Raw genomic sequence first — 56,738 nt, 5'->3', positions numbered from 1 at the left:
CGGCAGGGGATGATCCCTCGGCGGACACCGACGACACACCGGCGACGGAGTAAGCCCATATGGCACGTTTCTTCATTCACCGCCCGGTTTTCGCGTGGGTCATTGCCTTCGTGACCATGCTGGTCGGCTCGCTTGGCCTGTCCACCCTGCCGATCGAGCAATATCCCCAGATCGCCCCGACCACGGTGCGGGTCAGCGCGGGCTATAACGGCGCCTCGGCGGAGATCGTCGAAAGCTCGGTCACCACTGTCATCGAGGACGCGATGACCGGGATCGACGGGCTGATCTACATGACGTCGAATTCGACGCCGGGTTCGGCCTCGATCTCGCTGACTTTTGACGACACGGTAGATGCCGATATCGCGCAGGTGCAGGTGCAGAACAAGCTGCAGCTCGTCACGTCGCAACTGCCTGACATAGTGCAGCAAGCTGGTGTGTCGGTGTCGCGCTCCACCTCGTCCATCCTGCTGGTCGGCGCATTGACCAGCAGCGATGGGCATTATTCGACGGTAGAGTTGGGCGATCTGACGTCGCAAATGATCGAGGACCCGGTCAAGCGCACGCCCGGTGTCGGCTCTATCAGCACTTTCGGGTCGGGTTATGCCATGCGGATCTGGCTCGATCCGATGAAGATGGCGCAATACCAGGTCACGCCCGCCGACGTGACTTCGGCAGTATCCGAGCAGAACAGCAATGTCACCGTGGGCAGCCTCGGCGCACAGCCCGCCTCGGAAGGTCAGCGTCTGACCTTGTCGCTTTCGGCGCAATCGCAGTTCTCGAGCGTCGAGGAGTTCGAGCGTATCCTGCTGCGCGTCGATCCGGACGGCTCGACGGTTTTCCTGGGCGATGTCGCGCGGATCGAAATCGGGCAGGAAAGCTATGGCGGCGCGTCGCGCTATAACGGCAATCCGGCGGCGGGGTTCGCGGTCAACCTGGCGACCGGCGCGAATGCGGTCGAAACCGCTCAGTCCGTGCGCGAGGTGCTGGCCGGAATCGCGCCATCGCTGCCCGATGGTGTCGATATCGTCTACCCCTATGACACATCGCCCTTTGTCGAGGAATCGATCAGCCAAGTCTACCACACGCTTGCCGAGGCAGTGGTGCTGGTTTTCCTGGTTATCCTGTGCTTCCTGCAAAGCTGGCGCGCGACGATCATCCCGGTCATCGCGATCCCGGTCGTGCTGCTTGGCACATTCGCGGTGCTGGCCTTCGCGGGGTTCTCGATCAACACGCTGACCATGTTCGCGATGGTGCTGGCCATCGGGTTGCTGGTCGATGACGCCATCGTGGTGGTCGAGAATGTCGAGCGGGTGATGGAGGAAGAGGGGCTCGGCCCCGTCGAGGCGACCGAGAAGAGCATGCGCGAGATCACCTCGGCACTGGTCGGCATCGTGCTGGTCCTGTCGGCAGTGTTCCTGCCGATGGCCTTCATGAGTGGCGCGACCGGAGTGATCTATCGGCAATTCTCGATCACCATCATCACGGCCATGGTCCTGTCGCTTGGTGTCGCGGTGATCCTGACACCCGCCATGTGCGCCACCCTGCTGAGGCCGCGCAAGCATGGCGACGGGATTGCACCTGCGCGCTGGTTCAACCGCAACCTCGACCGCGCGACGGGCGGCTATGCCAGCGTGGTCGCGGGGCTGGTCAAACGGCCTTTCCGCATGCTGGTGGTGCTGGTCGCGATCGGCGCAGGGGTGGCGATGCTGTATCAGAAACTGCCGGGCTCCTTCCTGCCCGAAGAGGATCAGGGCGTGATGCTGGTCATGGTCGAGACACCGGACGGGTCCACCACGGCACAGACACGGGCGCTGGTCGAAAAGGTCGAGGACTACCTGCTGACCGAGGAATCCGAGACGGTTGAATCCGTCTTTGCCGCGCTTGGCTTCAGCTTTGGCGGATCGGGGCAAAACAACGCGATGATCTTTGCCAAGCTGCATGATTACGAGGAGCGCGAGGGCCATGACGTCGCGTCGCTGGTCACGCGCGCCAATGCGCATTTCTTCATGACCAACCGGTCGGGGCAGGTCTATTTCCTACAGCCTCCAGCCATCCAGGGTATGGGCGCGTCCTCGGGCTTTACGACATATCTTGTTGATCAGGCCGGACAGGGGCAAGAGGCGCTTTCGGCGGCCGCCGACCAGCTTGTGGCAAATGCACAGGAAGATGGCCGCGTTACCAATCTGCGCGGCAACGAGGCCCCGTTCGAGACCTCGTTGCGGCTGGATATCGACCAGCAGAAAGCGGCGGCCTTCGGCCTCTCGATTTCCGAGGTCAACGCGATGCTGTCGGTGATCTTTGCCGGGCGGGACGTGAATGATTTCGCCCTTGGCTCGGAGCTGCGCCCGGTGATCGTGCAGGGAGAGGCAGAGGCCCGGTCCCAACCCGAGGATATCGAAACCTGGTATGCGCGAAACTCACAAGGCGAGATGGTGTCCTTCGCAGCCTTCGCGACCCAGGCATGGGAGCAGGAGCCGCAGGCGCTTGCCCGCTATGGCGGCACACGCGCGCTGGAACTGAGCGGTGCGGCGGCGCAAGGCTTGTCCTCGGGCGCGGCGATGGAAGCGATGGAGGAACTGGTCGCCGATCTGGATGGCGGCTATGGCACGGCCTGGACCGGTCTTTCCTATCAGGAACGCTTGTCGGGAAATCAGGCACCGATGCTGTTCGCACTTTCGGCGCTGGTGGTGTTCCTTGCGCTGGCGGCCCTGTATGAAAGTTGGACCGTGCCGCTGGCAGTTTTGATGACCGTGCCGATTGGCGTGTTGGGCGCATTGGCGGCGGCGCTGATCTTCGGGCAGTCGAATGATGTCTATTTCAAGGTCGGCCTGCTGACCACCATCGGGCTTGCCGCGCGAAATGCCATCCTGATCGTGGAATTCGCTCAATCCTTGGTAGCGCAGGGCAAATCGCTGCTGGATGCTGCCATCGAGGCGTCGAGGATGCGGCTTCGCCCGATCCTGATGACGACCTTTGCCTTCATGCTGGGCGTGTTGCCGCTGGCCATCGCCTCGGGTGCCGGGGCAGGGGCGCAGAACTCCATCGGGATCGGGGTGCTGGGCGGCATGGCGTCGTCGGCGGTGATCGGGATCTTCCTGGTGCCGGTCTTCTATGTCGCCGTGTTGCAGGCGGTGAAGCTGTTCACGAGAAAGGCAAAGGGCTGATCGGGCCGGAGAATTTGCGCTGCCCGGTTCGTTCGGGCAGCGCGGGTAGCCCGGATCACTCCCACTCGATCGTGCCGGGAGGTTTCGAGGTGATGTCATAGGTGCAGCGGTTGATGCCCTTGACCTCGTTGATGATCCGCGTCGCGGTCTCGCCCAGAAATTCATGGCTGAACGGATAGTAATCCGCGGTCATCCCGTCGACCGATGTGACGGCGCGTAATGCGCAGGCGTAATCATAGGTCCGCCCGTCGCCCATCACGCCCACCGTGCGCACCGGCAAAATCGCGACGAATGCCTGCCAGATCTCGTCGTAAAGGCCATGCTTGCGGATCTGGTCGATGAAGACCGCATCGGCCTTGCGCAGGATCTCCAGCTTGTCTCGGGTGATCTCTCCGGGGCAGCGGATGGCGAGACCGGGGCCGGGGAAGGGGTGGCGCCCGATGAAACTGTCGGGCAAGCCCAACTCGCGGCCAAGAGCGCGGACCTCGTCCTTGAACAATTCGCGCAATGGCTCGACCAGCTTCAGGCCCATCTTCTCGGGCAGCCCACCGACATTGTGATGCGACTTGATCGTTACCGACGGACCGCCGCTGAAGGATACGCTTTCGATCACGTCAGGATAGAGCGTCCCCTGGGCGAGAAATTCTGCCCCCTCGATGTCATTCGCGTATTTCTGGAACACGTCGATGAACAGCTTGCCGATGGTCTTGCGCTTGGTTTCGGGGTCGGAAACGCCCTCCAGCGCGCCGAGGAACAGATCGCTCTCATCGGCGTGGATCAGGGGGATGTTGTAATTGTCGCGAAACATCGAGACGACTTCCTCGGCCTCGTTCAACCGCAGCAGCCCGTGATCGACGAAGACGCAGGTCAGCTGATCCCCGATCGCCTCGTGGATCAACACCGCCGCGACAGAAGAATCGACACCGCCGGACAGGCCGCAGATCACCTTGCGGTCGCCGACCTGCGCGCGGATCGTGGCAATCGCCTCGTCGCGATAGCTGGCCATGGTCCAGTCACCGGTAAAGCCCGCCAGCTTCACGAAATTCTCGAATATCTTGCGCCCGTGTGGCGTGTGATGCACCTCGGGATGGAACTGCACCGCATAGAAATGCCGTGCCTCGTCCGCGATCATCGCCATCGGCGCATTGGGCGAGGTGCCGATGATCTCGAATCCCGGAGCCAGTTCCGTCACCCGGTCGCCATGGCTCATCCAGACCTGCTCGCGCTCGGTCTCGAACAGGCCCGCGAAAATGCTGTCGCCCTTGTGCCCGGCGGCAGGGGAGATGAAGGCGCGGCCATATTCGGCGTGATGCCCCGCTTCGACCCGGCCCCCGAGTTGCGCCATCATCACCTGCTGCCCATAACAGATGCCGAAGACTGGCACGCCCATCTCGAACAGTTCCTGAGGAACGCGCGGGCTGTCGGTTTCGGTCACACTGGCCGGGCTGCCCGACAGGATGACGGCTTGCGGAGCCATCTCTCGCAGCGTATCGGCGGTGACAGTGTTGAAGGGGCGGATTTCGGAATAGATGTTCAGCTCACGCAGGCGGCGCGCGATCAGCTGTGTCACCTGAGAGCCGAAATCGATGATGAGGAGGCGCTGATGCTGGGTCATGACTGCGCTTTAAGGGCGGATCAGCGACGGCGCAAGAGGTCTGCCGCGCCTTTCCCCTTGGCGGAACCGACTCGCCTCTTCATATGTTGAAAATCTACTGTCGAAACAAATCCATGCTTCGAGGTGCGTCATGAAGTTCCATCCCGTTTTCGCTTTCGCTCTATGCTTGACCGCGCTGACGGCCTGTCAGCCGACGGACGGATATCTGCCCCGGTTTGCCGGCGATCCCTCTGTCGCGCAGACCGGTCAGGATGCGCCGGGCGCGATGTGCGCCGGCGATCCGGCCCTGAGTCAGCGGATGGCCGAGGCGATCAATGCCGCCCGCGGACGAGAAGGCAAGACGCAGCTTGAAACCGATGGAACCCTGTCTTCGATTGCCCAGTCCCATGCCTGCGATATCGCCGCCACGGGACGTGCCTCGGTGGCGGGATCGGACGGGTCCAACGTGGTGGAGCGGGCACGGGCGGCGGGCTATTCTACCTGCGGAGTAACGCAACTCGTTTCGGTCGAGGGATCACCCGAGGGGATCGTCGGAGGCTGGATGAATTCCACGCCGCACAGGGCCGAACTATTGGCACAGCTCAACGAAGAGATCGGTGTTGGCGTCACCCGTGGCGGTGACGGCCGCTTGTGGTGGAGCGTGGTGATGGGCGCGGATTGCGGCTGACGCGAACCCGAGAAACTGTCGCTACCGTCACGCCACACTTTGACGCGGCCGCACGAAGCGTCCGCGGCCACGTTCATGCATCAGCCGGGCGGCGTCGGGACCCGGCGCCGGTAGCGACAGAGCCGCTTCGCGCAGGACCGCGATGGCCTCTTCGCTGCTCCGGGGCAGGGTGGCAGGATCTATCGGCTGACCGACGGTGATGCGATAGGGCTGGTTGGTCTTGTTCAGCACCTCGTTGAACAGCGTCACATCGCGCAATGTCGGGTGGATCGCATCCAGCAGGTAGAAGAGCAGCGAGTTGCGGGCCCGGATATTGAGCGGAATCACCGGCACTCCGAACTTGCGCGCGATCATCGCGGCGCTGGCCATCCAGGGCCGCTCATGCAGTTTCAGCCCGCGCCGCTTGGCCAGACGGCCCGACGGAAAGATCAGCCCGATCCGTCCTGCCTCAAGGGCTTGGCGGGTGTAATCCATCGTGGCCTTGGTCTTGGCATGGCTGCGCTTTTCCAACCGCCACTCGACCGGCGCGATGAAATCCTCGGTCTGCGGCAGCACCCGGATCATGTCGTAATTCGCATAGATGAACAGATCGTCCCGCAAGGGCGACATCATCGCATGCATGACAATGCCATCGGCAATACCGGTCGGATGGTTCGAGACGATCAGCGCAGGACCGGTCGCGGGCAGGTTTTCCATCCCTTCAACGCGGACATCGCGGACGATGAGCTGTGTCATCCGGCGCATGATCTCGGGAGTTGGCAAGTCGCGGAACTCGGCCCCCAGGTCGACCGTGCGGGGGTAATGCAAGATGCCCATCATCAACTGGCGCGCGAGTCGGTGATGAGCCTTGGGCGAATACAGCCAAGGTGCCCGCTCGGCGATCAGCGGGTCCAGGCGAGCCTGCATTTCGGCCCTTGGGTCAAGATCATGCTTACTCATTCCGGGTATCTTGCCCCGCTATTTACGCGATCACAAGCGGGCTCATGCGCCAGCGGCGATCATCCGCGACACCATCTCGCGCAGGTTGCGGCTGATTCCGTCCATCTCGGCCATCCGCTGCAATGCGGCGCGGGCCTTGGCACGACGATCCGTATCATAGCGTGGCCATGTCTCGAAAGCGGTGGACAGGCGGGCCGCGATCTGGGGATTGACCCGATCCATCCGCATCAGCCACTCGGCTGTGAATTCATAGCCCGAACCATCTGCGGCATGGAAGCCGCCATGGTTCGCCGCGAGCCCGCCCAGAAGCGAGCGGAAGCGGTTGGGGTTCTTCCAGTCGAAATCATCGCGTTCGGACAGGCGCCGCGCGATCATCGCTGCCTCGTCCGGCGCCGCTGCCATGGGCTGAACGGCAAACCACTTGTCCATGACCAGCCGGTTGTCGCCGAACTGTTGATGCAGTGCTTCCAGCGCCGCCTGTCCGCGCCCACGGCGGATCAGGCAGGTCAGCGCGGCCATGCGTTCGGTCATGTTGCCAGCAGTGCCGAACAAGACCTCGGCCCGGTCGCCCCGGTCGATGCGATTGAGCAATCCAAGCGCCGCGATCCGCAGTGCCCGCCGCGCCGCCGCCCCGGCATCGGGGGAATAGGGGCCGGGGACCGTCATCTCGTCGTAAAGCGAGGACAGCAGATCGGCATGAGCCTCGGCCACGCGGCGAGCCAACCCGCTGCGTGCGTCAAAGATCGCATCGGGATCTGGAGTGACGCCGGCGGCAGAGAGGCGCGTAGCGATCTCTTCCTCTCCCGGCAAGTTCAGGCAGAGCGCGCGGAAAGCCGGATCGGCATCGGTATCGGCGGCCAGTTGGCCGATGGCATAGACATATTCTTCGCCGCCATCCTGGCCCTGCGCCAACGCGGTCAGGGCCGAAAGGGCCAGCTCGCGACCGGCCTCCCATCTTGCGAAGGGATCGGTGTCATGGGCCAGCAGGAAGGCGCGGGTCGCGTTGTCGATTTGCCGTTCCAGGATCACCGGGGCCGAAAAGCCGCGCAGCGCGGACACGATTGGGCGAGCGCCGAGGTTGTCGAAGGTAAAGCTTTGTTCTGCTTCGGTCATTTCAAGCATACGGGTCGCGGCGACCTCGTCGCCATTCGGACCGATCAGCCCGACGGCGACGGGAATGACGCGCGGCGGTTTCTCATCCTGTCCCGGCGTGGGCGGCGTATGCTGGCTGAAATGCAGGGTCAGCCGGCCGTCGTCACTCCATTCCTCGGTCACCTTCAGATGCGGGGTTCCGGCATCCGTGTACCAGCGCTTGAACTGCGTCAGGTCGCGGCCCGTGGCGTCCTCGAAGACCTTCAGCCAATCCTCGATGGTCGCCGCGTCACCGTCATGCCGCTCGAAATAGAGGTCCAGCGCCTTGGCATAACCGTCATCGCCAACCAGGCGCTTAAGCATGCCGATCACCTCGGCGCCCTTCTCATAAACGGTCGCGGTGTAGAAGTTGTTGATTTCCTCGTATTCCTCGGGCCGCACCGGGTGGGCCAGGGGTCCCTGATCCTCGCGGAACTGCCGGGCGCGCAAGCTCTGCACATCGCCGATCCGCTTGACTGGGGCGCTTCGCATGTCGGAGGTGAACTGCTGGTCGCGGAAAACCGTCAGCCCTTCCTTGAGACAAAGCTGGAACCAGTCGCGGCAGGTGATGCGGTTGCCGGTCCAGTTGTGGAAATATTCATGCGCGATCACACCTTCGATGCGTTCGTAATCGGCGTCGGTCGCGGTTTCGGGCGAGGCGAGAACCAGCTTGGAATTGAAGATGTTCAGCCCCTTGTTCTCCATCGCGCCCATGTTGAAATCATCGACGGCGACGATGTTGAAGACATCGAGGTCATATTCGCGGCCATAGACATCCTCGTCCCATTTCATCGACTTGATCAGCGATTCCATGGCGAATCCGGCGCGATCCTCGTCGCCGGGACGTACCCAGACATTCAGCGCGATATCGCGTCCGGATTTCGTGGAGAAACGGTCGCTGATGGCGACCAGATCGCCCGCCACCAATGCAAAGAGATAGGCAGGCTTGGGCCATGGATCATGCCATTCGGCCAGGCCGTCTTCCTGGCGAACCGGGTTGCCGTTCGACAGAATCACCGGCTTGTCCGAGCGGATGGTCACGTGAAAAGGCGCCATCACATCGGGGCGGTCGGGATAGAAGGTGATATGGCGGAAACCCTCGGCCTCGCATTGCGTGCAGAACATCCCGCCCGAGATATACAGCCCCTCGAAGGCGGTATTGGCAGAAGGATCTATCTCGACTTCGGTTGTCAGCGTGAAGGGGCCGTCGGGCAAGGCGGCGGCGGCGATCACCAGGCGTTCGTGATCGCGTCGGACGTGATCGGGCGCGGGAGCGGTTCCGTCGATCAGGATCGACATCAGCCGGACCTCCTTGCCGCCGTCGAGCTCCAGATCCTCGGTTCGATCCCTCGGTTTCAGCGCCAGATCGGCCCTTACGCGGGTCGCGTCCGGGGACAGATCGAAGCTCAGCTTCGTCTGTTCGAGGATGAAGGGATACGGCCTGTAATCGGCAAGAAACCGCTTATCGGGGGTGTTGGATCGGGTCATTTTCACTCTCCGCCTTAAAAAAGTGTCTAGGTTCAGGGAACTGGACACTATCCGAGGTGTTAGTCGCCTGTGAGCCGGGCCGCAAGCCGGGCAACGCAGGTTATCGATTGACACATGGGCGTCACTGTTCAAGAGGTAGGCGCCAAGAGGGTGTTAAGAAGTCATTAAGGAGGCCAGCAATGACATATGATCCCAACGATCCCAACCGCACCAATCCCGTCGACAGCGATCCGGCGGCTCCGAAAGAGACCTATGTCGAGCCGGTCGAGCGTCGCTCGTCGCCGCTGCCGTTGATCCTCGGTGTGCTGGTGGCGTTGGCGCTGGCCTATTTCGTGCTGCAGCAGTTCATGGGTGATGACACGGCCGCGACCGAAGGCGACACGACCACCGTGACGACCACCGAGGAAGCTCCGGCTGACGATGCGGCTGCGGATGCAGAGGCTGCTGTCGATGACGCCGCCAGCGAAGCGGAAGCGGCTGCGGATAACGCCGCCGCCGAGGCCGAAGCGACCGCAGATGATGCGGCTGCCGCGACGGAGGACGCCGTTGATGACGCGGCCGCTGCGACGGAAGAAGCTGCGGACGATGCGGCGGCTGCAACTGATGAAGCCATGGATGACGCGGCTGCTGCAACCGACGAAGCCACCGATGAGGCGGCTGCAGGTGCCGAGGAAGGCGCAGCCGACGATGCGGCTGCGGACACAGAAGAAGGGGCAACTGACGACGCGGCGGCTGGAACCGACGAAGAAGCGGCCGCTGAGGAAAGCGGCGCAGCCGATGCGATGCAGGATGCAGGCGATGCTGCGGCTGACGCGGCTTCGGATGCTGCATCCGCTGTCGAAGGCGCCGCGAATGACGCCGCTGAAGCGCTCGATAATGCGATCACCATCGAAGAAGAGCCCGCCGCGGACGAGCCGACCGGGAACTGATACCAACCTTTCGGTGGAATATTTGAAAAAAGGGGTCGCGCGCACTGCCGCGCGGCCTTTAACTTTTGCAAGGTCGGGCAGAATCGTTCGGGACGAGCGATAATCTATGGAAGGTCCATGAAACAGTTATGTTCATGAGATATCGTCGCTTCGCGCACTTGTGAAAGATTGTTGCGCGATGCTATGCAGGCTCGATTGCGAAATCAGAGAATGGGGGGCTAGAACGCCATGAAGATTGGCGCTTTGAAGGAGAGTTACGAGGGCGAGGCACGGGTGGCGATCACGCCGTCTTCGGCAGCGCATCTCCAGAAGCTTGGACACGAGGTTTTCGTCGAATCCGGTGCCGGGGTACGGGCTGGTTTTTCGAATTCCGACTATGAGAAGGCCGGGGTCACTGTCGCACAAACCGTGGCCGACCTGATCAAGGCCGTTGATGTCGTGGCCAAGGTGCGCGAGCCTGCGGATGCCGAGATCGGGCAGATGCGCGAGGGGCAGACGCTGATTTCGTTCTTTTACCCGGCGCAGAACGCTGAATTGCTTGAAAAGGCGAAAGAGCAGGGCATTACCGCGATTGCCATGGACATGGTGCCGCGCATCAGCCGCGCCCAGAAGATGGACGCGCTGTCCTCGATGGCGAATATCGCCGGATATCGCTCGGTCATCGAGGCGGCGAACAATTTCGGCCGCTTCTTCACCGGGCAGGTGACGGCGGCGGGCAAGGTGCCACCAGCCAAGGTGCTGGTCGTGGGCGCTGGTGTGGCCGGCCTGGCTGCCATCGGCACTGCCACCAGCCTTGGCGCGCGGGTCTTCGCCTTCGACGTGCGCCCAGAGGTGGCAGAACAGATCGAATCGATGGGCGCCGAATTCGTGTTCCTCGATTTCGAGGAGCAGACGCAGGACGGGGCCGCGACCGGTGGCTATGCCGCGCCGTCCAGCCCGGAATTCCGCGAAAAGCAGCTCGAGAAATTCCGCGAACTTGCCCCCGACATGGATGTGGTCATCACCACCGCGCTGATTCCCGGACGGGATGCGCCGGTCCTGTGGACCAAGGACATGGTCGAGGCGATGAAGCAGGGCAGCGTCATCGTTGACCTTGCGGCGGAAAAGGGCGGCAATTGCGAACTGACCGTCGCGGATGAGCGAATCGTCACGGAAAACGGCGTGACCATCGTCGGTTATACCGATTTTGCCAGCCGGATGGGGGCGCAGTCCTCCGAGCTTTATGGCAACAATATCCGTCACTTCATGACCGACCTGACACCGAAGAAAGACGGTGTGATCGTGCATGACATGGAGGATGACGTGATCCGTGGCGCCACCGTCGCGCATGATCACGACATCACCTTCCCGCCGCCTCCCCCCAAGGTTGCGGCGATCGCGGCGCAGAAGCCCAAGGAAAAGCCGAAGGAGCTGACCCCGGAAGAGCGCCGCGCGCAGGAGGTCGCGGCCTTCAAGGCGGAAACAAAGTCGCAGGTCACGATGCTGGCCGGGGGCGGCATCCTGTTGCTTCTGATCGGGCTGATCGCGCCTGCCAGCTTCATGTCGCATTTCATCGTCTTCGTGCTGGCCTGTTTCGTGGGCTTCCGGGTGATCTGGAATGTCGCGCATTCGCTGCACACGCCCTTGATGGCCGTGACCAACGCGATTTCGTCGATCATCATTCTCGGTGCGTTGATGCAGATCGGTTCGGGCTCGGCATGGGTGCTGATCCTCGCGGCGCTTGCCGTGCTGATGGCGGGGGTCAACATCGTCGGTGGCTTCCTCGTCACCCGCCGCATGCTCGCCATGTTCCAGAAATCGTAAGGAGGGGATGATGGAATACGGATTCACCACTGCCGCTTATGTGGTCGCCGCGATCCTGTTCATCCTGTCTTTGGGTGGGCTTTCGGGTCAGGAAAGCGCCAAGCGCGCGATCTGGTACGGTATCGCCGGCATGGCGCTGGCCGTGCTGGCCACGCTGTTCGGTCCCGGCGCGGGCAACTGGTTTCTGTCGGTCGTGATGATCACGATTGGTGGCGCCGTCGGTTTTGTGGTCGCCAAGCGCGTCCAGATGACCGAAATGCCGCAACTGGTTGCCGCGATGCACAGCCTTGTCGGGCTGGCCGCCGTTTTCGTGGGCTTCAACGCCCAGATCGAAATGGCGCGCATGTTGCGGATCAAGGCCGAGAACGCGGCGCATGAGTTCCAGGGCTTCGCCGCCGTTCTGGCGCACAAGACACCGGCCGAACTGGCAATGCTGAAGATCGAGGTTTTCCTGGGCATCTTCATCGGCGCCATCACCTTCACCGGCTCGGTCGTGGCCTTCGGCAAGCTTGCCGGCAAGGTTGATGGCAAGCCCAAGAAGCTGCCCGGCGGGCATATGCTGAACGCGGGTGCCTTGGGGTTGTCGATCCTGTTCGGCATTCTCTACTGCACCGGGGTCGGATCCGGCGTGTTCTGGCTGATCCTGATCGCGCTTCTGGCCTTCTTCATCGGCTATCACCTGATCATGGGTATCGGCGGCGCCGATATGCCGGTCGTCGTCTCGATGCTGAACAGCTATTCTGGTTGGGCGGCCGCGGCCATCGGCTTCACGCTCGGCAATGACCTGCTGATCGTGACCGGCGCGCTGGTCGGCTCTTCGGGTGCGATCCTCAGCTATATCATGTGCAAGGCGATGAATCGGCATTTCGTCAGCGTGATCCTTGGCGGCTTCGGCGGCGAACAGGGTCCGGCGGCGGAAATCGAGGGCGAGCAGATCGCCATCGATGCCGACGGCGTGGCCGCCGCGCTGAACGAGGCCGACAGCGTGATCATCGTGCCGGGCTATGGCATGGCGGTGGCGCAGGCGCAGGCCGCGGTCAGCGAGCTGACCCGCAAGCTGCGGGCCGCAGGCAAGGAGGTTCGCTTCGCGATCCACCCGGTCGCAGGCCGCTTGCCGGGGCATATGAACGTGCTGCTGGCCGAGGCGCGGGTGCCTTACGATATCGTGCTGGAGATGGAGGAGATCAACGAGGATTTCCCGTCCACGGATGTGGTGATCGTCATCGGTTCGAACGACATCGTGAACCCGGCCGCGCAAGAGGACCCCAACAGCCCCATCGCCGGCATGCCGGTGCTGGAGGTCTGGAAGGCCAAGCAGGTCTTCGTGTCCAAGCGCGGACAGGGCACCGGCTATTCCGGCATCGAGAACCCGCTGTTCTTCAAGGAGAACACCAGGATGTTCTATGGAGATGCCAATGAATCCGTGAACAAGCTCATGCCGATGATCGATTGACGATCCGCCCCGGGGGCGCCTTGTAGCGCCCTCGGGTCCGAATTACCTGATTGATTCGGAACGCCACTGCCAATGCCTTGGGCAGTAAGACTAGCAATAAGTCCCGAAAACAGTTTCAATATGACCAGAGGTTGTCCTGGCGATTGCGTGCTTGCCTGAACGCATCGGTTCGCAGTGTCATGGCCATGTCACATATGGGCGAGGGGACTGCATAATGGCACCGGATGAATTCACACATATCGGCAGCGGCGATCCGTCGCTTTACAACGAGGATCTGGCTCCGATCCCGCATGAACGGCGGAATTGGGGCGCGTTCGAGATATTCAATGTCTGGAACAACGATATCCAGAGCCTGTTCGGCTATACCTTGGCCGCATCGCTGTTTCTCAGCTATGGGTTGAACGGCTGGTTGACCTTTGCCGCCATCGTCGTTGCCGGGCTCCTGGTGATGTGGCTGGTCAACCTGTCTGGACGTCCCTCGGTTCGTTACGGCATTCCCTATGCGGTGATGGCGCGGGCCTCGATGGGCGTGCGCGGCGCGCGCTTTCCGGCACTCGTCCGCGGCATCGTCGCGATCTTCTGGTACGGGGTGCAGACCTATTTCGCCTCGACCGCCGTCGCGCTGGCAATCCGGGCGCTGTTCGGGATCGAGGCCGGGGCAGGGGGCTTCCTTGGCCTGACCGGGGTGGACTGGATCGCCTATATCATCGTCGCTGGCTTCCAGATCGGGCTTTTCCTGATGGGCATCGAATGGGTCGGCAAGTTCCTGAACTGGGCCGGACCTTTTGTCTATGTGGTGATGATCACGCTCGCATTGATGATCTGGTGGCAGGCCGGAAACGGAATCTGGTCCGAGATCGGAGCGATTTTCCAGGGCGCGGCGGAGAGCGAGCGAAGCACATTGGCCGGATTCATCGCGGTGGTCGGCACGATGGTGGCCTATTTCGCCGCAGTGATCATCAATTTCGGCGATTTCTCACGCTTCGTGAAAACCGAAGGCCAGATGCGCCGCGGCAATTTCTGGGGCCTGCCGGTGTCGATGGCGTTCTTTTCCTTCATTGCGCTGTTCATCACCGCGGGTGCCGTCGTGCTGTTCGGAGAGCGCCTGACCGATCCCACCGCGATTGTCGAGCGGGTGGACAGCCTCGCCCTGACGCTGATCGCCGCCGTGACCTTCTTTGCCGCCACCGTGGGGATCAACCTGGTAGCCAATTTCATCCCGGCGGCCTATGACATCGCCAATATGTCGCCATCCAGGATCTCGGCAAAAACCGGCGGGTTGATCACTGCGGCCATCGCCTTTGTCATCGGCGCGCTATGGGTCTCGCTGATCTCCAGGATCGGCATCGCGGGTTTTGTCGATACGCTCGGGGCGATCCTCGCGCCGCTTTATGGCATCCTGATCGCCGATTACTACGTGGTGCAAAAGCGACGGCTTGTAGTTGATCAGCTCTTCTCTGCAGAGCCTTCGGGCCGTTACTACTATGATGGCGGTTGGAACAAGCGGGCAATCATGGCAGTGGGGATCTCGGCACTGTTCTCGATCGGGACGGTGTGGCTGCCCGCGTTGCAGGCGCTGGCAGGATTTGGCTGGCTGATCGGCGCGGTTCTGGGCGGGGTGCTCTATATCCTGCTTTGCGGTCGCAAATAGACTGGAGGCAGGCGTGAGCCCGGAAACCGAACATCCTTTGCGCTATGCTTTGGTGAACGAGCTTCACGCCCGCCCTTCGCCACGCCTGAGCGCACCGGCCACCTGTGTCTTCGTGGCTTTCAAGGAACCCCGTGATGCGGCCAATCGCGACCGCAAAGCGGACATGGCCCATTTGACCGAACTGACCGATCGACATGGCGGGCCACGCCCGGATCCGGAGGACAGCCATTACCAGGGACGATTGGGGCGGCATGACCTGAAATGGGAAAGCCATACCGAGTTCGTCACCTATATGGCGATGACTCCCGGCCTGCCGATCCGGCCCTTCGATCCCAGTGCCGCGGCCATATTTCCCGAGGAATGGCAACAACATGCGCCGGGCAAACGTGTCGCCGCGGTGATCGTGCAGATCGATATCCTGCCCGAGGATCCGCAAGAGGCGCTGGACCGGATCGGAGATTGGTTCGCACGGGACAGCCTGACTGCGGTCTGGGTGCTGGAAGAGGCCGCGATGATCGCGGGCGATTTCCGGATCGATTCCGATGGCTGGATGCGCTTTTCGGTGTTCGTGCGCCCGGATGTCGGGGAAGGCCGGATTGGCCGGATCGTGCACCGGCTGGTCGAGTTGGAGACCTACCGGGCCATGTCGATGCTGGGATTGGGACGCGCGCGATCCCTCAGCCGCCGCCTGAACGAACTCGAGCCGGGGCTCACGGCCATCGTTGACGGCATGAGCGATGACGGTCGCCCGGCTGACGAGGTGTTGCAGGAATTGCTGGCGGTCTCGATCGAACTGGAAACCGAGGCTGTGCAGCATTCCTTCCGCTTCGGCGCAACCTCGGCCTATGAGGCGATCGTCATGGACCGGATCAACGCGCTGCGTGAGACCCGGCTTTCCGGACGGCAGATGCTGACCGAATTCATGCGCCGTCGCTACCGACCCGCCATGCGAACCGTGAAATCGGCGGAAGAGCGGCTGCGAAGCATGATCGAGCGCGCCAACCGCGCGGCAGAGTTGTTGCGTACCAGGGTGGATGTCGAGCGCTCGGCCCAGAACCAGATGCTGCTCGAACGCATGGATCGCCGCGCCGATCTGCAACTGCGCTTGCAGCATACGGTCGAGGGGCTGTCCGTGGTCGCCATCAGTTATTACGCTGTGGGATTGCTGTCATATGCGCTCTACCCGCTGGCCCAGGGGATCGGGCTGGGCAAGCCTTATCTGACCGCCGCCTTGACCCCGATCACCGTGCTGGCGGTATGGTGGAGCATGCGGCGCATCAAGCAACGGCTGCATCATTCTCATGATCGCCCGGATGCTGAATTGTGAGTTGCAGCTGTCCGTTTGACGCGAGATAACCCCAGCATTGGTTAACAAAGGATGATGCCATGAAGCTATTCGTCGCCCTCGCCGCATTATTGGCCCTTTCCGCCTGTGGTGTTCCCTTCGTGCCGCTGGTGTGAGCTTCATGTCCAAACAGTTGACGCTTTACGGCCTAGCCCACTGCTCGACCTGCCAGAAGGCGCAAGCCGCGCTGGAAGAGCATGGCTGGACAGTCAATTTCCGCGATGTCCAGAAAGAGCCGCTCTCGGAATCCGAGCGCAAGACGCTTGCCGATCAATGGGGCGAGAAAATCATCAACCGCGCGAGCCTGACATGGCGCGGCATGTCCGAAGAGGAGCGTGCCGCCGACCCGGTGGATATGATGGGCGCGAAACCCAGTGTGATGAAACGTCCGGCCATTGCCGCGGGAGATCATCGCCTGCTGGGGTGGACGGCCAATGTCAAACGCGCCCTCGGGGTTCCTGCGTAAAAGCCGATCTTCCGTAGGGCCAGTTGCGCCTTTACTTCTTCACTAAAAATATCCCGGGGCGCCGGTTGGGGCATTGCTGGTTCGAGAACCAGCCGGTGACGGAACAGCGCCCCCGGCCGTTGTTGCGCGCAGACGAATGACAATGCACAGCCGGAACCGCTCAAGCCGGGCGATTGGCCAATGAAGCCAGAAGCGGCCGGATCGATGACAGGTCATAACCCGCTTTCGCCGCCGTCTCGAGGATTTCACTTTCAGGCCGTTTTCCTGCCTGCGTCAAGGCCCAAAGCACCGTGCAGCGGTTTCCCGAGCGGCAATAGGCAATGACCGGAGCCTGCCCGGCAATCGCGGCCGCAAAATCCGAAATCAGAGTCGGGGTGATCTGGCCGGGATGGAAGGGCAGGTAGTGATAGCTCATGCCCGCGGCCTCGGCCGCGCGGGCCATTGCCTCGTGATCGATCTCGGTCTCGATCTCCTCATCCGGGCGATTGTTGACCAGAACCTTGAACCCGGCCTCGGCAAGCTGGGATACCTCCTCGGGTTGGATCTGGGGAGAGACGGCGAGGCCAGGGCTAAGCTGACGCAGATCCATGCTGGACCCTTTCGGTTTGGCTGCGGTTCAGCCTTGGGATTGCCGTTTTTGATGCCCCAATGTCAAGCATTCACCCGACAGAGGCACTCGCCGTCTCGACAAGGCTCGGAAGAGCCGTGAAGTCGTCGAAGGCCGCATGATGGGGAAGCTGATCGATGGGGGTTTGTCGATATCCCCGGCTATAGATCACGAAGGGCACCGGGACCGCCGCCGCACAGGTCGCGTCGAACTCGCTGTCACCGACATAGACCGCATGGGGCATCCCGGGATGAGCGCCAAGCCCTGCCAGCGCCGCCCGCAACGGGGCGGGATCGGGCTTTTTCTCGGGCAGCGAGTCGCCACCGATGATGTGCCCGAAGAGATCACGTATCCCGAAATGATCCAGAATAGCCTTGGTTGGATGTAGAGGCTTGTTGGTACAGATTCCGAGCGGATGCCCGCGATCCGCCAGGATACCCAATGTTTCCTCGACATTGGGAAACAATCGCGTCAGCGAGGTCGCAGCGTGGTAGCGCGTCATGAAAGAGGCAAGCATGTCGCGCTGTCCGGCAGGACCCGTTCCGGTCGCCGCACCGATCTTTCGCCACAGAATCTCCACGCCGCCTCCGATGAAGCTGCGCACCTGATCCAGGTTCAATGGCGAAATGTGAAACTCACGCAGCACCGCATTGACGCAGGCATGGATATCGGGGGCGCTGTCGATCAGTGTGCCGTCAAGATCGAAAACGATCGGGCAGGGGGCCAGGCACACGTTCATGCGGCCTTCCACTTTATCGAGCATCCCATCGAAGGCACCTGTTCTTCCGGGCCTTTTCCGGTCACGGAAATCTGGAGCATGGCTTCATACAGTTCCCTCGGGGCATCGGCGGGGGCAGCGTTGCGGCGCGAGGCATCCAGGCGACCGCGATATTGCAATTCTCCGTCCGCATTGTAGCCGAAGAAATCCGGTGTGCATTCGGCCCCATAGGCCCGCGCGACTTCCTGCGTCTCATCATAGAGATAGGGAAAGGTAAAACCATGTTTTGCGGCCTCGACTTTCATTTGCTCCGGGCCATCCTGCGGATATTCCGCGACATCATTGGCCGAAATGGCCACGACGCCGATACCCGCCTCTTGCAGGGCTTTCGCATCACGCACGATCCGGTCGATCACGGATTGAACATAGGGGCAGTGATTGCAGATGAACATGATCAGTGTGCCCTTCGGGCCTTTAATCTCGTCAAGCCCATGCATGCGGCCATCCGGATCGGGCAGGGTGAAATCATGCCATGGCGCGCCGAAATCGCAAACGGGGGGTGTGACAGCCATTGGTTGCTCCTTTCATGATTGCGTGAATTTTTTCGACCGTTGCCATCGGAACAAGGCGGGTAAAGGTCGCAGGTGGTCAGCGCCAATTTCATGCCTGGCCAAGACTTAACCGGATATGAAGGCAAAACCGTCGTTCTCGCGCCGGACCTTGCCGATCCCTCCCTTCGGGAGATGATATCCCAATATCTTCATATCTGATTCTGAAAGCATATTCAATATGTTACGCCTCGTTTCTGCAGAAAATTCCGGATCTTGATCGCTGCCGGACAGAATATCGGGCCGGCGGAACGCTAGATGCGGATTGGTGATGACATCACCGGCGACAAACAACTGATCGGCCAGGTCGAAGCTCGTATGGCCTGGCGTATGCCCGGGAGTCATGATCGCCTTGATTCCCGGTAATATTTCGTCGCCATCCTCGAAAACTTCAAGCAAATCACCCAGAGTCTCGATCCGCCGCTTTGCTCCGGCGACGAAACTCAACCGTGCCGGATCGATTGTCTCGGGCGTGGTGGGATCAAGCCAGTAGTCACGCTCGATCCGTCCGATCATGTAGCGTGCATTCACGAATGCCGGTTCGTCGAAATCGTCCAGAACGCCCCAGATATGATCTGGATGAGCATGAGTGAAAATGACATGCGTGACCTGGTCGGGAGAGATATCGATTGCGGCCAACGCCTCGGGGAGCTTCCCGGCTGTCGGCATGAAGTCCGGGCCGGAACCTGCGTCGAACAGAATGGTCTCATCGCCACGCGTCATCAGTGTCAGGTTGAGCGGCGAGTCGAATGTATCACCGGTGACACCAGCTTCCGACAGAATCGGTTGGGCCTCGGTCGGATCTGCGCCTTCGGCAACGAAGAACCCGACAGGCAGGACGAGCTTTCCATCCGAAACGCTACGAATGGTGAAATCATCAAACTCGGCTTCAGTGATGGCCCAGCTGCGCGTTCCGAACAAGCTCAGAGCGGCGGCGGACTGCAACACTCGGCGACGATTCAGTTTCATGGTGACCTCCAGTTTATCCGGAGGCTAACATAAGGGGGTGTCGATGCGATACGATAATTGTTCCATAATACCGATTATCGCGATTATAGATATCATCATACAGCACCGCCTGTATAACAACTGAAAAAGTGGCCACTCACCCGCCATTTTTGACCTTTGGACACGCAATTAGTGACCATCTCATTTTCGGGAATGAGATATAATTGAATAAAGTCAATATGTTGCTTCTGATTCTGGTTCACCCCTAGAACACGCGACCGAAGTTTCCTGGGAAATCCGGTGCCGTTGACGAAGAGGATGTTGCTCGGCAGTGTCCCGGTATTCGCTCCGGGATGTGGCTGAGCCTTCACATCGTCATCACTTCGGAGTTTCCGTAATTTCGCCGGTCTGCCGAGAAAGCACCGCTTTTCCGAACGGCAGCGATATGTCTCGAAGGAGGTCAACATGCAGCAACCAGGGAAGCAGATGCGTTTGAGCGCGGCTCGCTTTTTGCATGATCCGGTCGCTTACGTCGGATCGGGTTCAGAATGGAGTAGGAGGCCCCTGCCCCGTTGGTTGGTCGACTCGCGGCACCACTCAGGTCAATCAGATGAAATGTGACAGGTCGCCCAGCTGATTTGACCAGACTCCCGGTCATCCAGGCACACCAGCACCGCGCCCTAAAACCACTCTATGATTTTGCCACACGCGACCGGACCTCATTCCGGCCGACGCCCGAGATCTGTTCGAAAGACTTCATACCCATGTCCCGCATTCCATTCATTGAGGCCCGATTTTTCGATCCGGAAGAGACGGTGGATGTCATAGCACGCCGCTTCGCGGAGCATCTTCGCAAGCTTCGCAGCCCCACCCTGCCCTCTTTCGAGCAAGAAGATGATGCCGTTAACAAGGAAAGCGACGAATACTATACGATACTCGATGCCCGGGATATTCGTGCCATAAACCGCCGCACGGAGCGCATCCTGGAGCGGCGCAAACTGGCCTCCGGTTTGAGCCATCTGAGACGCGAGGATCGAGAGCGGCTGGAGCTGCTGCGCAATGGCGCGGCCCTGATCGCGATCCCGGATGAGCACCGCGCCGATGTCATGGCGGCCGAGCTCCATACGGAGATGCCCTGGATGGCACCGGCGACCGAAGCGGTCTGGCAGGCCATGCGCCGGTCGGTCCGCGAAGGCTGGCCCGGCCTGCGCCTGCCGCCCTTGCTGCTCGACGGCCCGCCCGGAATCGGTAAGAGCTATTGGGCGCGCCGGCTCGGCGACATCATCGCCGTGCCGACCGCCGTCATCGAAGCCACCGGAGAAAACGCCAGCTTTGGCGTGGTCGGTAGCCAGCGCGGATGGGGAGGTTCCTGTCCGGGCCGTGTCATCGAAACCATCCTGCAGAACCGCGTCGCCAATCCGCTGATCGTGGTCGATGAGATCGAGAAAGCGGGCCTGCCTGTCTCGACGAAGGGGCAAGCCTTCGGTTTGGCCGAGGCACTTCTCCCGCTTCTCGAACCCATGACGGCGCGCCGTTGGAGCTGCCCCTATTATCAGGTGAAGTTCGACATGAGCTGGATCGGTTGGGTGCTGACCTCCAATAGTCATCGGTCGTTGCCAGGCCCCCTACTCAGCCGCTGCCCACCGATTGCGCTGCGGCATCTCACGGTCGCGGAACTGACCACGTTCATTCGGCGTGAAGGCGCCCGCAAAGGGCTTTCCGAAGTGGCGACAGAGGCGTTGGTCGAGGTGCTGGAACATCCTTCGCTGCGCGATGTCCAACCGAGCCTGCGTGTGGCCTCCCGCATGCTTCAGCGTGCCGCCGATCTCGAGAGCAGGCCGTTCCTTCACTGATCCCCCCGCCACCTCCCCCTTCGCCGCCTATGCGCGGCCGGGCTCCTTAACCTTCATTCCGGAGATATTTCCATGAAAACTGAACAGCAGAGCCAGCTCGATCGGGCACTCGCTTCTATCCGTGCCGCTGAAGCCGGTCCCACGGACGACGATTTGGCCGCCGCGCCAGTTCTCGAGCTTTGGCGTCCCCTGGCCAATATCCATGCGGCGGTGGTGCTCTGGGGCCAGGTGACCGGCCATCCCCGCATCGGTGCGAGCACGATCACCACCTCGCGACTGATCGCTCTCGATCGCCAGGCAGGCTGGGCCCGCACATACAGCCGTTGGTATCGGCTTGGTGAACCTTTCTCCGAATTTGAAGCCAATGTCGCGCGGGACCTCAAGATCTCGGAAGCCCGGAAGGGGGTGGTGAGCTTTGAACTCGCGGGATTCGTCGCGGTCGACGATGACAATCTGGTCGATCGCCTGTTGGCCGCGTTCATCGCCCATGTGCAAAACGCCGCCATCGAAAATCGAGTGAAACATTGACAACAAATCCTTGGCTGGCAGCAGCAAGGCTCCTTGGAGCAGAAGTCGAGATGACCTCGGTGTTCCAGCTTGTCGACTGGATTGGAGCCGGAATTCCGCAGGAGGCGGTTTTCCGGCTGGCTAACCGGCTTTCATCCCCCTCTCGTGAATTGTTTACGCAAGCATTCGATGTCGATCCGCATGCGAGCACATTGTCGAAACATACTCTTCAACCATTCGAGGGCGATGCACTCATCCGGGTCGCGTGCGTTCTTGTCCGATCGACCGAGATCTTCGGCTCCGAAGAACTCGCCGAAGAGTTCATGGCCAGGAAGAATATGACATTGCGGGACGGTCGTCCGATTCTAATGGCAATACAGAGCTGTGTGGGTTTTTCGTTGGTAATGGATGTTTTGACTCGAATAGAAACAGGCGTGACGCCGTGAATTGAATGAACTCGTTAACGTAAGAGGGGTAAGGCTGTCCAGACGCTGCACGCGCCCTCTCCTGCACCATTAATTTCCATTCCTCAAGGTGCGGCCGACACAGGACGGCTCAGAAGCTTTACCCTTGGGCCATGGTGGCCAGGATACCCGTTTCGAAAATGTCGGCAAGTGATGCGGCGTCACCGTTTTTCACTAACTCCTTAGCCGTGCCCAGAAGGGCCGGATCACTAATCTTCACCATAAGTATGTCAAATGCCTCAAGGTGCACCTGTTGTGCGGTAGCGAGCTGCCGGAAGTGGCTCGCGGCGGCGCAAGCTGCTTGCTGGCAATGCGAAAGTCCCTGAAGCATTCCTTCGCGCAGGGCCGTGATCTCGCAGCTCAGCGGAGAGCATGGGTCCACCTTGTATTCGAAGTTCCGCGAAGGCTGAAGATTGTGAAGCGGATCGAGAAGCACGACGTTGAATATCCAGTGCTCGTCGAAGAATCCCACAACCCGGCCCTGCCCGGTCGAAACCTGGAACTGATGAAGTTCGTATTCCGGGTCGTCCCGGTAATGAGCCGGAAGCGACTCCAACTGATCCTTGCGAATAGGTATGTTTTTCGCAGCCCAGTTGATCGGATGATAACGCAGACGATCTTGGGCCGCCGGATCTCGGAGCATCCGATCCACTTCTTCGGACGACAGCTGCCTCAGACGCTCCAACATGGAAACAAACCACCTGGCATTTACCGTATCAAGGCCGAAGAACTCCATTTGAGTCCAGTATCTCAGCGAAAAATTCCAACGCCATTTTTCGGGTCGCCGAGACGATCGCACAACCTTCTTTACGTCGCCTTTTTCTCGGATTTTATCGTCACGATGCAGAGATTTCGCGACAACATTTTTCAACTTGGACATCAGTGTGGAGTATCGTCTTCTGAAGCCTGCTCTAGCAGTTCCCGATAAAACCTTTCCATCGAACTTTCCTTGATGACAGTCTCGCAACGCTCGAATGATCTCAAAGCCCCACGCGCCTCGATCCAAGGACGTTCGTCATGAGTCATATGTTCAAGCTGAATGCCAGAAAGCTCCCCGTAAGCTTCCAGAACCTCATCGATATGCCTGCGAGCCCCCTTGGAGAGATTTTCATCCCTGAAGGTCGGCTGGATGTGGTCTCGATTCACGTCAGAGAACATCGTGTGTGTGGTCTTAAAACGGTCATAAATCTCGCGATTGGCCGGTCCATGCACCCAAGCCTGGAAACCGCCAATAAATAGAACTCCAGCGCCGAACGCTAAATGCCAAGCCTGAACGTAGTATAGTAGTTTCTGTAGCTTCAGCACGTTGAGACTGCCCGGATCATCTGCGAACCGGCCAATGATGTAATCGGTCACATCATGAATGTTCGAAACGCGTTCGCGGGCTTCCATCGGTCTTTCCTCTGTCTCTGCCTTCAATCTACTTCGGATAGGCACTGTGGTCCATATCATATCGGGTGGTTGCCGATTGCCCGTCTCGTGCCGTGTATGTGCAAAATGGGGCCGGGACGGGAAAGTGGCAAGTCCACGCCCGACCGGTCCTAGATGATTCACGCGACCCAAATGCATATAATCCATGTTCCCTATGGCGCGCTATTATTGGGCATCAAAGGCAAGTGTCGCAATGATAATGGGGATCCAGATATGACCGGCGTGATCAAATTGAGTGGACAGCCCCGTTCCGACGGTCAGCAGACTTGGTAGAATGAGAGCTTCAAGTTTACAAGGCGGGAATATCGCGATAATTCAAGATGATCTCGTTCGGGCCAATGAAAATGATACCGTAACCAGGCGGTTCGATGCTGCGAGTGAGGCCGGAGCCAGTCACATCCAGGTCGAACTGAACATGAAGGCTCTTCAACGTTGCAAAGGGATGTCCAGCCCAAAGTCCGGAAGCATTCCGATGCACATGGCCGCAGAAGAGATGGGTGGCCCCATTCCGGGCACGGATCAGATCGCCCAGTTCCTCGCTGTTAAAGAGTCTCAGGCGATCAAGCGCCGGCACGCCGATGTCGCACGGAGGATGATGCAAGAAAATAAGTAGCGGCCTTTCGTCCGCTGATCTGATTTGCTCACGGACCCATCGCATTCGAATTGGACATAGCTCGCCATGGTGTTTGCCGTCGGCAGCAAGCGTATCGAGATATAGAAGACGCATATCACCGAGATCTTCGACGCCCTGAATAAACCCCTCGGCACTACTGAGTTCTGGGAAACTGGCAAGCAGCGCAGCGCGGTTGTCATGATTACCGGTCAGCAGGTGATAAGGCATCGGCATTCGATCTAATTCTGAACGCAGAATACCATAAGCCCCCGGATTTCCGATCTGGATAAGGTCTCCGGAGATAACAAGACGCTCAGCATCGGAATGAAGCGCTCGTATTTCGTCGAGACAATACCGAAGCCTCGCCAAGGGATCAATTCCATGTGGCCAATCTCGGCCCTGTTCGACCAGATGCAAATCGGTCAGCCAGACCAATTTCCTCATCGCCTCACTCCCGTCACTTGAGGGGCAATCGCGATTGCCGAAAGATCCGACGCGGCATCTCGCTCTGCGCCCGCAGCCTCCTTTCGTTCGGAGTATCGATCAGTCAGATGACTGGTATGGGGCCGCAGCAGCACTGTGAATCGGACAAGTTCCTCGACGACATCAACAATACGGTCGTAATAGCTTGATGGCTTCATGCGTCCGGCCTCATCAAATTCCTGAAACGCTTTCGCGACACTCGACTGATTGGGGACGGTCACCATCCGCATCCAGCGGCCAAGCATTCGCAGCGTATTGACCGCGTTGAAAGACTGCGAACCCCCGGAAACCTGCATGACGGCCAGTGTCCGGCCCTGGGTCGGCCTCATCCCGCCTATATTAAGCGGCAGGTGGTCGATTTGCGCCTTCATGACGCCGGTGATCTGGCCGTGCCGCTCTGGGCTGCACCAAATCTGTCCCTCGGACCACATTGAAAGTTCGCGCAGTTCATGCACCGCCGGATGATCGTCGCCGGTAACCTGGTCCGGCAACGGGAGGTCTGACGGATCAAAGATGCGCGGTTCGCCACCAAAATAACGGACGAGACGGGCGGCTTCCTCGACGACCAGGCGCGAATAGGATCGGTTACGCAGCGACCCATACAAAAGCAGGATACGTGGCGAATGCTGTGGCTCGGCGGCCAGGCCGGTTGCGGGTCCACGCCGTGCATAGCGCCTATCCAGCGAAGGCAGGCAGTCAGGGTTGGATAATGATCGGAGTCTCATGCGTGTTCGACCTTTGATGGGGACGCGAGGGTAAGGAGAGTCGCAAGGCCGGTAAGCCCAAGGAAAATCGACAGGAGTAATGCGGCGGCGCCGTATCGCTCCATCAAGAGGGCGAACAAAAACGGGGCGCCAGCCTGACAGAAACGTGCCGGGGCCATCAGAAGACCCTGACGAAATCCGTAACCGGAGGGACCGAAGATCGCGAGCGGCAGCGTTCCCTTGGCAATTGTCAGAATGCCGTTTCCTGCCCCGTGCAGGAGGGCGAATATGATTGCGGCCGGAGCACCGAATGCAATGATCAAGAGCCCTCCGAGTGGATGGGCAATGATCGCGAGTCGCGCCGAGAGCAACGGATGGAAACGTTGGAGTAAGCCGAATTCGAGAAGGCGCCCCGCCACCTGCGCCGGCCCGACCAGGGCGGCAGCCCCGATTGCCACGGCTGGCGAAGCGCCCGCTTCCTGTAAAAGCAAGGGGAGATGCGTTGCCATCGCAGTGCTCGTAAACCACGTCACCGCGAAGACAAAAGCAAGGAGTGCCATCGTAAGGCTTGGACGTTCAGCGCCGCGTCCAGGGGGCGTGTGCGACATGTCCTGTGATTCTCTTGCGACCAACTGACTGCCCGATGGCACTACAAGGCGGTTGAGCGGCAGGCCGATAACCAGATGAGCCATTGCCCAGATGAAACAGGCCATACGCCAGCCGACTTCAGCTTCGAGGTAAGCGGTGATTGGCCAGCAGATGGTGCTCGCGAGTCCAGCGATAAGTGTAATACCGGTAATCGCACCGCGCGCATTGCGGCCATAAATACCGGCGAGCGTGGAAAAGGCCGCCTCATACAAACCCATGGCCATGCCGGCGCCGATAAGCAGCCAGCCGGTAAACAGCATGCCCGCCCCTTGCGCTGCGCCGAGAACCGCAAGACCTGTCGCGAAAACCAGGTTCGAGATCGCCAACACATCGCGACCGCCGAACCGGTCAATCCTTCTGCCGACCAGTGGCCCAAGACATGCAGAAAACATCAGTCCGGCCGAAAAGGCAGCGAAGACCATACCGGTCGACAGGTCAAGGTCATGTGCCATCGGCACGGCCAGGATCGCAGGTAAATAATAGGTCGAGCCCCATGCCAGCGTCTGTGCACTGCCGAGCGCGGCAATCACCCGAGTCTGTTTCGTTGGCATGATCATGGCGCATGCTTTCGACTATACATATCGATAGTCGATGCATCGATGATCGATGCATATAGGTAAAAAAACGTCACTCGCATGACGTTTCGACCTCGTCATGGGAAACCGCAAGTGCGCCCGCCGCCGCCTTGCTGGCAATGATGCAATCGGTCGCCTCCAGCCACGCATCCACTGCGGTCTGGAATGCGATAGCCCCCTTCTCTGTCAGAGTATAGACCTTCCGTTCTCGGCCCTGGACAACGTCGAAATGCGAGGTGAGATAGCCTCCTGCTTCAAACTCGTTCAACATCGGATAGACCGTTCCCTCGGTGGGGCTGCAGCATCCCTTGGTCGTTTGCTCAACAGCTTGGACGACCTCATAGCCATGCATGGGCTTCTGATGAAGCACACAAAGCACGAAAAACTTGGAGAGCGACATCTTGATCGTTCCCCTCCAATAGGCCGGATCGGCATAATCCGGAGATTGGCGAGGAATAGAGCGGATGGGTTTCGGGTTGCGAGACATGTTGCTAGGTGTATACCTTGCCCGTCGAGGCGTCAACCAACGTGACTACGCATATAATTAATCTCAAATGACAGAGGGGCCGTGCAACGGCACAAAGGAGCATTCCCACAGCTTGTCCGATTGCATAAGTCACTATCGGGACAAACAACTGGCGTCACCTCACTGTCACAGTAAACCGCTAGTTCCAGCAGAAATTCATATCACCTTGGGGAACAAGATGAAAACTCTGACTAATCTGACTGCTGTAGCTGCGATTCTTACCGCTGTGCCCGCCTATGCCGAATTCAAACTAGACAGCCGCTTCGCGGACGCCGACGGCGACCTAATCGCAGACATCCCGACTGATGCGTCACAGCTGATCGATCCGTCAACACTGATTTTTGCCTACACCCCGGTCGAGGATCCCGCCGTATACGCCGAGGTCTGGCAAGGCTTCCTCGACCATATGGTCGAAGTGACCGGTAAGGAGGTTCAATTCTTCCCGGTCCAGTCGAACGCCGCTCAGATCGAGGCGATGCGCGCAGGGCGCCTGCACGTCGCCGGCTTCAACACCGGATCGAACCCACTAGCCGTGGCCTGCGCAGGCTTTCGCCCCTTCACCATGATGGCCGCCGAGGACGGCTCATTCGGATACGAGATGGAGATCATCACCTACCCGGATTCCGGCATCGAAAAGGTAGAGGATATCGCTGGCAAGAAGATGGCCTTCACCTCTGAGACCTCGAATTCGGGCTTCAAGGCGCCTTCCGCGATTCTTTCGGCGGAATTCGGGATGGAAGCCGGTGAAAATTTCGAGCCGGTGTTTTCGGGGGCGCATGACAGCTCGATCCTCGGCGTAGCCAACAAGGACTACCCGGCCGCCGCCATTGCGAACTCGGTCAAAGGCCGTATGTTCGAACGTGACGTGGTGACCGAAGACCAACTGGTGACAATCTACACCTCGCAGACTTTCCCGACGACGGGCTATGGCACGGCGCACAACCTGACCCCCGAGCTCCAGGAGAAAATTCAAGAGGCTTTCTTCAGTTTCGATTGGAAAGGATCCGCGCTGCTGGAAGAGTTCAGCAAATCGGGCGAGGCCAAGTTCATTCCGATCACTTTCCAAGAAGACTGGGCCGTGATCCGGACCATCGACGAGGCCAACGGCGTCGCCTACGAATGTAACTGAGTCTCCGGCAAATTCTGACATCCACGGGCGGCCGCACGTTGCCCGTGTATTCGTGCGAGACCAATTGAATGCTGACTCTCTCGGGCCTTTCCAAAACTTACAAAACTGGCGATACCGCCCTCGCCGATGTTACCCTGACCGTGCCCGAGGGCCAGATACTCGGCCTGATCGGCCCCTCTGGTGCAGGTAAGTCCACGCTCATCCGTTGTATCAACCGGCTTGTCGAGCCGACCGCGGGAGAAGTCACGCTGGGTAAAGTGAACCTCGTGGGCCTCGGCAAGTCGGAGCTACGACGGCAGAGACGCCGCATTGGCATGATTTTCCAGGAATACGCATTGGTCGAACGGCTGACCGTGATGGAAAACGTAATTTCCGGGCGCCTCGGCTACGTTCCGTTCTGGCGCAGCTTTCTGCGAAAGTATCCGGGTGCTGATATCCAGCGTGCCTATCAGCTTCTCGACCGCATCGGGCTGATCGATCACGCCGACAAGCGTGCCGACGCTCTATCCGGTGGGCAGCGCCAGAGGGTCGGTATCGCCCGAGCCCTCGCTCAGGATCCAGAACTACTTCTGGTCGATGAACCGACCGCGAGTCTCGACCCCAAGACGAGCCGACAAATCATGCGCCTTCTAACAGAAATCTGTGCCGAGCGTGGCCTTCCGGCCATCGTCAACATCCATGACGTGCCACTGGCCCAGCAGTTCATGCAGCGGATCGTCGGGCTGCGCGCGGGGCGTGTCGTCTTCGACGGATCGCCCGATGAATTGACCGAGGCAACGCTTACCACGATTTATGGAGAGGAGGACTGGAACGAGATGCGCCGAGGCGACGAGGAGCAGGCCAAGGCGGAAGCCGACGCCCGCGAGCGGATGGAAGCCCTCGCCCAATGACCACACAAGCCTACCCCACAACCTGGCGACGCCCGCCGCAGATTATTAAGAACCACCACTGGCGCCTCGCTTTGCAGGTCGGCATCCTTGTTTACCTCGTGCTGGCAGTGAGCACTGTGGATGTGAACTGGGCCCGCGTCTACGAAGGGTTGGAGCGCGGGCAGCGCTTCATCATGGGTTTCCTTCAGCCCGATTTCACCAGCCGCTGGAAGGACATCAGCCAGGGACTTGTCGAGAGCCTGACGATGACGCTGACCTCCACGGTCGTCGGTGTTTTGATATCCATTCCCATCGGGATCGGCGCTGCACGCAACCTCACACCGCGCTGGATCTACTATTTCTGCCGCGCGATCATCGCCACCAGCCGGGCCTTGCAGGAGATAATCATTGCGATTTTCTTCGTAGCGATGTTCGGCTTCGGTCCCTTTGCGGGCTTCATCACCCTGTCTTTCGCCACCATCGGCTTCATCGCCAAGTTGCTGGCCGATGATATCGAAGAGATCGACGCCGCCCAGGCCGAGTCGATCCGCTCCACCGGGGCTTCTTGGTGGCAACTCGTCAACTACGCGGTGCAGCCACAGGTGATGCCACGGCTGATCGGTCTTTCGCTCTACCGGCTCGATATCAATTTCCGCGAAAGCGCGGTGATCGGCATCGTCGGGGCGGGAGGCATCGGCGCCACACTCAACACCGCCATTGACCGCTATGAATATGACAGCGCCGGAGCGATCCTGCTCATCGTCATCGCCATTGTTATGGTAGCCGAATACAGCTCCAGCTACTTGCGGAAGTTCCTGCAATGACCGAGATATCCCACTATAGTCAGGTCTGGTCCCATCGTAGCCCGCGCGGGCGACTGATGCTCTGGGTCGGGTGGCTGGCCCTCGTCGCGCTCTTCGTCTGGTGCTGGAAGTTGATGACAGCAGACACAATCTGGTTTTTCGTGGCCGATGCACCCAAGCAGGCCGCCGACATCGGCAGCCGCATGATCCCTCCGCGCTGGAGCTACCTGCCCGAGCTGATGCAACCGCTCTGGGACACGATCAACATCGCCACATTGGGCACCATCGGGGGGGTGATCATGGCAGTGCCGGTCGCCTTCATGGCGGCCCGCAATACCACGCCCTCGGCCACGATCCTGCGGCCCCTTGCGCTTTTCATCATCGTGGCCTCGCGCTCGATCAACTCGCTGATCTGGGCGCTGCTGCTGGTGGCCATCATCGGGCCAGGCCTGCTAGCTGGAATCGTTGCCATCGCGCTGCGCTCCATCGGTTTCGTCGGCAAGCTGCTCTACGAGGCGATCGAGGAAACCGATGTCACCCAGATCGAGGCGATCGAGGCTACGGGCGCCAGCAGTGCACAGGTTCTCAACTACGGGATCGTCCCGCAAATCATGCCAGCCTTCTGGGGAATCACTGTCTTTCGCTGGGATATCAACATCCGGGAAAGCACAATCCTAGGCCTTGTGGGAGCAGGGGGCATCGGCCTGAAACTCCAAGCTTCGCTTAATACCCTCGCATGGAGCCAGGTAACGGTGATCCTGCTTTTGATCCTTGCCACGGTCGTGCTGAGCGAATGGGTTTCGGCTCGGATACGCCACGCTATCCTCTGATCGAGCAGGTTCGCAGACCGCCTAAACTGCCCAGTTCATGGAGTGGTGGCACCGTATATTTAATGGCCCTTTGAACCTATTGGCGCGCGGCAAAGAAGAGTTGGGGCAAACAAAGGAGCGCTCCCACAACTTGTCCGGCCGCAAATATCCCTGCTGGGACGAGCAACTGGCGATCCGGCGCGATAACAGCCGCCGCAGCTTGCGGTAGCATTGTGGTGACGCAAATCAAGAAGCCGATATAGGCTAAGCGAGCTGGCAGCATGGTTCTCTCCTTCCGCTGGCCCCAATGATCAGGATAAGATACAAGCACTGATTGAGTGACCGAAGTCGTATTCCATCTGCTGAGACAAGTTCGGGTTAATCTGACGACCATCCGCTATCACGCCGACCGCAACCGCCCTGCCCCCGCCCAACTGAGGGCAATCAGCAAGGCGGCGCTCGCGAGGCAAAGCGCCAGCCCCCCAAGCTGATAACTGAGCCCCGACAACAGCGTGCCCAGTAACCGGCCGGCGGCATTGGCCATGTAGTAAAACCCCACATCCATCGTCACCCGCCCGGAGGTCGAGAAGGCGAGGATCAGGTAGGAATGCAGCGAGGAGTTGACCGCGAAGATGGCACCAAAGACCAGCAGGCCGATCACGATCGCGGCGGTCAGTCCCGCACCCGGTGCGCCCACGCTCCAGATCAGCACGGCCAAAGCCGCCGGGACGAGGAACAGGAACCCGGCCCAACGCCGGGCTTCCCGGATCAATTCCGCCTCGGGGCGCTTGGCGGCCCCAAGCAGGCGCGGCGCAGCCGCCTGCACCGCCCCATAAAGGATGGTCCAGACCGCCATGAATGTGCCGATCATGAAGAAGGCAGCGCGGTTGCCCTCTTCCGACCCGTCGGACAGCACCGCGTAGAAATAGATCGGGATGCCGACGACGAACCAGACATCGCGGGCGCCGAACAGGAACAGCCGCGCTGCCGACAGGCGGTTGATATTCCGGTCCTTGGAAAACACTTCGCGGAACTTCGCGCCTTTCCTGCCCTGCGGCAGCCCCGCCGGCATCTTCAGCAGGACCGCAAGCAGGATCAGCGCCAGCACCAGGGCCATCGCCAGGATCGCGGGCACGAAGCCCAGAACGGCCAACAGCACCGCCCCAAGCAGGAAGCCCGCCCCCTTCACCGCGTTCTTGGAGCCGGTCAGCAGCGCCACCCACCAAAACAACCCGCCCTCGCCCGAGGGGGCAAGCAGCTTGACGGCGCTTTTCGCGCTCATCTTGGACAGGTCCTTGGCGACGCCCGACGCACCCTGCACCGCCATGACATAGACGACCGAGGCCCAAAGGCTCCAGCCCGGATCGAGCGCCGCCAGCGCCAGAAGCGCCAGCACCTGGATGCCCAGCCCCGCATAAAGCGTCGAGGTCAGGCCGAAACGCGCGGCGATCCAGCCCGCCGAGAGATTGGTGACGATGCCCGCCAGCTCATAAAGCAGGAACAGGTAGGCCAGCTGCACCGGCGAGAAACCGAGCGTATGGAAATGCAGCAGCACCAGCATCCGCAGGGCGCCATCGGTCAGCATGAAGGCCCAATAGGCGGCGGTCACGGTGATATAGGCGGTAAGCCCCTCGGGCCGGGCTGCGGCACTCACAGCGACGCCCCGACCATGCGCGCGACATCGACCAGCCTATGGGCATAGCCCATCTCGTTGTCATACCACGCGTAAATCTTGACCTGCGTCCCCGCGACAACCATCGTCGACGGCCCGTCCACGATGCTCGACCTTGTGTCATTCACGTAATCGGCCGAGACCAGCGGGCGGTCCTCGAAGCCAAGGATGCCTTGCAGCGGCCCCTCGGCGGCGGCGCGCAACATCGCGTTGACCTCTTCGGCGCTGGTCTCGCGGGCCACCTCGAACACGCAATCGGTCAGCGAAGCGTTGAGCAGCGGCACCCGCACCGCATGACCGTTCAACCGCCCCTTGAGCTCGGGATAGATCAGCGTGATCGCCGTGGCCGAGCCGGTCGTGGTCGGGATCAACGAATTCAACGCCGAGCGGGCACGCCGTAGATCCTTGGCCGGGCGGTCCACGATGGTTTGTGTATTGGTCACATCATGGATCGTGGTGATCGAGCCGTGGCGGATACCCAGCCCCTCATGGATGACCTTGACCACCGGGGCCAGGCAGTTCGTCGTGCAGCTTGCCGCCGTGACGATGTCATGCCGGGCGGGGTCGTAGGTCGCGTGATTGACGCCATACACGATATTTGCGACCGGCCCATCCTTGACCGGCGCGCTGACAATCACCTTCTTCACCCCGGCGGCGAAATAGGGGGCGAGTTTCGCCTCGCTCTTGAACACCCCGGTGCAATCGATCACCACATCGACCCCACCCAATGGCAAATCCTCGATGCGCTTCACGTTATGCACCGGCAGGCGGGTGCCATTGACGCTGATACTCTTCGCATCGTGGCTGAACTCGGCGGGCCAGCGGCCATGCACACTGTCGAATTCCAGCAGATGGGCGTGCATCTCGGGATCGCCTGTCGCATCGTTGATCCAGGCGATCTCTGCCCCGCTTTCCAGCAGTGGCCGCAGCGCCAGCTTGCCGATCCGGCCAAGCCCGTTCAGCGCATAGGTGACGGTCATTGTGCCTCCAGGTCGCGGGCGATGTCGTCCACGCGATGTTGCAGCGAAATGCGATCAAGGCTGTCCAGCGGCAATGCGGTAAAGGCGAGGATACGGTTGCGTAAACCGGCATAGGCCTGCTGGAAGGCCAGTTTCTTCTCTGCCTCGGTCCCCTCTGCCTTCACCGGATCGGGCATCCCCCAATGCGCGCTGATCGGCTGGCCTGCCCATGCCGGGCATTCCTCATTCGCGGCGCGGTCGCAGACGGTGAACACGAAATCCATGACTGGCGCGTCGGGGCCCTGGAACTCGGCGATATTCTTGGCCCGCAGGGCGCTGATGTCATGCCCCTTGTGATCGAGCATCTCGACAGCGAACGGGTTCAGTTCGGAATAGGGATATGTGCCGGCGGAATAGGCGTTAAAGCGGTCCCCGGCCTCGAAGCGCAGGATTGATTCGCCAAAGATCGAGCGGGCGGAATTGCCCGTGCAGATGAACAGGACATTGTATTTCCGATCGGACATGGGTCTTTCTCCGGAAGGGGTGGGTTGAATGAATGGCTGGCAAAGGTCGGGGCGGCCACGGCAGCAATCGGCGACAAGGTAGCCGATCAGCGCCGCGGATTGCTCGATCTCGGCACGGTAAAGCAATGATCGGCCCTCGCGGGCCTGCGAGATCAACCCGGCCGCGCGCAGCGAGGTCAGGTAGGATGACAGGGTGTTCTGTCGCGCATCGATTGCCTCGGCCAGCTCTCCGGCGGAAACCCGGTCCGGATAGCGCCGCACTAGCAGCCGAAACAGGGCCAACCGTTGCGGATGGGCGAGCGAGGCGAGTTGATCTATGCGATTCGTATCCATATTTCGAGAATAGACGATATATTAGAATCGGCAAGTGTTATCTGCACCACGCTCCCTTGAGGATCTTGACTCATTGGCATGATGTGCTGGTAAGAGACGACCATAGGCGATAAATGTAGTGCGCCTTGAACCTGCGCCATATCGGCCGGGAATATAGCCACCCGACCAAACGCCTTTCACCATAAAGAACTGTTTTCATGACCATAACGCACTATGGCTTTAACAAAAATTATAGCCCAGTATCGGTGATGCATTGAGAAATTTACCATAGGAACGCCCATGTTGAGCAGGCGGATGTTTTCTATCGGCGCAGCAACGCTCGGTTTTCTAAGTCGACAAGCCGACGCACAAACGAGCTTTCGATTAGGGCTAACGCCGGTGTTTCTCGACAATGACTCCGAAACCATCGATCGCCTGCGCACATCTCTGAGCTATGCGGCGGGCATGCCGGTCACCCTGGTCCAGAAACGCACATACCAGGAGGTAACCGGATTACTGCTCGAAGGCGGTGTGGATGCGGCGTGGTTGTGTGGCTATCCATTCCTCCAACATCGGGATGAGCTTTCCCTGGTCGCTGTCCCGCTCTGGCAAGGCACGCCGACCTATCGGTCCTACCTGATCACTTCTAAAGAAGATCAGGCATCGGGCCTGACCGACCTTAGAGGCGGAGCACACGCATTCTCAGATCCTAATTCGAATTCCGGATATCTCGTAACAGCCTCCGATCTCGCTCGCAACAATCTGAGGCCGGAGCAATTTTTCTCTCGTATCATTTTCACTTACGGGCACAGGAATGTCGTCAGGGCAGTGGCGGGCGGCCTTGTCAGATCGGGCAGCGTGGATGGATATGTCTGGGAAGCACTCACGAAGGTGGAACCAGAACTTACTGATCGCACCCGGGTCATTTCCCGATCCGAACCTCTGGGCTTTCCGCCGTTCTGCGCAAGGACAGACCGGATCGGCGAACCCGATCTTGCCGTATTTCAGGCGGCCTTGCTACAGATGACCGAGTCCGAGCGAGGGCGAGATGCCTTGACGCTGTTGCAACTGGACGGAATGATTCGGGGAGAAGTGGCCTTGTTCGATGGTATCCTCACCCGGATGCAGGATCTCGCTGGACATCACTGATGGGCCCCTTCCTTTATCTCCCCCTCTCGCTTCGTGTTCCACTTTTGGCAGCAGTGTTGATGATATTGGTAGGTGTGATTGCGTCGCATCAGGTGCTTTCGACGCTTGATCGAGTGCAGGACAACAGACTTCGTGAGCTTGCCCGGCTTCATATTGAAGGTCTGTCACTGGCGCTTGGTCCCTCTGTTCTACGAAAAGATATCTGGGAGGTTTACGACACGCTCGACCGGGCCAGTTCTACGGGAAGTTCGCGCAGAATGCTTCTGACTGTCGTTGCCGACGAAACCGGGAAGGTCCTGGCAGCGACGGATCCTCGGCGAGTCCCGATCGACACCTCAATCGATGCATTAGCGGAGGAGGCTCAACGCCTCGACGCGATTACATTTGCAAGAAATTCCTCGCATGTCAGGGTTCGTGCCCCATTGGTTTACCAGGGGCGCGATGTCGGAAAAATCGTAGCGGATCTCGATGTCAGAGACATGAGTGCCGAGCGTCGGCGCGCGGAACTTTTGCTGATTATTGGCAATACGCTGTTAACTACTGCAATGGCACTTGCCGGATATCTTGCGGTTCGGCGAATGCTGCGCCCCGTAACGCAACTGGCGCGACGGATGGATGCGACAATCGGGCAGCCCATTCCAATTCCCGCTGTCCAGGTTCCGCGCGGAGATTCGGAAGTTGCACGCCTCTTTCAGACCTACAATGCGATGGCCGAAGCCATTGAGGCGCGCAGCGAGGCCGAACGCCAATTGGCTGAACGTGAGCGGTTTGTGAGTCTCGGACAGCTTTCTTCCTCGCTCGCCCACGAGATCAACAATCCCCTGGGCGGTCTGATAAATGCGACCGACACCATCCGCCGCTTTGCCGACCGGCCGGATGTGGTTCGGCAATCGGCTGAATTGCTCGAGCGCGGATTAAAACATTTGCGGGACGTGACTCACGCCACACTCGAGCAAAACCGGATAGATCAAGATGGCGCGGATATGTCGCTGGATGATCTGGCAGATCTGCGCCTGCTGATCGGCCCTGAAATTACCAGGCACGAGCAACGGCTCGATTGGCGGATCGAACTCGACCCGAAAAATTTATCGGGTCACGATGCAGGAATGCTTCGGCAGATTCTGCTCAACCTGCTGCTGAACGCATCAAACGCAGCAAAGCATGGGGGAAAAGTTGGGTTGCATGCGTATCTGGCCGGAGATGCATTGCGGTTCGAAATTTTCGATAATGGACCCGGAATGCCCGCCCCTGCCCTACGGCGCCTGCAAGGTTCGGAGCCGATTTTGCCCGGCGAAGGGGTCGGATTGCGAATGGTGCGAGAACTTGTGGGAATGCTGGCCGGAACCATCACACATTTAGCCCCACCGGATGGCGGCACCCGGATCATCATCTCACTTCCATGTAATCCACCAACTCCGGCCAGCCAATCATGCTAAATCAACGCCGCATTGCTCTAATCGAAGATGACGAAATCATGGGCGGCTCAATCGCGCAGAGACTGAAATTGGAAGGAGCCGAGATCATCTGGTATAAACAGATGGTTCGGGCACTGGGCGCAATTCGCACCCCGCGCGCGCCCATTGACGCGGTGATCTGCGACATCATCCTGCCGGACGGCACTGGCGAGGATTTGTTCGCAACGCTATGCCGAACCTCTACTCCACCCCCATTTTTGTTCATCACAGGGCAGGGAAGCATCGCCCAGGCGGTTCGCCTCATGCAGTCCGGCGCCGTGGATTACGTAACGAAGCCTTTCGACATGTCGGTGTTTCTGGATCGGTTGGCATTGCTGATGAAACCACGCAATGCACTTGAAATGCCTCCTCTGGTGGGTATTTCGCCTGCAGCGCAGAGAGTCGAAGAACTGGTGGAGCAGGCCGCCAACCGTAACGGCCATGTCACGATTCTTGGTGGTCCGGGCACCGGAAAAATCTCGATTGCTAAGCGACTACACGAACTTTCCGACCGCTGCTCTGCACCTTTCTTGACCGTAAATTTCGCGAGGGACCAAAAGGTCGAGCAAGCGCTGTTCGCAGCAGGCGGCGCAATGGACGCTGTTGGAGAGGGCATCCTTTGCCTGCAATCCATCGATCGGATGAGCGAAGCGTTACAAGATCGTTTGCTCACGTCGCTCGATCGGGATTTTTCCGGCCGCATCATTTCGACCACCGACCCGACAATCGAGGACGAGGTTGCATCGGGGTCGTTCCGCGCCGATCTGTTTGCTCAACTCTCCGAGGTCGAAATTCCGGTCCCGCCTTTTCGTCAACGGCCTGAAGATGCGGTATGGCTGATGAATCGTCTCTTCGACCAACTGAATGCAAAACACGATCCCCCATTGCGCGGCATCAGCGCCCTGGCCGAACAGGCCCTGCGCGGCCACGATCTCTCCGGTGGCGGTCGGGAAATTCGGACCCGTCTGACACGGGCGTTTCAGACCGCGCGAGACGGCTGGATACAGCCCGCAGATCTTTTTCCCGAGAGACTTGCCGAAGGTGACTGGTTCCTGTCCCTGGCAGAAGCACGTGATGCGGCAGAGCGGTCGCAGATTATCGCAGCGCTGGAACAGACCGGCGGACATCTTGGCAAGACCGCAAAACTATTGCGGATCGCCCGGACGACATTATGGGAAAAGATGCAGAAATTCGGGCTTTCCTGATTATTTCCCTTGGCTTTCGCGGTTAATGTTCGGGAAACCGAACATCAAGAAAATGCAAATTATTACAATTTATTAGTAGAATTTTCTTGCGCGATGCCGCCATAAGATTGCCACGAGAACACGCTATACTCTTCTCAACCAGCGAGGGGAGAACCAAGCCAGATGACAAAATGCAATCGCTTGATCGATGCCGGGCGCCGCCAGTTCCTGCGAGGCGGGATGATGGCCACCGCGGGTGCGGCCGCGACGACATTTGCCGGAACGCAAGAGGCCAAGGCGCAGGCTGCGCTCGCGCGGGTTGAATATCCGGCGAACCGGCTCGGCAACGTGGCCGACCTGACCGAAAACGAACCGCTCGACGTCAGTTACCCAGATGATGACAGCCCCGGAGTGTTGCTCAAGCTTGGGCATGCGGTGGAAGGCGGCGCCGGGCCAGATGGGGATATCGTCGGCTTCTCCGTCCTGTGCCCGCACAAGGGCTGGTATCTGGGTTATAACGCTGATGACCGGACCTTCAATTGCCCCGGCCATTATTCGCGTTTCGATGCAGAAGCGGGCGGGCAGCAGGTCTGGGGGCATGCCACCAGCAACCTGCCGCAATTCAATCTGCGCGTCGATGATGACGGCGAGATCTATGCCGAAGGCGTGGACGAGCTGATCTTTGGCCGCCTGTCCAATACGCTCTGAAGGAGAACGGATCATGGCTTACAAGAGACATATCGACCGCCTGCCGATCATCCCGGCGGACGCAAAAGTTCAAAATGCGGTTTGCCATTATTGCATCGTCGGCTGCGGCTACAAGGCTTACACTTGGCCGATCAACCGGCAAGGCGGCACTGATCCATCGCAAAACGTCTTTGGCGTGGATCTGAGTGAGCAGCAACCTCAGGACACTGAAGCATGGTATGCGCCCTCGATGTATAACATTGTGAAACAGGACGGCCGAGACGTTCAACTGGTCATCAAGCCCGATGTGAACTGCGTGGTAAATTCCGGTCTCGGCTCGGTGCGCGGCGCGCGCATGGCCGAGAACCACCCCTCGACCGTTACCGGCACCCAAGGACATCGGCTGACCGATCCGCTGACCTGGCGTTACGGAACATATCAGCAGACAAGCTGGGAGGATGCATTCGATCTGGTTGCAAGGGTGACAGCGCGGATCGTGACGGACGGGTCCGAGGACGATCTGATCGTATCAATGTTCGATCATGGCGGCTCGGGTGGTGGCTATGAAAACACCTGGGGCACCGGGAAGCTGTATTTCGAGAGCATGAAGGTCAAGAATGTCCGCATTCACAACCGCCCCGCATATAATTCCGAGGTTCATGCCACGCGAGATATGGGTGTTGGCGAATTGAACAACGCCTATGAGGACGCCGAACTCACCGACACACTGGTTGCCTGGGGATGCAATCCTCTGGAGTGCCAGACGAACTACTTCCTCAACCACTGGGTGCCGAACCTGCAGGGCATCACGTCGGACAAGAAAGCCGAATTGCTGCCGGACGAACCGCATGAGCCCGCCAAGATCATCTTTATCGACCCGCGCAGAAACGTCTCGGTCAATGCGGCAGAGCAAGCCGCAGGGACCGATAACGTTCTGCATTTGCCAATCAATTCGGGAACCGATCTGGCACTGGCGAACGCGATCTTCACGCATATCGTCGAACAAGGCTGGCATGATCAGGATTTCATCGACGCTCACACGTTGCGCGAAGCCGCCGAACACCCGGCAGAGTTCCCGGCGAAGGGCGCATCAGACGCAAATCCTGGCCTGCTGACCAGCTTCGAGGATGCCGTCGAGACGAACCGGATGTCACTGGAGGAGGCCGCTGAAATCTGCGGCGTTCCGGCTGACGATATCCGCAAGGCCGCCGAATGGATGGCCGAGCCGAAAGAAGGCGGTGCCCGTCGTCGCATGATGATTGGCTATGAAAAGGGGATCATCTGGGGCAACGATAATTACCGCACCAATGGCGCTATCGTGAATATCTCTCTGGCAACCAGGAATATCGGGCATTTGGGCGGAGGTTGCGTCCGGATGGGAGGCCATCAGGAGGGCTATTTCCGCCCGAGTGAAGGTCATGTGGGACGGCCCGCGGCCTATGTTGATCAACTCATCATCGATGGCAAAGGGGGTGTGCATCATATCTGGGCCTGTAACCATTACCGAACCACTTTGAACGCCACCGAGTTCAAGCGGATCTACAACCACCGCACCAATATGGTGAAAGAGGCCATGGATTCGGTTGCAGGACAGGGGCGAGACGCCCTGGTCGATGCCATTGTCGGCGCGATTGCCGAGGGTGGGCTCTTCGCGGTGAACGTGGATATCATCCAGAACGAGATGGGTAGTCAGGCGCATGTCGTCCTGCCCGCCGCCCAGCAGGGCGAGATGAACCTGACTTCCATGAATGGAGAGAGGCGCATGCGGCTGGCCGAGAAATACATGGACCCACCGGGTCACGCGATGCCCGATTGCCTCATCGCGGCAGGAATCGCCCAGCATATGGAGCGCGTGCTCTCCGAGGCGGGCAACAGCGACTATGCCGCCAATTTCCAGGGCTATGACTGGAAAAACGAAGAAGACGCCTTCCGCGACGGCTATCAATCCGCCCATCCCGATGTCACCTATGAACGGCTGCGGGGAATGGGGACGAATGGTTTTCAGGAGCCTCCCCAAGGGCTGGACGGCGAAACTATCATCGGCACAGACCGGCTTTACAAGGACGGTAAGTTCTCTACCGATGACGGGCTCGCGCGCTTCATGGCTGGGCCATGGCGTGGCCTGGTTACTCCCGGAAAACAGGAAGAGAGCGAATCCTACACGTTCCTGATCAATAACGGTCGCTCAAATCTCAACTGGCAGAACTGGTTCCTGGACCAGGAGAATGACTTTGTCACCGACCGCTGGCCCTATCCGTTCATTGAGATGAACCCCGAGGACATGGCGGAGAACGGCATCGAGCCGGGGGACCTGGTGGAAGTCTTCAATGGAAACGGTGCCACGCAGGCGATAGCCTACCCGACCGAGACGGCCACGCGAGGTGAAACCTTCATGCTGTTCGGTTCGCCGCGGGGAACCCAGGGCAATATCGTCAGCAAAGGTGTGAACGAATTGGTGATCCCCGTCTATAAGCAGACATGGGCGGACATTCGCAAAATAGCGGACGTCCCGGAAGCCGCACGGCATATTTCGTTCAAGTCGAAGGAGTTCCGGTTCTGACCGGCCTTTACCGCAGTAGCCCAGCCTGCCCGTTCAACCGGGCAGGCTGTCAGCCAAGCGCGTAACCGGTGCCGCGCACGGTGCGCACCGGATTGTCACCGCCATTGGTCATCAGCGCTTTGCGCAGCCGCCCGACATGCACGTCGATGGTGCGGGTATCGACATAGATATCACGCCCCCAGACCCGATCCAGCAACTGCTCGCGTGTCCAGACCCGGCCCGGTTTTTCCATCAGCGTGGACAGCAGCCGAAACTCGGTCGGACCCAGATGCAGGGGCTGTCCGGCGCGAAAGACCCGGTGCTCGGCCGCATCCAGGATGATATCGCCGAAACTCAGCCTCTCGCCCATGGTCGAGGGGCGGGTGCGGCGCAACTGTGTGCGCAGCCGGGCCATCAGCTCGACCACGGAATAAGGCTTGACGACATAATCGTCCGCCCCGGTTTCCAGCCCGCGCACCCGGTCCGTCTCTTCGCTACGTGCCGAGAGCATGATGATCGGAATCCCGCGGGTTGCCGGATCGGCCTTGACCTGGCGGCAGACCTCGATCCCGGAAACCTTGGGCAGCATCCAGTCCAGCACCAGCAAATCGGGCTGCTCCTCCTGCACCAGCAGCAAGGCGTCCTCGCCATTATCGGCGACCACGACCTCGAAGCCCTCGGCCTCGAGATTGTATTGCAGGACCTCACGCTGCGCGTTTTCGTCTTCGACAACCAATACGCAAGGGGCCTGAATCGTCATCTCTTATCCCTCATTGCTAGCGGATCCCGCATCGCTCGACACGCTGCTGGCCTTGGGCCGGCTGTCATCCGGCAATTCTCCGGTCACCAGGTAGATCACCTGCTCGGCAATCGAGGTTGCGTGGTCACCCATCCGCTCGACATTCTTGGCGATGAAATGCAGATGCATGCAGGCGGTGATGTTGCGCGGGTCCTCCATCATATGGGTCAGGAACTCGCGGAACAAAGCGTTATACATCTGGTCCACTTCCAGGTCGCGCTGGCGGACATCCTCGGCCAATTCGCCATCGCGGCGGATATAGCTGTCCAGCGCGTCCTGCAGCATCTTGCTGACCGCCCGCGACATGCGGCGGATCGCCATGCCAGAGCCATCGATCACCGGCATCTGCGTCAGCACATCGGTCCGCTTGGCCATGTTCTTGGCGTAATCGCCCACGCGCTCCAGCGAGGCGGCGATCTTCATCACTGCCAGCACCATGCGCAGATCGGTGGCCGTGGGCGCGCGCAGGGCAATCAGCCGCGCCGCATCCTCGTTGATCTGCAATTCCAGCGTATCGATTGCCTTGTCCCGGCGGCGAACCTCTTCGGCCAAGTCCTCGTCCCGAGTATCCAGTGCCGTCGCGGCATCCGAGATGGCGACTTCGACCATGCCGCCCATCTTGACGACCTGCGCCTGGATCGTCTCCAGGTCGCGGTCGAACGCGGAGGATATATGTTTGTCGCGATTCATCATTCCTGTCTCCTCCAGGGTCAGCCGATACGGCCCGAGATGTAGGATTCCGTGCGCGAATCCTGCGGTTTCGTGAAAATGTCGTCGGTTTCGCCATATTCGACCAGGTTGCCCAGGTGGAAAAAGGCTGTCTTCTGGCTGACGCGGGCGGCCTGCTGCATCGAATGCGTCACGATGACGACCGAGAACTTCGAGCGCAGCTGTTCGATCAGTTCCTCGACCTGCCCGGTTGCAATCGGATCAAGCGCCGAGCAGGGCTCATCCATCAGCAGCACCTCGGGCGCGGTCGCCACGGCACGGGCGATGCAGAGGCGCTGTTGCTGACCGCCTGACAAACCGGTGCCGGGTTCCTGCAAGCGGTCCTTGACCTCGTTCCACAGCGCCGATCCGCGCAGCGATTTCTCGACGATCTCGTCCAGCTCTGCCTTGTTGCGGGCCAGGCCGTGGATTTTCGGGCCGTAGGCCACGTTGTCATAGATCGACTTGGGGAACGGATTCGGCTTCTGGAACACCATCCCAACGCGGGCCCTCAGCTGCACCGGATCGACTTTGCGGTCATAAATGTCCTGTCCATCCAGTCGGATCTGGCCTTTGATGCGCGCGATGTCGATACTGTCGTTCATCCGGTTGATACAGCGCAGGAAGGTCGATTTTCCGCAGCCCGACGGGCCGATGAAGGCGGTCACGGTCTTGTCGAGGATCTCGACATTCACATCCTTGATGGCATGGGTGTCGCCATAATAGACCTGCACATTCTTGGCCGAGATCTTGATATCCTGCTGGGTCACGGCACTCTCCGCTCGGTTGATGTCATACATTATTCTAGGCTCCTTCGACCGTATCACCAACGGCGTTCAAAACGGTTGCGCAGGAAGATGGCTAGGGCGTTCATCATGACGAGGAACCCCAGCAGCACGAGAATTGCGGCGGATGTCCGGCTGACAAAGCCGCGTTCGGGGCTGTCCGCCCAGATAAAAATCTGTGTCGGCAGCGCGGTCGCGGCGTCCATCGGCGTTGACGGCGCAGCCGTCACGAAGGCATTCATGCCGATCAGCAACAGTGGCGCGGTTTCTCCGAGAGCTTGCGCCAGCCCGATGATCGTGCCGGTCAGAATGCCGGGCATGGCCAGCGGCAGCACATGGCCGAACACAACCTGTTGCTTCGACGCGCCGACGCCAAGCGCCGCTTCGCGGATCGACGGTGGCACCGCCTTCAGCGCGGCGCGGGTGGCGATGATGATCGTCGGCATTGTCATCAGCGCCAGCGTCATCCCACCGACCAGGGGCGCCGAGCGCGGCATCCCAAACCAGCCCAGAAAAACCGCCAGGGCCAGCAGGCCAAACACCACCGAGGGGACCGCCGCGAGGTTGTTGATATTGACTTCGATCACGTCGCTCAGGCGGTTCTTGGGCGCGAATTCCTCCAGGTAGATTGCAGCGCCGATGCCCAGTGGAAACGAGATCAGGAAACAAACCAGCAGAGCATAGAACGACCCGATGATAGCGCCCTTCAGCCCGGCCAGTTCGGGGAAGCGTGAATCAGCGTTGGTGAGCAAAGCCCAGTTGATTGGTTTCGAGATCCGTCCTTCATCCTGCAATTGCTGGAACCAGCCGATCGCGGCATCGTTCAGCCGCCGCATGGTTTCATCCGACTCGGTATCGACATTGCCCTTGTTCAATTGATCATACGGGTCCGAGACCGGCACATTTATGGTAATGGTCTGGCCGATCAGCGAAGGATCGGCCACAACACGATCCCGCACCTCAAACTGGGCAGCATTCGACACAATCCCTGACAGAGCGCGCAAATCACCCTCTTCCGCATCCGGAAAAGTAACTTGCATCGCCTCGTTCATGACGTTGCGATAATTGCCGCGAGACGGGTCCTCGGAATCTACCAGCTCGGCCGAGATTGGCACGTCAAGCGTGATATGCGTTTGCCGAAATGCCTGCGTCCCTCCCGAAATCAGCGTCCAGAGCAGGATACCCAGCATCAGGAAGGCAAAGAGGATCGCGCCCAGTCCAACCCCTTTCAGGATCGCCTCGCTCCGGCGACGACGCGAGAGTCTGTTTTGGAATTCCGGTGAAGCCCAGCCATGGGAGGCTTGAGGCGCGTCGTTCGTCTGATCGGTCATGTCCGGGCCTCAGTCGTAAAGTTCGCGGTATTTGCGCACGATGCGCAAGGCGACGATGTTGATAAGCAGTGTCACGATGAACAGCATCAGCCCCAGGGCGAATGCCGCCAGCGTCTTCGGGCTGTCAAACGAGGTGTCGCCAATCAGCAGTGTCACGATTTGCACCGTCACGGTCGTGACGCTGTCCAGCGGGTTGATGGTCATCTTGGCGATCAGGCCCGCCGCCATCACCACAATCATCGTCTCACCGATTGCACGGCTGACGGCCAGCAGGACGCCGCCGACGATGCCGGGGATCGCTGCGGGAAACAGGACTTTCGTGACCGTTTCGGCCCGTGTCGCGCCAAGCGCCATGCTGCCATCGCGAAGTGACCGTGGAACCGCCGAAAGCGCGTCATCCGCGAATGAGGAAATGAACGGGATAAGCATGACTGCCATCACGCTGCCTGCCGCAAGCGCTGTGTTCGGTGCGATCGGAAGGCCGAGCGATGCCCCCCAGGCTCGGATTGCCGGAGCGACCGTCAGAATGGCAAAGAAGCCATAAACCACAGTTGGAATGCCCGCGAGGAGCTCCAGCACCGGCTTGGCGATGGCACGGAAACGCTTGCTGGCAAACTCGTTCAGGTAAATTGCCGACATCAACCCGACCGGCACAGCAACGACTATGGCGACAAAGGTGATGACCAGCGTGCCCAGAATGACCGGCAGCCATCCGAAGGCTCCTTCTGCCGCAACCTGATCCTCGCGGATCGGTATCTGCGGCTCCCAGCTCGTTCCGAACAGGAAGTCGGTGATCGGAACCATCTGGAAGAAGCGGATTGATTCGAAAACAAGCGACAGGACAATGCCGACGGTCACGAAAATTGCCACAAGCGAGCATGAGATCAGCAACCCCGTGACGATGCCTTCGACCGCCTGACGCGCCCGGAATTCTGCCCTGACGCTACGGCGGGTGACGAAGAGCGCCGCGGCGCTCACCGCCGCCACGACAAGCAGCATCAGCCACCCCGAGGCCGCGCGCAGCGAATTCATGCGCTCTGCAGCATCCATCTTCCATTGTTCAGGCTCGCCGAAAATTCGTCCTTGCGAGATCGAATGGATCTCGGCCTTGATCAGTTGGATCGCCCCGGAACCGAGATTGTCCAGAACCCCGTCGGGCAGGCCGGCCATCACCAGCCTGTTGATAACCGTGGATTGCAGCACCAGCCACAAGAGCACGATGATGATTGCAGGCACAAGCACCGTCAGCAGAGCGTAGAGTCCGTGAAACATACCAAGCGAATGAAGCCGCTGGCCACCATCCCGCAATGTCACTGCCGCCTGCCGGTTCATCATGTATCCTGCGAGTGCCGCTGTCAGCAGCAACGCAAAGGCGATTCCAGTCATGCCCAACCTCGCAAAAGGAGCCGCCCGCCCGGATTGATCCCGGACGGGCGTGTAGAGATAAATGTTACTCGGTAACTTCCAGCTTTACCGAACCGGTCGTAACGGCTTCCTGAAGCTTAGCGCGCTCGTCATCGCCGAGGGCGACCAGGCCGCGCTCTTCCAGATAGCCACCCGGAGCCAGCGCGTTCTCGGACATGTATTCGTCGACGAATTCCTGCAGATTCGGGATCACGCCGCGATGCGCATTCTTGACGTAGAAGAACAGCGGACGCGACAACGGGTATTCACCCGATGCGATGGTGTCCATTTCCGCCTGAACGTCGTTCAGCTTTACATCTTTCAGCGTATCCTGATTTTCATACAGGAAGGAATAGCCAAAGATGCCGAGCGCATTCGGATCCGAATTCAGGCGCTGCACGATCAGGTTGTCGTTCTCACCCGCTTCGATGAAGGGGCCGTCGGTCCGCATGCGCGAGCAGTTCTCGTCAACCCAGTCCTCATTGCCGGATTCTTCAGCAATCGCGGTGACTTCCTCAAGCGATTCACAACCGGCATGCATGGCAAGTTCGACAAAGGCGTCGCGGGTGCCCGAGGTCGGGGGCGGTCCAAGAACGACGATCTCGGTGTCGGGCAGCGATTCATCGATTTCCGACCATTTGGTATAGGGGTTGGCCACCATCTCACCGTCTTGAGGAACTTCGGCAGCGAGCGCCAGGAACACCTGACCAAGCGTCAGATTCCAGTCGGTTTCGTTCTCGCGGCTGACGGCCAGCGACAACCCGTCATAGCCGATCATCGCTTCGCTGATATCGGTGACGCCATTTTCGACGCACAGATCAAATTCGGATTTTTTCATAGCGCGCGACGCGCCGGTCAGGTCTGCGGTATCTTCGCCGATACCTTCACAGAAAATCTGCATACCGCCGCCAGTGCCGGTGGATTCGACGATCGGAGCCGGCGCGCCGGTTTGGTTGGCGAATTCCTCTGCCACTGCTTGCGTATATGGGAAAACAGTAGACGATCCGACGATGCGGATCTGGTCACGAGCCGCGGCAGCGGTCGCGGACAATGCGATGACGGACAAGGCAGTTGCCGTGAGGCCGATGGATTTCATAGGGATGCTCCCTGAGTTGAGTGTAAAAAAGACCTAGCGAGTCGCTGATTACCCCGGCAATGTGACAGTAGCGCAACTATATTATGTCACTTTTGTGAAGGCTCTTGGTATTCATGCAACTCGCGCAGCTACGCGAGGACCAGAGCACAATGAAGGTCTATACTTTAGGAAAGTTCGTCCAATATGATTGTGATCGCTCCAAAGCGTCTGATAATGAAAAGGGCTACAAGTAGAAAATGGACAGGCATCTCGAACCCATATTTTCCGCAATCTCGAACCCAACCCGTCGAGCAATATTAGATTTTCTATTAAGAAACGACGGAGCTTCAAGGGCAGAAATAGAAGCGGAACTCGATCTCAACCAAAACACACTTACAGGGCATCTAAGAACACTCGCAAATTCGAGTGTTGTAATCTCCATGGGGAATATAACCAGACCACGTTACTACGTGAATCCTACTGCGTTCAGGATTATGAATGAGCAGTGGATCCGCAAGTTTGTCGAAAGCGAAGGGTGCGAAGACGAATTGCCCATCTTTAGCGACGAACAATCAATCAAAAGACATTACACGATATACATACGCGCCACGCCAAGGATTGTTTGGATCCAAATGACAGATGATCGAAGAACCAAGCTTTGGTTGCAATTGGAATTGAGCACTGAAACAGTGGAAAAGTCCATCAAATTCAAGACTGGGGATGCTGTTGCTTTTACAGGTCGAATTACTAAAAACAATACGAACAGAGAATTCTCATATGAAATTGATACATCCGATATCAAGGACATACAAGAACAGAAGATATCTCCAAATATCGTTTGGAAATTTCGCCCGATTGGGGATTATGCAACAAAGCTTGAAATATCTCTTGAATGTCCAGAGACAAATAATGATCTGCTCAGACTCTTCTTTAATCGCTGGCCGGAAGCTTTGTCAAAATTAAAAACGTTATCGGAGACGGGAACACGCTTTTGGATCTCTCCCTTAGACGCGTCAAATTAGGCACATCGAGTTGCCCTCCATCAGGCGTTGTTGCACAATCGAAGAACGTTGCGTGTTAGTTGCCCTGCGTCGAAAGACGCTTGCATTAGTGTGACGCAAAAAAACAACCAGCGAATGGGGCAGACATAGGGACTTTCTGAAAACGTCGCCACGATCTGGCATGGGAACCGATGCATGATAGAAGCTGTGATTTTCGATCTCGATGGTCTGCTCTTGGATACGGAGCGCCTTGCTTTGGAAACCGGGGTGGAGGCTCTGGCCGCTCTGGGACACCCCGTGCCTCTGTCCGTCCTCCAAGGGGTGATCGGATTGGACGATAAAGCGGGTCACAAGCTCATCTGTGGCTGGCTTGAGAAGGAACTGCCCTATGATGACATCTACAAGCCTTGGGATGACGCCTTCCTATCCATGATGGCAACAGGCATCCCGTTGCGGCCAAGGGTAAAGGATACGCTGAATTTGCTTGATGACCTTAATTTTCCTTGTGCCGTTGCGACCAACAGCAAGACGGATGATGCTCTATGGAAGCTCGAGAAAGCTGGTCTGGAAGGTCGTTTCGATGCTGTTGTCGGCCGAGATATGGCAGGTGGCTCCAAGCCCTTGCCGCACGTCTATGTGTTTGCGGCCAGCCTTTTAGGCAAAGAGCCTTCGGTCTGCCTCGCCCTTGAAGACAGCGACGTGGGGGTGCGCGCCGCTCTGGCCGCCGGGATGAGGGTTGTTCAGATTCCCGACCTGGTGCCCTCGCAAGAGGGCGCTGCCCATCATGAAGCCGATAGTTTGATGGCGGCGTTGGTTTGGGCGGGCATAACTGAAAATTTGGTATCCGGTTAGTTCGCTTCCTGATCATTCAGCGAGGTTACTTCCTGAACATCTTTACCCTCTCCAAACGCGTCGCATTGCTGGCCTCACTCCTCAGTCAGCGAGTGATTATCTACTGCGGTCAATTCGAGCTAATCTGATCGGCACAGCCGTGAACCAAGACACATCAAGCTGACCACCAACCCTATACGTCGTCCCGACCGTGAAAAATCCGATCCTGGTATCTGTCGCCTCTGTGGCCAAAGCTTGCGAGAGCGAGAGCGAGAACGGCCGTCGGGATGAACACCGCCCCGACACCGTCGACGGCATCGGACAGTAGGCCGCCCAGCAGTGGCAATGCGAATGCGACAAGGTAGCCTACGAACGTGATCCCGCCCGTCAAGCGCGCGACATTCGTTTCTTCGGTCACGACCGGCGGCAGCGCACACGACAGCTTACGCCGGAATACAACCGATCCGTCGGACCCGGCCCCATGCGCCTGAAATACGTTCTTGGCCAAATCTAGGCCGATGATGCTAACATCGTCCATGGACGCTCTCCTCGTAGAGGTGTTTCAACACCCGCTACCTTGGCACATTAAATGCTGCCGGGGCGTCCACACCATCGCTTCCTGACAAACGGTGTGAATGAATTCGCCAAAATGTGTCCATCATGGCCTCCTTACCACAAAATTAGCGAGGGAGGCATCCAAGAAACATGGGGCAATTCATAGCGATATCTCGGCTTCCATATAGGTCACAGCATTTCCCCCCAGAAGGACGCGATCATTGGTTAGCTCACAGGTGAGCCATCCCCCTCGTTTTGAGGCCTGATGACCTACGAGCTTGTCACGGCCTAATTGCCCTGCCCAATAGGGCACGAGAGTCGCGTGGGTTGAACCTGTAACCGGATCTTCTGGAATACCCGCACTAGGAGCAAAGCAGCGAGAGACGAAATCCGCCTTCGCGCTCTCGACTTCCTGCCCGGTCACGACAAGGCCGAGTGGGTCAATCTGGGTAATTGCAGCAAAGTCGGGAACAAAGCTGCACACGGCATCCGCGCTGCCGAGATCGGCAAATATGTTCTTAAAGTTGCGGAATACCTTTGCCGGTGCCGAAGAAAACATTCCTTTCAACTCTGGCGGCAATGCATCAATAACCTCTGGCGGCATGCTAGGAATATCAAGTTGGTATCTACTGGCATCTTTCGACGCGCGCAGTTGTCCAGCTTGAGTATGGAATACGATTGCGGCAGACGCCCCAAAGTTGGTGAACAGAATATGCGCCGTAGCGAGAGAGGCGTGGCCACAGAAATCGAGCTCCTGTGTCGGAGAGAACCAGCGTAAATCCCAAGTCCCGTCCGCGCGAGGATTGACAAAAGCCGATGCAGCAAGGTTGTTCTCCTGCGCGATCGCCTGCATAAGATCGTCCGGCAACCAATCTTCAAGCACCAGAACAGCGGCGGGATTCCCAGTAAAGAGCCGGTCAGTGAAGGCATCGACCTGATATATGCGCATGAGAACTCCTTAGATGATAGGCTCATCGTAGCGTTATGCATGCCCCCAAGGCTAGCCCATCAAGGTCCACAAAAGGCTCGGAGCCGACATCGGACCTTTCTTGTCGGGGCGGACAGCCCCAACTGACACGAGCGCCGGCTGTGCGGGACGAGGGAGACTTTAGGATATAAGCTTGCGCCTTTGGCTCTATGCTGGGGTGTTAGTCCAGCACCGCGTTCCTGAAAGCAGCTGACAGAGCGACCAACGCTTCGCGCGAGCGGTGATTGCCGCCCCTCGAATGAAGCACCACCGGCAGGCGCGGCAGTTTGGGAAGTCCGAGCCTGGGCCCGACATCGACCGCTCCGAATGGCAGCATGCGGCGGGCCAGCGCTGAAACGCCAAGACCGGCCATGACTGCGGCAGAAACGGCCATGACACCCCCGCCCGTGAACGCTTCGACCCAAGGCACATCGGCCTCGTCGAGCAGTTGCCCGGCCATCAGACGCACTCCGCAAGGTTCCGGCATCGTCGCGAGGGGCAGCGGCTCACCGGCGCGATGCTGCCATTCCGGTGCGGCGAACCAGCCGAATTTTTCCTCCGCGATCACCTCCCCATCGTCCCGCCCATGATGCTGACGCACGATTACCGTGTCGCATTCCCGCCGATCGAAGCTGCGCAACAAATCGTCCGAGGAACCGATCCGAATGTCTATCAGCAATCGTGGGTCCTGCGCATTCATGCGCGCGATCAGCATGGGCAGTTCCGGCCCGGCAACATGATCACTGATGCCGATCGTCAGACGCTGCCGGGCTTGGGAAAGCACATTGATCGCGCGGTCATGCGCGCTCAGGAGCGTGCGCGCATGCTCAAGGAACGCCACACCCTGCGCCGAAAGCGCCACATGACGCGGCGTTCTGTCGATCAAGCGGCAGTTCAGGCGCTCTTCGAGACGCTTCAGTTTCAAACTCACTGCCGACTGCGTTGTCTGCGTGGCCTCTGCCGCGCGCGTGAAGTTGCCAAGTTCGGCAATGCGAACGAAGGCTCGGACGGAATCCAGATCGAGAGGACGGTCAATCATTTGTATTTCATATCACAGCTATTCATAGCCATAAAGAAACGAAATGCTATAGCGTCGCAGCGAACCACCACCCAAAAGGACACGCGATGCCCCTCGTCACCATCTCACTGCAGACCGGAAAGCCGGAAAGCTACCGGCAGGCCATCTTCGACGGCATCTATCAGGCCATGCGTGACACGTTCAACGTGCCTGAAGACGATCAGTTCATGACCATCGCTGAGCATGACCCTGCAAATGTCCGCTATGGTGCGTCCTATCTCGGAATCGAGCGCAGCGCCGATGTGGTGTTCATCCAGATTAGCGCCATGAACACCCGCACCTCAGAGCAAAAAAGGGCCCTATACCGACGGATCGCCGAATGTCTCGGCGAGAAACCGGGTATCCGATCGGAGGACGTGTTTGTGAACATTGTTGAGGGCGTGAAAGAAAATTGGTCCCTCGGCAATGGACTCGCACAATATGCCTGAGCTGCGATCCAATTGAGAGCCGACGGCTAAGACGGCTCAGGGCTCGAAGCCGTCATCCGAACTTTATTGTCGGGGCGGACAGGCCCTAACATATACGAGCGGCGGCAGCACGGACGAGGCTGGCTTTCACTCATTTGCACCCGTCAGCGTCTGCTCGGCCGGCTCAGCACCCCCAAAAGTCCAGCAACACCGATCAGGCAAGTGCCCAGAATAACCGGCAAGCCGGGAAACGTCCCGAAGAAAAGCGCGGCCCAAACTGTGGCGAACCCGAGATACAAGAAATCGAGCCCTGCCACGACGACAGTCGGTCCGAGCTGATAGGCCTGCGCCAACAGCACGTGGATCACGATGGAGATGACCGCCAGAAGCGCAACTACCGTCGTATTGTCCGAGTCGAGCGGTGCCCAGGCTGTTAGGAGGAACGGATAGATCTCCGGACTTGCGATGAGTGCCGAGAGACCAATCCCGGCAAGACCGGTGGCAGCGAAGACGAGGTTCAGGGAAAAGGTCAGCACCCAAGGATCCACGTCGCCCATCCTTCCCCGCGTTGCGATCATTGCCAACGCATAGCAAAGCGCTGAGGCAAGCGGGATCAGGGCGAACAGCGAGAAATCGTCCCCCGCCGGTCTCAGCACTATCAGGACGCCGATAAAGGCAACGATCACTGCGCCCCATTGGGCGAGCAAAACAGGCTCACGCAAAAGCAAGCCGGTGAACAGGACAATAAACAGTGGTCCCGTGTAATAGACGGCGGAAACCACTGGCAGCTCCAGAACCGGCAGTGCTGCATAAAAGAAGACATACATCGCCACGATCAATGTGGACCGCAACAACACCCACCTGTTCAATGCCGGACGCAGCCGATCACAACCGGTCCGAGCAATTAACGCTGCGAGCAGTGGCAGGATCAGAAGCGAGCGCAGGAGAAAAAACTGCCAGAGGGGCAGCCCTGCACTCAACAGCTTCACCAGTGCATCCTGTAAGGCCATCAGCATCGTGGCACACAGGATCGCCGCCGGGCCTCCCAGACGAGAGAGATCGGGAGCGGTCCCCGTGACATTTCGGATCGCATTCAGCATAATTAGGTCCAGAGAATATAGTTTTCATCAAAAAAATGGACTTAAAATTCAGATGAGTCAACCGCGGAACAAGGACAGCAACGCGCCGAGCGGGGGAGTGCGCGACACGCACGAGATCGTCGGGGCGCGCATGCGCGAGCTTCGCAAGGCCAAGGGGATGACCCTGCAACAACTTGCAGGAACAACCGAGCTGTCAGTCGGCTATCTTAGCCAACTGGAGCGCGAACAGGCCGTGCCTTCAATCCGCGCCCTGAACACGATCTCCCGCTCCCTCGGCGTGAACATCAGCTGGTTCTTTCTCGACCCTGAGCGCAGGGCCGATCCGGAAGCCACGATCATCGTCCGCGCCGCCCGACGCTCTGCGCTCAGGTTCGAGTCTGGCATCCGGGACGAGCTCTTGTGCCCGTCGCTTGGCGGAAACCTGGAAATGTTGCTTTGCACCTTCGAACCCGGCGCAAGTTCCGGCGAGCTATATGCTCATGATGGGGAAGAGGCCGGCTATGTCAGCGAGGGGCAGCTTGAGCTTCGGATTGATGACGAAACCTACCTTTTGAACGCGGGAGACAGCTTTCATTTCGATTGCAAGCGCCCGCATGGCTACGGCAATCCCTCCGATCAACGCACAGTTGTCGTTTGGAGCGTGACGCCGCCGCACTACTGATTGATGGTTTTCTATCGTGAATGTCGTGGAAAGGCTTGGAGCCGACATCTGACCTTTCTTGTCGGAGTCGGTTGATCTGATCCCAGTTCCTCGCCGGCTAATTGTATAGGTCGTCGATACCAATGCCCACCTGCAACTCACCGTCGAAACGAGAACCCGTGGTCCTTGCCTCCAGCCTTGTGATGGCCTGCTCGTAAGCTTCGGGTGAGAGTGGCATGTAGCCGGTGAAATGCACCCAATTCTGCAGCTCTCCCAGATAATCGCGCAGAAACCCCGCCAGTTCAGGCTTGCCGTCGAGAGAGGTCACGTTGACATAAAGAAACAGCGGCCGGGCGAGTGGCTGATAGCGACCTGCCAGAACTTCGCGCAATGATGGGTGGACTGGCCCGTCGTCTGTATCGACGCCCAGATCCTTGAGTTCTTCCCAGTGCCGGAAATAGGCACCCACGCCGAAGAAACCCAAGGCACCCGGATCGGCGGCAATGCCGCTGGCCAGCTCTTCTTCGTCTTCGCTGGCCGTGTAATCGCTTCGGCTGGCGCGGGTCTCGCCCACCACGACATTGGTGAAATAGTCATAGGTGCCCGAATCCTGGCCGCGACCGAAAAGAACTACCGGACGATCCGGCCAGTCCTCGCGAATGTGCTGCCAGGTTGTGATCGTGCCCTCGGCCGCCGGTTCCCAAAGCTTGCGCAGCTCTTCGATTGTGATCGAATCCGCCCAATCATTTTCCGCATGGACGACGACGGCAAGAGCGTCGAAGGCAATGGGGAGTTCGATATAATCGATACCGGCTTCGGCGCAGGTCACAATTTCCTCGGCATTGATCGGACGCGAGGCGTTGCTGATATCGGTTTCGCCAGCACAGAAACGCCGGAAGCCGCCCGTCGTGCCGGAGAAATTGATATCCGCGTCTATCCCGGCACGTCGGGTGGCTTCGAGCGTAATCGGATAGACGGTGCTCGAGCCATCTGCCGTGATCTGCTGTGCATGCATCTCACCGGCAGAGATAGCACCAATGACAGCTACTGTCGCAGCAAGCGGGGCTTTCGCTGCCGGACCATTCGAGAAGACCACTTTGAACATCAGTTCTTACCCCGAAGCTCTGTCAGCACCTGCTGGAAAAAGGCTTTGACCTCCCCCCAATCAACCTGAGAGCGTTCGAGATGCAGTTCGAGTGCGTCGATCGCTTCATGCTGTTCGCGTTGCTCACGCTGTTCAAGCTCATCCCGAATATTCGCGATATTCGCCTCGGTGTCGTCGAGAATATCTTTCAATTCCTGTTTTGTCATGCGGCTGAGATTTGTCATGGCGGTTCCTCAGAAAAGCGACGTGATGCCAACCAGTAGCAGCGGCAAGATGATGAACATGCCCAGCACCCAGGCGGCCGCATAGATTTTGTTCTCGGCGGCCAATCCGGCCAGCCAGTCGGCACCGATCAGCGGCAGATTGCGTAAAAACGGAAGACCGAAGATCAGGACCACTGCGGCGATATTGAATATGAGGTGGACAAAGGCGATTTCCAATGCATGAATCGCCACCGCGCCGGAAACCGCAGTTGCCGCGAGCAAGGCTGTGACACAGGTGCCAATATTTGCCCCCAACATGAACGGATAGACCTGCTTGGTGGTAAAGGTGCCGGCACCGACGAGTGGGACCATCAGACTGGTCGTGGTGGATGACGACTGCACGAGGATCGTCACCAGCGCCCCTGACCCGATGCCCGTTATCGGGCCGCGCCCGATGGCGGCATGAAGGACGGCCTTCGCCTTGCCGATCATCAGGACCTTGAGCAGCTTGCCGATATAGCTGATGGCAAGGAAAATCAGGGCCAGCCCGATCAGCACCATGGCCAGCCCGGCAAAGATACCGGGAAGCACCCCGGCCACACCTTCGAGTGTTTCGACCAGCGGCTGTGTCAGCGTTTTCATGAAGTTCATGCCGGACATGGACATATCAGCGTCACCCAGGAACAGCCCGGCGGTCGCTTCACCGGCCCGCTCAAGCGGGTGAAACAGGATTTCCAGCGGCAGGAAGATGGCGACCGCGATCAGGTTGAAGAAGTCATGGACCGTGGCCGCGGAAAACGCGCGGCGAAATTCGCTCTTGTCTCGGACATGGCCAAGGCTGACCAGGGTATTGGTCACCGTGGTCCCAATGTTCGAGCCCATGATCATCGGCACGGCAATCGCGACCGGAAGCCCGCCCGCCACCATCCCGACGATCAGGGAGGACACGGTGGAGGATGACTGAATCAATGCCGTGGCGACAATACCGATAACCAGTGCAACGAAAGGATTGGACGCAAACGAGAACAGTTCCTGCGCCTGCCCACCTGTCGCGGACTTGAATCCGCTGCCGATTAGACTGACGGCGCAGATCAGCACATAGATGAGCGCGATGACTGCCATCCATTGCAGGAAGCGGCCTGTTCCTGGAGCAGCTTCACGTTCAACCGACTCAACCTGCGACATTGTTCCCTCGCCTAGCTTGTGCCGTTTCACGCTAGGGGCGAACAATGACGATGGTGTGACGGGCCTCGTTTCATGGTGTGGTGCCGTCGGGAGGGGGTAGCTGCGTCATCAACCGAGCCAAGATGCAATCGTGAAATG

53 protein-coding genes and 1 pseudogene (1 of these 54 cut by a window edge) are annotated in these 56,738 nt (G+C 59.2%); 25 read left to right on the top strand and 29 right to left on the bottom strand.

Annotated elements, in window-relative coordinates; all coding sequences use genetic code 11:
* Nucleotides 1-53: the 3' end of an efflux RND transporter periplasmic adaptor subunit gene (locus JHX88_RS09220; protein ID WP_272848228.1), read on the top strand. The gene continues 1,144 nt to the left of window position 1, outside the view; 53 of the gene's 1,197 nt are visible here — the last part of the coding sequence; its start codon lies beyond the left edge, outside the window; the stop codon is at nt 51-53.
* Nucleotides 54-59: 6 nt separating this feature from the next.
* The gene (locus tag JHX88_RS09215) at nt 60-3,164 is read left to right on the top strand and encodes an efflux RND transporter permease subunit (RefSeq protein WP_076524477.1); all 3,105 of its coding nucleotides are present in this window, start codon (nt 60-62) and stop codon (nt 3,162-3,164) included.
* Nucleotides 3,165-3,219: 55 nt separating this feature from the next.
* Here the strand turns inward: JHX88_RS09215 and guaA are convergent, their stop codons facing one another.
* Nucleotides 3,220-4,779, bottom strand: coding sequence for a glutamine-hydrolyzing GMP synthase (gene guaA, locus JHX88_RS09210; protein WP_076524479.1), 1,560 nt, complete (start codon nt 4,777-4,779; stop codon nt 3,220-3,222).
* A 130-nt stretch (nt 4,780-4,909) separates the two neighbouring features.
* Here guaA and JHX88_RS09205 point away from each other — a divergent pair, with 130 nt between their 5' ends.
* Nucleotides 4,910-5,446 carry a CAP domain-containing protein gene (locus JHX88_RS09205; RefSeq protein WP_076524481.1) on the top strand — a complete coding sequence of 179 codons (537 nt, stop codon included), beginning with the start codon at nt 4,910-4,912 and terminating at the stop codon, nt 5,444-5,446.
* A gap of 27 nt (nt 5,447-5,473) precedes the next feature.
* Here the strand turns inward: JHX88_RS09205 and JHX88_RS09200 are convergent, their stop codons facing one another.
* Nucleotides 5,474-6,385 (bottom strand): 1-acyl-sn-glycerol-3-phosphate acyltransferase, encoded by a 912-nt coding sequence (locus tag JHX88_RS09200; protein WP_076524483.1) that lies wholly within the window; start codon nt 6,383-6,385, stop codon nt 5,474-5,476.
* A gap of 42 nt (nt 6,386-6,427) precedes the next feature.
* A complete protein-coding gene (gene pepN / locus JHX88_RS09195) occupies nt 6,428-9,004 on the bottom strand; it encodes an aminopeptidase N (RefSeq protein WP_076524485.1) in 2,577 nt (858 codons plus the stop codon).
* 179 nt (nt 9,005-9,183) lie between these two features.
* Here pepN and JHX88_RS09190 point away from each other — a divergent pair, with 179 nt between their 5' ends.
* The 6 genes from JHX88_RS09190 to JHX88_RS09165 all read left to right on the top strand — a co-directional run bounded on the left by JHX88_RS09190 (nt 9,184) and on the right by JHX88_RS09165 (nt 16,651).
* Nucleotides 9,184-9,933: a hypothetical protein gene (locus JHX88_RS09190; protein WP_076524487.1), complete on the top strand. Its 750-nt coding sequence runs from the start codon at nt 9,184-9,186 to the stop codon at nt 9,931-9,933.
* A gap of 228 nt (nt 9,934-10,161) precedes the next feature.
* Entirely contained in the window at nt 10,162-11,736 is a 1,575-nt protein-coding gene (locus tag JHX88_RS09185; RefSeq protein WP_076529195.1) for a Re/Si-specific NAD(P)(+) transhydrogenase subunit alpha, read from the top strand.
* A 10-nt stretch (nt 11,737-11,746) separates the two neighbouring features.
* A complete protein-coding gene (locus tag JHX88_RS09180) occupies nt 11,747-13,189 on the top strand; it encodes an NAD(P)(+) transhydrogenase (Re/Si-specific) subunit beta (protein ID WP_076529197.1) in 1,443 nt (480 codons plus the stop codon).
* Nucleotides 13,190-13,403: 214 nt separating this feature from the next.
* On the top strand, nt 13,404-14,840 hold the full coding sequence (locus JHX88_RS09175) for an NCS1 family nucleobase:cation symporter-1 (RefSeq protein WP_076529095.1): 1,437 nt from the start codon (nt 13,404-13,406) through the stop codon (nt 14,838-14,840).
* Nucleotides 14,841-14,853: 13 nt separating this feature from the next.
* A complete protein-coding gene (locus JHX88_RS09170; protein ID WP_076529093.1) occupies nt 14,854-16,167 on the top strand; it encodes a DUF3422 family protein in 1,314 nt (437 codons plus the stop codon).
* Nucleotides 16,168-16,306: 139 nt separating this feature from the next.
* Nucleotides 16,307-16,651 (top strand): arsenate reductase family protein, encoded by a 345-nt coding sequence (locus tag JHX88_RS09165; RefSeq protein WP_084203343.1) that lies wholly within the window; start codon nt 16,307-16,309, stop codon nt 16,649-16,651.
* A gap of 160 nt (nt 16,652-16,811) precedes the next feature.
* Here JHX88_RS09165 and JHX88_RS09160 read toward each other — a convergent pair whose 3' ends face one another.
* From JHX88_RS09160 to JHX88_RS09145, 4 genes are all read right to left on the bottom strand, one after another.
* A complete protein-coding gene (locus JHX88_RS09160; protein ID WP_076529091.1) occupies nt 16,812-17,240 on the bottom strand; it encodes a TIGR01244 family sulfur transferase in 429 nt (142 codons plus the stop codon).
* A 70-nt stretch (nt 17,241-17,310) separates the two neighbouring features.
* Complete coding sequence (gph, locus tag JHX88_RS09155) at nt 17,311-17,997, bottom strand: phosphoglycolate phosphatase (RefSeq protein ID WP_076529089.1); 687 nt, start codon at nt 17,995-17,997, stop codon at nt 17,311-17,313.
* Nucleotides 17,994-18,548 carry a thioredoxin family protein gene (locus JHX88_RS09150; protein ID WP_076529087.1) on the bottom strand — a complete coding sequence of 185 codons (555 nt, stop codon included), beginning with the start codon at nt 18,546-18,548 and terminating at the stop codon, nt 17,994-17,996. Before JHX88_RS09150 ends, gph begins: the two co-directional genes overlap by 4 nt.
* 105 nt (nt 18,549-18,653) lie before the next feature.
* Nucleotides 18,654-19,553 carry an MBL fold metallo-hydrolase gene (locus tag JHX88_RS09145; protein WP_076529085.1) on the bottom strand — a complete coding sequence of 300 codons (900 nt, stop codon included), beginning with the start codon at nt 19,551-19,553 and terminating at the stop codon, nt 18,654-18,656.
* 743 nt (nt 19,554-20,296) lie between these two features.
* Between JHX88_RS09145 and JHX88_RS09140 the strand changes: the two genes are divergently transcribed.
* The 3 genes from JHX88_RS09140 to JHX88_RS09130 all read left to right on the top strand — a co-directional run bounded on the left by JHX88_RS09140 (nt 20,297) and on the right by JHX88_RS09130 (nt 22,338).
* Nucleotides 20,297-21,385, top strand: coding sequence for an AAA family ATPase (locus tag JHX88_RS09140; protein WP_076529083.1), 1,089 nt, complete (start codon nt 20,297-20,299; stop codon nt 21,383-21,385).
* A 72-nt stretch (nt 21,386-21,457) separates the two neighbouring features.
* Complete coding sequence (locus JHX88_RS09135; RefSeq protein ID WP_076529081.1) at nt 21,458-21,913, top strand: DUF6634 family protein; 456 nt, start codon at nt 21,458-21,460, stop codon at nt 21,911-21,913.
* A gap of 50 nt (nt 21,914-21,963) precedes the next feature.
* Nucleotides 21,964-22,338: an antitoxin Xre/MbcA/ParS toxin-binding domain-containing protein gene (locus JHX88_RS09130; RefSeq protein ID WP_076529080.1), complete on the top strand. Its 375-nt coding sequence runs from the start codon at nt 21,964-21,966 to the stop codon at nt 22,336-22,338.
* Nucleotides 22,339-22,456: 118 nt separating this feature from the next.
* Here the strand turns inward: JHX88_RS09130 and JHX88_RS09125 are convergent, their stop codons facing one another.
* The 6 genes from JHX88_RS09125 to JHX88_RS09100 all read right to left on the bottom strand — a co-directional run bounded on the left by JHX88_RS09125 (nt 22,457) and on the right by JHX88_RS09100 (nt 27,210).
* Nucleotides 22,457-23,236, bottom strand: coding sequence for a hypothetical protein (locus JHX88_RS09125; RefSeq protein ID WP_141225960.1), 780 nt, complete (start codon nt 23,234-23,236; stop codon nt 22,457-22,459).
* A complete protein-coding gene (locus JHX88_RS09120) occupies nt 23,236-23,748 on the bottom strand; it encodes a Panacea domain-containing protein (RefSeq protein ID WP_076529076.1) in 513 nt (170 codons plus the stop codon). The genes JHX88_RS09125 and JHX88_RS09120 overlap by 1 nt, the downstream gene beginning before the upstream one ends.
* 328 nt (nt 23,749-24,076) lie before the next feature.
* On the bottom strand, nt 24,077-24,844 hold the full coding sequence (locus JHX88_RS09115; protein WP_076529074.1) for a phosphodiesterase: 768 nt from the start codon (nt 24,842-24,844) through the stop codon (nt 24,077-24,079).
* On the bottom strand, nt 24,841-25,608 hold the full coding sequence (arsH, locus tag JHX88_RS09110; protein ID WP_076529072.1) for an arsenical resistance protein ArsH: 768 nt from the start codon (nt 25,606-25,608) through the stop codon (nt 24,841-24,843). Before arsH ends, JHX88_RS09115 begins: the two co-directional genes overlap by 4 nt.
* Nucleotides 25,605-26,792 (bottom strand): MFS transporter, encoded by a 1,188-nt coding sequence (locus tag JHX88_RS09105; RefSeq protein ID WP_076529069.1) that lies wholly within the window; start codon nt 26,790-26,792, stop codon nt 25,605-25,607. The genes arsH and JHX88_RS09105 overlap by 4 nt, the downstream gene beginning before the upstream one ends.
* 70 nt (nt 26,793-26,862) lie before the next feature.
* On the bottom strand, nt 26,863-27,210 hold the full coding sequence (locus JHX88_RS09100) for a PadR family transcriptional regulator (RefSeq protein WP_076529097.1): 348 nt from the start codon (nt 27,208-27,210) through the stop codon (nt 26,863-26,865).
* 304 nt (nt 27,211-27,514) lie between these two features.
* Between JHX88_RS09100 and phnD the strand changes: the two genes are divergently transcribed.
* From phnD to phnE (JHX88_RS09080), 4 genes are all read left to right on the top strand, one after another.
* Complete coding sequence (phnD, locus tag JHX88_RS09095) at nt 27,515-28,465, top strand: phosphate/phosphite/phosphonate ABC transporter substrate-binding protein (protein ID WP_076529068.1); 951 nt, start codon at nt 27,515-27,517, stop codon at nt 28,463-28,465.
* A 68-nt stretch (nt 28,466-28,533) separates the two neighbouring features.
* Nucleotides 28,534-29,355, top strand: coding sequence for a phosphonate ABC transporter ATP-binding protein (gene phnC, locus JHX88_RS09090; protein WP_076529066.1), 822 nt, complete (start codon nt 28,534-28,536; stop codon nt 29,353-29,355).
* Nucleotides 29,352-30,158, top strand: coding sequence for a phosphonate ABC transporter, permease protein PhnE (phnE, locus tag JHX88_RS09085; protein ID WP_076529064.1), 807 nt, complete (start codon nt 29,352-29,354; stop codon nt 30,156-30,158). The genes phnC and phnE (JHX88_RS09085) overlap by 4 nt, the downstream gene beginning before the upstream one ends.
* Nucleotides 30,155-30,967, top strand: a complete 813-nt coding sequence (gene phnE, locus JHX88_RS09080) for a phosphonate ABC transporter, permease protein PhnE (protein ID WP_076529062.1) — start codon at nt 30,155-30,157, stop codon at nt 30,965-30,967. The genes phnE (JHX88_RS09085) and phnE (JHX88_RS09080) overlap by 4 nt, the downstream gene beginning before the upstream one ends.
* A 379-nt stretch (nt 30,968-31,346) precedes the next feature.
* On the opposite strand, the gene arsJ is transcribed toward phnE (JHX88_RS09080), so the two are convergent.
* The 3 genes from arsJ to JHX88_RS09065 all read right to left on the bottom strand — a co-directional run bounded on the left by arsJ (nt 31,347) and on the right by JHX88_RS09065 (nt 34,434).
* A complete protein-coding gene (gene arsJ / locus JHX88_RS09075) occupies nt 31,347-32,531 on the bottom strand; it encodes an organoarsenical effux MFS transporter ArsJ (RefSeq protein WP_084203344.1) in 1,185 nt (394 codons plus the stop codon).
* A gap of 65 nt (nt 32,532-32,596) precedes the next feature.
* On the bottom strand, nt 32,597-33,598 hold the full coding sequence (locus tag JHX88_RS09070) for an ArsJ-associated glyceraldehyde-3-phosphate dehydrogenase (RefSeq protein WP_076529225.1): 1,002 nt from the start codon (nt 33,596-33,598) through the stop codon (nt 32,597-32,599).
* Nucleotides 33,595-34,434, bottom strand: a complete 840-nt coding sequence (locus tag JHX88_RS09065) for an arsenate reductase/protein-tyrosine-phosphatase family protein (RefSeq protein WP_272848227.1) — start codon at nt 34,432-34,434, stop codon at nt 33,595-33,597. Before JHX88_RS09065 ends, JHX88_RS09070 begins: the two co-directional genes overlap by 4 nt.
* 294 nt (nt 34,435-34,728) lie before the next feature.
* On the opposite strand from JHX88_RS09065, the gene JHX88_RS09060 reads away from it, so the two are divergent.
* From JHX88_RS09060 to JHX88_RS09040, 5 genes are all read left to right on the top strand, one after another.
* The gene (locus JHX88_RS09060) at nt 34,729-35,562 is read left to right on the top strand and encodes a substrate-binding domain-containing protein (RefSeq protein ID WP_272848226.1); all 834 of its coding nucleotides are present in this window, start codon (nt 34,729-34,731) and stop codon (nt 35,560-35,562) included.
* Nucleotides 35,562-36,998 carry an ATP-binding protein gene (locus JHX88_RS09055; RefSeq protein ID WP_076528428.1) on the top strand — a complete coding sequence of 479 codons (1,437 nt, stop codon included), beginning with the start codon at nt 35,562-35,564 and terminating at the stop codon, nt 36,996-36,998. The genes JHX88_RS09060 and JHX88_RS09055 overlap by 1 nt, the downstream gene beginning before the upstream one ends.
* Nucleotides 36,992-38,221 (top strand): sigma-54-dependent transcriptional regulator, encoded by a 1,230-nt coding sequence (locus JHX88_RS09050; protein WP_076528426.1) that lies wholly within the window; start codon nt 36,992-36,994, stop codon nt 38,219-38,221. The genes JHX88_RS09055 and JHX88_RS09050 overlap by 7 nt, the downstream gene beginning before the upstream one ends.
* Nucleotides 38,222-38,383: 162 nt before the next feature.
* Nucleotides 38,384-38,908: an arsenate reductase (azurin) small subunit gene (locus JHX88_RS09045; RefSeq protein ID WP_076528424.1), complete on the top strand. Its 525-nt coding sequence runs from the start codon at nt 38,384-38,386 to the stop codon at nt 38,906-38,908.
* Nucleotides 38,909-38,921: 13 nt separating this feature from the next.
* Nucleotides 38,922-41,447: an arsenate reductase (azurin) large subunit gene (locus JHX88_RS09040; RefSeq protein WP_076528422.1), complete on the top strand. Its 2,526-nt coding sequence runs from the start codon at nt 38,922-38,924 to the stop codon at nt 41,445-41,447.
* A 49-nt stretch (nt 41,448-41,496) separates the two neighbouring features.
* On the opposite strand, the gene phoB is transcribed toward JHX88_RS09040, so the two are convergent.
* The 6 genes from phoB to JHX88_RS09010 all read right to left on the bottom strand — a co-directional run bounded on the left by phoB (nt 41,497) and on the right by JHX88_RS09010 (nt 47,549).
* Entirely contained in the window at nt 41,497-42,186 is a 690-nt protein-coding gene (phoB, locus tag JHX88_RS09035; RefSeq protein ID WP_076526552.1) for a phosphate regulon transcriptional regulator PhoB, read from the bottom strand.
* 3 nt (nt 42,187-42,189) lie between these two features.
* Complete coding sequence (gene phoU / locus JHX88_RS09030) at nt 42,190-42,915, bottom strand: phosphate signaling complex protein PhoU (RefSeq protein ID WP_076528436.1); 726 nt, start codon at nt 42,913-42,915, stop codon at nt 42,190-42,192.
* Nucleotides 42,916-42,935: 20 nt separating this feature from the next.
* On the bottom strand, nt 42,936-43,733 hold the full coding sequence (pstB, locus tag JHX88_RS09025) for a phosphate ABC transporter ATP-binding protein PstB (RefSeq protein ID WP_076528420.1): 798 nt from the start codon (nt 43,731-43,733) through the stop codon (nt 42,936-42,938).
* Between the two features lie 23 nt (nt 43,734-43,756).
* On the bottom strand, nt 43,757-45,049 hold the full coding sequence (gene pstA, locus JHX88_RS09020; protein ID WP_076528418.1) for a phosphate ABC transporter permease PstA: 1,293 nt from the start codon (nt 45,047-45,049) through the stop codon (nt 43,757-43,759).
* Nucleotides 45,050-45,058: 9 nt separating this feature from the next.
* The gene (gene pstC / locus JHX88_RS09015) at nt 45,059-46,435 is read right to left on the bottom strand and encodes a phosphate ABC transporter permease subunit PstC (RefSeq protein WP_076528416.1); all 1,377 of its coding nucleotides are present in this window, start codon (nt 46,433-46,435) and stop codon (nt 45,059-45,061) included.
* Nucleotides 46,436-46,499: 64 nt separating this feature from the next.
* Nucleotides 46,500-47,549 carry a substrate-binding domain-containing protein gene (locus JHX88_RS09010; protein ID WP_076528414.1) on the bottom strand — a complete coding sequence of 350 codons (1,050 nt, stop codon included), beginning with the start codon at nt 47,547-47,549 and terminating at the stop codon, nt 46,500-46,502.
* A gap of 236 nt (nt 47,550-47,785) precedes the next feature.
* Between JHX88_RS09010 and JHX88_RS09005 the strand changes: the two genes are divergently transcribed.
* Nucleotides 47,786-48,550, top strand: a complete 765-nt coding sequence (locus tag JHX88_RS09005; RefSeq protein WP_076528412.1) for a helix-turn-helix domain-containing protein — start codon at nt 47,786-47,788, stop codon at nt 48,548-48,550.
* A 174-nt stretch (nt 48,551-48,724) separates the two neighbouring features.
* A complete protein-coding gene (locus JHX88_RS09000) occupies nt 48,725-49,381 on the top strand; it encodes an HAD family hydrolase (protein WP_076528410.1) in 657 nt (218 codons plus the stop codon).
* Between the two features lie 415 nt (nt 49,382-49,796).
* Here the strand turns inward: JHX88_RS09000 and JHX88_RS22455 are convergent.
* From JHX88_RS22455 to JHX88_RS08985, 3 genes and pseudogenes are all read right to left on the bottom strand, one after another.
* Nucleotides 49,797-49,898, bottom strand: a pseudogene (locus JHX88_RS22455) (IS110 family transposase); the annotation flags it as partial.
* Nucleotides 49,899-50,075: 177 nt separating this feature from the next.
* Complete coding sequence (locus JHX88_RS08990) at nt 50,076-50,864, bottom strand: PhzF family phenazine biosynthesis protein (protein ID WP_076528406.1); 789 nt, start codon at nt 50,862-50,864, stop codon at nt 50,076-50,078.
* A gap of 199 nt (nt 50,865-51,063) precedes the next feature.
* On the bottom strand, nt 51,064-51,921 hold the full coding sequence (locus tag JHX88_RS08985; protein ID WP_076528404.1) for a LysR substrate-binding domain-containing protein: 858 nt from the start codon (nt 51,919-51,921) through the stop codon (nt 51,064-51,066).
* 86 nt (nt 51,922-52,007) lie between these two features.
* Here JHX88_RS08985 and JHX88_RS08980 point away from each other — a divergent pair, with 86 nt between their 5' ends.
* Nucleotides 52,008-52,388, top strand: a complete 381-nt coding sequence (locus tag JHX88_RS08980) for a tautomerase family protein (protein ID WP_076528402.1) — start codon at nt 52,008-52,010, stop codon at nt 52,386-52,388.
* Between the two features lie 143 nt (nt 52,389-52,531).
* Here the strand turns inward: JHX88_RS08980 and JHX88_RS08975 are convergent, their stop codons facing one another.
* A complete protein-coding gene (locus JHX88_RS08975; RefSeq protein ID WP_084203306.1) occupies nt 52,532-53,467 on the bottom strand; it encodes a DMT family transporter in 936 nt (311 codons plus the stop codon).
* Between JHX88_RS08975 and JHX88_RS08970 the strand changes: the two genes are divergently transcribed.
* Complete coding sequence (locus tag JHX88_RS08970; RefSeq protein ID WP_272848225.1) at nt 53,442-54,128, top strand: helix-turn-helix domain-containing protein; 687 nt, start codon at nt 53,442-53,444, stop codon at nt 54,126-54,128. The genes JHX88_RS08975 and JHX88_RS08970 overlap by 26 nt on opposite strands.
* 97 nt (nt 54,129-54,225) lie before the next feature.
* Here JHX88_RS08970 and JHX88_RS08965 read toward each other — a convergent pair whose 3' ends face one another.
* Genes JHX88_RS08965 through JHX88_RS08955 form a run of 3 tightly spaced genes read right to left on the bottom strand, consistent with a single transcriptional unit; the run spans nt 54,226 to nt 56,600 of the window.
* Nucleotides 54,226-55,212, bottom strand: a complete 987-nt coding sequence (locus JHX88_RS08965; RefSeq protein ID WP_076528398.1) for a PstS family phosphate ABC transporter substrate-binding protein — start codon at nt 55,210-55,212, stop codon at nt 54,226-54,228.
* Nucleotides 55,212-55,436, bottom strand: coding sequence for a hypothetical protein (locus JHX88_RS08960; RefSeq protein ID WP_076528396.1), 225 nt, complete (start codon nt 55,434-55,436; stop codon nt 55,212-55,214). The genes JHX88_RS08965 and JHX88_RS08960 overlap by 1 nt, the downstream gene beginning before the upstream one ends.
* Nucleotides 55,437-55,445: 9 nt before the next feature.
* On the bottom strand, nt 55,446-56,600 hold the full coding sequence (locus JHX88_RS08955; protein WP_076528394.1) for a Na/Pi symporter: 1,155 nt from the start codon (nt 56,598-56,600) through the stop codon (nt 55,446-55,448).
* Nucleotides 56,601-56,738 lie beyond the last annotated feature (138 nt).

It is taken from the genome of Paracoccus saliphilus, assembly GCF_028553805.1.
In the GTDB taxonomy this organism is placed as follows: domain Bacteria; phylum Pseudomonadota; class Alphaproteobacteria; order Rhodobacterales; family Rhodobacteraceae; genus Paracoccus; species Paracoccus saliphilus.
The sequence above is the reverse complement of the archived record's forward strand: the minus strand, read 5'-3'. Positions and strand labels throughout refer to the sequence as shown.

Bases quoted from the DNA above. Each gene is read 5' to 3' on its own strand.
- JHX88_RS09185 (WP_076529195.1), top strand. From the start codon at position 10,162: ATGAAGATTGGCGCTTTGAAGGAGAGTTACGAGGGCGAGGCACGGGTG.
- arsH (WP_076529072.1), bottom strand. From the start codon at position 25,608: ATGAGACTCCGATCATTATCCAACCCTGACTGCCTGCCTTCGCTGGAT.
- JHX88_RS09000 (WP_076528410.1), top strand. From the start codon at position 48,725: ATGATAGAAGCTGTGATTTTCGATCTCGATGGTCTGCTCTTGGATACG.
- JHX88_RS09070 (WP_076529225.1), bottom strand. From the start codon at position 33,598: ATGACCGTCACCTATGCGCTGAACGGGCTTGGCCGGATCGGCAAGCTG.
- phnE (WP_076529062.1), top strand. From the start codon at position 30,155: ATGACCGAGATATCCCACTATAGTCAGGTCTGGTCCCATCGTAGCCCG.
- JHX88_RS09050 (WP_076528426.1), top strand. From the start codon at position 36,992: ATGCTAAATCAACGCCGCATTGCTCTAATCGAAGATGACGAAATCATG.
- JHX88_RS09140 (WP_076529083.1), top strand. From the start codon at position 20,297: ATGTCCCGCATTCCATTCATTGAGGCCCGATTTTTCGATCCGGAAGAG.
- JHX88_RS09010 (WP_076528414.1), bottom strand. From the start codon at position 47,549: ATGAAATCCATCGGCCTCACGGCAACTGCCTTGTCCGTCATCGCATTG.
- pstC (WP_076528416.1), bottom strand. From the start codon at position 46,435: ATGACTGGAATCGCCTTTGCGTTGCTGCTGACAGCGGCACTCGCAGGA.
- phoU (WP_076528436.1), bottom strand. From the start codon at position 42,915: ATGAATCGCGACAAACATATATCCTCCGCGTTCGACCGCGACCTGGAG.
- JHX88_RS09165 (WP_084203343.1), top strand. From the start codon at position 16,307: ATGTCCAAACAGTTGACGCTTTACGGCCTAGCCCACTGCTCGACCTGC.
- JHX88_RS09200 (WP_076524483.1), bottom strand. From the start codon at position 6,385: ATGAGTAAGCATGATCTTGACCCAAGGGCCGAAATGCAGGCTCGCCTG.
- phnC (WP_076529066.1), top strand. From the start codon at position 28,534: ATGCTGACTCTCTCGGGCCTTTCCAAAACTTACAAAACTGGCGATACC.
- JHX88_RS09045 (WP_076528424.1), top strand. From the start codon at position 38,384: ATGACAAAATGCAATCGCTTGATCGATGCCGGGCGCCGCCAGTTCCTG.
- JHX88_RS09105 (WP_076529069.1), bottom strand. From the start codon at position 26,792: ATGATCATGCCAACGAAACAGACTCGGGTGATTGCCGCGCTCGGCAGT.
- JHX88_RS08990 (WP_076528406.1), bottom strand. From the start codon at position 50,864: ATGCGCATATATCAGGTCGATGCCTTCACTGACCGGCTCTTTACTGGG.
- JHX88_RS08965 (WP_076528398.1), bottom strand. From the start codon at position 55,212: ATGTTCAAAGTGGTCTTCTCGAATGGTCCGGCAGCGAAAGCCCCGCTT.
- JHX88_RS09205 (WP_076524481.1), top strand. From the start codon at position 4,910: ATGAAGTTCCATCCCGTTTTCGCTTTCGCTCTATGCTTGACCGCGCTG.
- phnD (WP_076529068.1), top strand. From the start codon at position 27,515: ATGAAAACTCTGACTAATCTGACTGCTGTAGCTGCGATTCTTACCGCT.
- guaA (WP_076524479.1), bottom strand. From the start codon at position 4,779: ATGACCCAGCATCAGCGCCTCCTCATCATCGATTTCGGCTCTCAGGTG.
- JHX88_RS09120 (WP_076529076.1), bottom strand. From the start codon at position 23,748: ATGGAAGCCCGCGAACGCGTTTCGAACATTCATGATGTGACCGATTAC.
- JHX88_RS09060 (WP_272848226.1), top strand. From the start codon at position 34,729: ATGTTTTCTATCGGCGCAGCAACGCTCGGTTTTCTAAGTCGACAAGCC.
- arsJ (WP_084203344.1), bottom strand. From the start codon at position 32,531: ATGCTGACCGATGGCGCCCTGCGGATGCTGGTGCTGCTGCATTTCCAT.
- JHX88_RS08975 (WP_084203306.1), bottom strand. From the start codon at position 53,467: ATGCTGAATGCGATCCGAAATGTCACGGGGACCGCTCCCGATCTCTCT.
- phoB (WP_076526552.1), bottom strand. From the start codon at position 42,186: ATGACGATTCAGGCCCCTTGCGTATTGGTTGTCGAAGACGAAAACGCG.
- JHX88_RS08955 (WP_076528394.1), bottom strand. From the start codon at position 56,600: ATGTCGCAGGTTGAGTCGGTTGAACGTGAAGCTGCTCCAGGAACAGGC.
- pstB (WP_076528420.1), bottom strand. From the start codon at position 43,733: ATGTATGACATCAACCGAGCGGAGAGTGCCGTGACCCAGCAGGATATC.
- JHX88_RS09190 (WP_076524487.1), top strand. From the start codon at position 9,184: ATGACATATGATCCCAACGATCCCAACCGCACCAATCCCGTCGACAGC.
- JHX88_RS09115 (WP_076529074.1), bottom strand. From the start codon at position 24,844: ATGAGGAAATTGGTCTGGCTGACCGATTTGCATCTGGTCGAACAGGGC.
- JHX88_RS09175 (WP_076529095.1), top strand. From the start codon at position 13,404: ATGGCACCGGATGAATTCACACATATCGGCAGCGGCGATCCGTCGCTT.
- JHX88_RS08960 (WP_076528396.1), bottom strand. From the start codon at position 55,436: ATGACAAATCTCAGCCGCATGACAAAACAGGAATTGAAAGATATTCTC.
- pepN (WP_076524485.1), bottom strand. From the start codon at position 9,004: ATGACCCGATCCAACACCCCCGATAAGCGGTTTCTTGCCGATTACAGG.
- JHX88_RS09005 (WP_076528412.1), top strand. From the start codon at position 47,786: ATGGACAGGCATCTCGAACCCATATTTTCCGCAATCTCGAACCCAACC.
- JHX88_RS09065 (WP_272848227.1), bottom strand. From the start codon at position 34,434: ATGGATACGAATCGCATAGATCAACTCGCCTCGCTCGCCCATCCGCAA.
- phnE (WP_076529064.1), top strand. From the start codon at position 29,352: ATGACCACACAAGCCTACCCCACAACCTGGCGACGCCCGCCGCAGATT.
- JHX88_RS09100 (WP_076529097.1), bottom strand. From the start codon at position 27,210: ATGTCGCTCTCCAAGTTTTTCGTGCTTTGTGTGCTTCATCAGAAGCCC.
- gph (WP_076529089.1), bottom strand. From the start codon at position 17,997: ATGAACGTGTGCCTGGCCCCCTGCCCGATCGTTTTCGATCTTGACGGC.
- JHX88_RS09040 (WP_076528422.1), top strand. From the start codon at position 38,922: ATGGCTTACAAGAGACATATCGACCGCCTGCCGATCATCCCGGCGGAC.
- JHX88_RS09160 (WP_076529091.1), bottom strand. From the start codon at position 17,240: ATGGATCTGCGTCAGCTTAGCCCTGGCCTCGCCGTCTCTCCCCAGATC.
- JHX88_RS08980 (WP_076528402.1), top strand. From the start codon at position 52,008: ATGCCCCTCGTCACCATCTCACTGCAGACCGGAAAGCCGGAAAGCTAC.
- JHX88_RS09125 (WP_141225960.1), bottom strand. From the start codon at position 23,236: ATGTCCAAGTTGAAAAATGTTGTCGCGAAATCTCTGCATCGTGACGAT.
- JHX88_RS09135 (WP_076529081.1), top strand. From the start codon at position 21,458: ATGAAAACTGAACAGCAGAGCCAGCTCGATCGGGCACTCGCTTCTATC.
- JHX88_RS09180 (WP_076529197.1), top strand. From the start codon at position 11,747: ATGGAATACGGATTCACCACTGCCGCTTATGTGGTCGCCGCGATCCTG.
- JHX88_RS09130 (WP_076529080.1), top strand. From the start codon at position 21,964: ATGACCTCGGTGTTCCAGCTTGTCGACTGGATTGGAGCCGGAATTCCG.
- JHX88_RS09055 (WP_076528428.1), top strand. From the start codon at position 35,562: ATGGGCCCCTTCCTTTATCTCCCCCTCTCGCTTCGTGTTCCACTTTTG.
- JHX88_RS08985 (WP_076528404.1), bottom strand. From the start codon at position 51,921: ATGATTGACCGTCCTCTCGATCTGGATTCCGTCCGAGCCTTCGTTCGC.
- JHX88_RS09145 (WP_076529085.1), bottom strand. From the start codon at position 19,553: ATGAAACTGAATCGTCGCCGAGTGTTGCAGTCCGCCGCCGCTCTGAGC.
- JHX88_RS09150 (WP_076529087.1), bottom strand. From the start codon at position 18,548: ATGGCTGTCACACCCCCCGTTTGCGATTTCGGCGCGCCATGGCATGAT.
- JHX88_RS09215 (WP_076524477.1), top strand. From the start codon at position 60: ATGGCACGTTTCTTCATTCACCGCCCGGTTTTCGCGTGGGTCATTGCC.
- pstA (WP_076528418.1), bottom strand. From the start codon at position 45,049: ATGACCGATCAGACGAACGACGCGCCTCAAGCCTCCCATGGCTGGGCT.